This window comes from Streptomyces sp. NPDC001339 (assembly GCF_042895955.1).
Taxonomy (GTDB): Bacteria; Actinomycetota; Actinomycetes; order Streptomycetales; family Streptomycetaceae; genus Streptomyces.
On the sequence record NZ_JBIAWT010000003.1, the window covers coordinates 452,051 to 508,976 of the forward strand.

The 56,926-nt window shown below is 71.8% G+C and carries 47 protein-coding genes and 1 pseudogene (1 of these 48 only partly in view); 18 read left to right on the forward strand and 30 right to left on the reverse strand.

Annotation, left to right across the window (positions count from 1 at the left end; all coding sequences use genetic code 11):
- Positions 1-75 precede the first annotated feature (75 nt).
- Both ACFY12_RS11020 and ACFY12_RS11025 read right to left on the reverse strand, forming a co-directional pair.
- On the reverse strand, positions 76-270 hold the full coding sequence (locus tag ACFY12_RS11020) for an antitoxin (RefSeq protein WP_390715460.1): 195 nt from the start codon (positions 268-270) through the stop codon (positions 76-78).
- A 137-nt stretch (positions 271-407) separates the two neighbouring features.
- Entirely contained in the window at positions 408-1,433 is a 1,026-nt protein-coding gene (locus ACFY12_RS11025) for an alpha/beta hydrolase (protein WP_390715461.1), read from the reverse strand.
- A gap of 218 nt (positions 1,434-1,651) precedes the next feature.
- Between ACFY12_RS11025 and ACFY12_RS11030 the strand changes: the two genes are divergently transcribed.
- Positions 1,652-1,975 (forward strand): hypothetical protein, encoded by a 324-nt coding sequence (locus ACFY12_RS11030; RefSeq protein ID WP_390715462.1) that lies wholly within the window; start codon positions 1,652-1,654, stop codon positions 1,973-1,975.
- Positions 1,976-2,088: 113 nt separating this feature from the next.
- On the opposite strand, the gene ACFY12_RS11035 is transcribed toward ACFY12_RS11030, so the two are convergent.
- The 6 genes from ACFY12_RS11035 to ACFY12_RS11060 form a co-directional block, all read right to left on the reverse strand.
- Positions 2,089-5,133 (reverse strand): alpha-mannosidase, encoded by a 3,045-nt coding sequence (locus ACFY12_RS11035; RefSeq protein WP_390715463.1) that lies wholly within the window; start codon positions 5,131-5,133, stop codon positions 2,089-2,091.
- Positions 5,134-5,212: 79 nt separating this feature from the next.
- Positions 5,213-7,327, reverse strand: coding sequence for an endo-beta-N-acetylglucosaminidase (locus ACFY12_RS11040; RefSeq protein ID WP_390715464.1), 2,115 nt, complete (start codon positions 7,325-7,327; stop codon positions 5,213-5,215).
- Positions 7,324-8,646: a glycosyl hydrolase gene (locus tag ACFY12_RS11045; RefSeq protein WP_390715465.1), complete on the reverse strand. Its 1,323-nt coding sequence runs from the start codon at positions 8,644-8,646 to the stop codon at positions 7,324-7,326. Before ACFY12_RS11045 ends, ACFY12_RS11040 begins: the two co-directional genes overlap by 4 nt.
- Positions 8,647-8,717: 71 nt before the next feature.
- A complete protein-coding gene (locus tag ACFY12_RS11050) occupies positions 8,718-9,653 on the reverse strand; it encodes a carbohydrate ABC transporter permease (protein WP_390715466.1) in 936 nt (311 codons plus the stop codon).
- The gene (locus ACFY12_RS11055; RefSeq protein WP_390715467.1) at positions 9,650-10,519 is read right to left on the reverse strand and encodes a carbohydrate ABC transporter permease; all 870 of its coding nucleotides are present in this window, start codon (positions 10,517-10,519) and stop codon (positions 9,650-9,652) included. The genes ACFY12_RS11050 and ACFY12_RS11055 overlap by 4 nt, the downstream gene beginning before the upstream one ends.
- 128 nt (positions 10,520-10,647) lie before the next feature.
- On the reverse strand, positions 10,648-11,946 hold the full coding sequence (locus tag ACFY12_RS11060; protein ID WP_390715468.1) for an ABC transporter substrate-binding protein: 1,299 nt from the start codon (positions 11,944-11,946) through the stop codon (positions 10,648-10,650).
- A 517-nt stretch (positions 11,947-12,463) separates the two neighbouring features.
- Here ACFY12_RS11060 and ACFY12_RS11065 point away from each other — a divergent pair.
- Complete coding sequence (locus tag ACFY12_RS11065) at positions 12,464-13,531, forward strand: LacI family DNA-binding transcriptional regulator (RefSeq protein ID WP_390715469.1); 1,068 nt, start codon at positions 12,464-12,466, stop codon at positions 13,529-13,531.
- 191 nt (positions 13,532-13,722) lie between these two features.
- Here ACFY12_RS11065 and ACFY12_RS11070 read toward each other — a convergent pair whose 3' ends face one another.
- Complete coding sequence (locus ACFY12_RS11070) at positions 13,723-14,583, reverse strand: lysozyme (RefSeq protein WP_390715470.1); 861 nt, start codon at positions 14,581-14,583, stop codon at positions 13,723-13,725.
- A 269-nt stretch (positions 14,584-14,852) separates the two neighbouring features.
- Positions 14,853-15,506 (reverse strand): transglycosylase SLT domain-containing protein, encoded by a 654-nt coding sequence (locus ACFY12_RS11075; RefSeq protein ID WP_390715471.1) that lies wholly within the window; start codon positions 15,504-15,506, stop codon positions 14,853-14,855.
- A 771-nt stretch (positions 15,507-16,277) separates the two neighbouring features.
- Between ACFY12_RS11075 and ACFY12_RS11080 the strand changes: the two genes are divergently transcribed.
- Entirely contained in the window at positions 16,278-16,481 is a 204-nt protein-coding gene (locus tag ACFY12_RS11080; protein ID WP_390715472.1) for a hypothetical protein, read from the forward strand.
- Between the two features lie 162 nt (positions 16,482-16,643).
- On the opposite strand, the gene ACFY12_RS11085 is transcribed toward ACFY12_RS11080, so the two are convergent.
- The 4 genes from ACFY12_RS11085 to ACFY12_RS11100 form a co-directional block, all read right to left on the reverse strand.
- Positions 16,644-17,357, reverse strand: a complete 714-nt coding sequence (locus ACFY12_RS11085) for a transglycosylase SLT domain-containing protein (RefSeq protein WP_390715473.1) — start codon at positions 17,355-17,357, stop codon at positions 16,644-16,646.
- A 463-nt stretch (positions 17,358-17,820) separates the two neighbouring features.
- Complete coding sequence (locus tag ACFY12_RS11090; protein WP_390715474.1) at positions 17,821-19,062, reverse strand: beta-ketoacyl-[acyl-carrier-protein] synthase family protein; 1,242 nt, start codon at positions 19,060-19,062, stop codon at positions 17,821-17,823.
- Complete coding sequence (locus tag ACFY12_RS11095; RefSeq protein WP_390715475.1) at positions 19,059-19,298, reverse strand: acyl carrier protein; 240 nt, start codon at positions 19,296-19,298, stop codon at positions 19,059-19,061. Before ACFY12_RS11095 ends, ACFY12_RS11090 begins: the two co-directional genes overlap by 4 nt.
- A gap of 259 nt (positions 19,299-19,557) precedes the next feature.
- Positions 19,558-20,022 (reverse strand): MarR family winged helix-turn-helix transcriptional regulator, encoded by a 465-nt coding sequence (locus tag ACFY12_RS11100; protein ID WP_390715476.1) that lies wholly within the window; start codon positions 20,020-20,022, stop codon positions 19,558-19,560.
- A 134-nt stretch (positions 20,023-20,156) separates the two neighbouring features.
- On the opposite strand from ACFY12_RS11100, the gene ACFY12_RS11105 reads away from it, so the two are divergent.
- Positions 20,157-20,567 carry an organic hydroperoxide resistance protein gene (locus ACFY12_RS11105; RefSeq protein ID WP_390715477.1) on the forward strand — a complete coding sequence of 137 codons (411 nt, stop codon included), beginning with the start codon at positions 20,157-20,159 and terminating at the stop codon, positions 20,565-20,567.
- A gap of 17 nt (positions 20,568-20,584) precedes the next feature.
- Here the strand turns inward: ACFY12_RS11105 and ACFY12_RS11110 are convergent, their stop codons facing one another.
- Entirely contained in the window at positions 20,585-21,475 is an 891-nt protein-coding gene (locus ACFY12_RS11110) for a S41 family peptidase (protein WP_390715478.1), read from the reverse strand.
- Positions 21,476-21,598: 123 nt separating this feature from the next.
- On the opposite strand from ACFY12_RS11110, the gene ACFY12_RS11115 reads away from it, so the two are divergent.
- Complete coding sequence (locus tag ACFY12_RS11115; protein ID WP_390715479.1) at positions 21,599-22,468, forward strand: hypothetical protein; 870 nt, start codon at positions 21,599-21,601, stop codon at positions 22,466-22,468.
- 503 nt (positions 22,469-22,971) lie between these two features.
- Positions 22,972-23,781 carry a hypothetical protein gene (locus ACFY12_RS11120; protein ID WP_390715480.1) on the forward strand — a complete coding sequence of 270 codons (810 nt, stop codon included), beginning with the start codon at positions 22,972-22,974 and terminating at the stop codon, positions 23,779-23,781.
- Between the two features lie 163 nt (positions 23,782-23,944).
- Here ACFY12_RS11120 and ACFY12_RS11125 read toward each other — a convergent pair whose 3' ends face one another.
- Positions 23,945-24,814: an undecaprenyl-diphosphate phosphatase gene (locus tag ACFY12_RS11125; RefSeq protein ID WP_390715481.1), complete on the reverse strand. Its 870-nt coding sequence runs from the start codon at positions 24,812-24,814 to the stop codon at positions 23,945-23,947.
- A 242-nt stretch (positions 24,815-25,056) separates the two neighbouring features.
- A complete protein-coding gene (locus ACFY12_RS11130; protein WP_390715482.1) occupies positions 25,057-25,770 on the reverse strand; it encodes a TVP38/TMEM64 family protein in 714 nt (237 codons plus the stop codon).
- 559 nt (positions 25,771-26,329) lie between these two features.
- On the opposite strand from ACFY12_RS11130, the gene ACFY12_RS11135 reads away from it, so the two are divergent.
- Together ACFY12_RS11135 and ACFY12_RS11140 are read left to right on the forward strand one after the other, a co-directional pair.
- Positions 26,330-27,502: an elongation factor Tu gene (locus ACFY12_RS11135; RefSeq protein ID WP_390715483.1), complete on the forward strand. Its 1,173-nt coding sequence runs from the start codon at positions 26,330-26,332 to the stop codon at positions 27,500-27,502.
- Between the two features lie 200 nt (positions 27,503-27,702).
- Positions 27,703-28,683: a spermidine synthase gene (locus ACFY12_RS11140; RefSeq protein WP_390715484.1), complete on the forward strand. Its 981-nt coding sequence runs from the start codon at positions 27,703-27,705 to the stop codon at positions 28,681-28,683.
- Between the two features lie 154 nt (positions 28,684-28,837).
- Here ACFY12_RS11140 and ACFY12_RS11145 read toward each other — a convergent pair whose 3' ends face one another.
- A complete protein-coding gene (locus tag ACFY12_RS11145; RefSeq protein WP_390715485.1) occupies positions 28,838-30,172 on the reverse strand; it encodes an MFS transporter in 1,335 nt (444 codons plus the stop codon).
- A 333-nt stretch (positions 30,173-30,505) separates the two neighbouring features.
- Here ACFY12_RS11145 and ACFY12_RS11150 point away from each other — a divergent pair, with 333 nt between their 5' ends.
- Both ACFY12_RS11150 and ACFY12_RS11155 read left to right on the forward strand, forming a co-directional pair.
- The gene (locus ACFY12_RS11150; RefSeq protein WP_390715486.1) at positions 30,506-30,970 is read left to right on the forward strand and encodes a DUF4442 domain-containing protein; all 465 of its coding nucleotides are present in this window, start codon (positions 30,506-30,508) and stop codon (positions 30,968-30,970) included.
- A gap of 247 nt (positions 30,971-31,217) precedes the next feature.
- Positions 31,218-31,868, forward strand: coding sequence for a DedA family protein (locus ACFY12_RS11155; RefSeq protein WP_390715487.1), 651 nt, complete (start codon positions 31,218-31,220; stop codon positions 31,866-31,868).
- A gap of 124 nt (positions 31,869-31,992) precedes the next feature.
- Here ACFY12_RS11155 and ACFY12_RS11160 read toward each other — a convergent pair whose 3' ends face one another.
- On the reverse strand, positions 31,993-32,202 hold the full coding sequence (locus ACFY12_RS11160) for a hypothetical protein (protein WP_390715488.1): 210 nt from the start codon (positions 32,200-32,202) through the stop codon (positions 31,993-31,995).
- An 81-nt stretch (positions 32,203-32,283) separates the two neighbouring features.
- Positions 32,284-34,344: an ATP-binding protein gene (locus ACFY12_RS11165; protein WP_390715489.1), complete on the reverse strand. Its 2,061-nt coding sequence runs from the start codon at positions 34,342-34,344 to the stop codon at positions 32,284-32,286.
- 293 nt (positions 34,345-34,637) lie between these two features.
- On the opposite strand from ACFY12_RS11165, the gene ACFY12_RS11170 reads away from it, so the two are divergent.
- Together ACFY12_RS11170 and ACFY12_RS11175 are read left to right on the forward strand one after the other, a co-directional pair.
- Positions 34,638-35,633 (forward strand): alpha/beta hydrolase, encoded by a 996-nt coding sequence (locus ACFY12_RS11170; protein WP_390715490.1) that lies wholly within the window; start codon positions 34,638-34,640, stop codon positions 35,631-35,633.
- Between the two features lie 124 nt (positions 35,634-35,757).
- Entirely contained in the window at positions 35,758-36,516 is a 759-nt protein-coding gene (locus tag ACFY12_RS11175; protein WP_390715707.1) for an acyltransferase, read from the forward strand.
- Between the two features lie 26 nt (positions 36,517-36,542).
- On the opposite strand, the gene ACFY12_RS11180 is transcribed toward ACFY12_RS11175, so the two are convergent.
- From ACFY12_RS11180 to ACFY12_RS11190, 3 genes are all read right to left on the reverse strand, one after another.
- The gene (locus ACFY12_RS11180; protein ID WP_390715491.1) at positions 36,543-37,061 is read right to left on the reverse strand and encodes a GNAT family N-acetyltransferase; all 519 of its coding nucleotides are present in this window, start codon (positions 37,059-37,061) and stop codon (positions 36,543-36,545) included.
- Between the two features lie 91 nt (positions 37,062-37,152).
- Entirely contained in the window at positions 37,153-37,569 is a 417-nt protein-coding gene (locus tag ACFY12_RS11185; protein WP_390715492.1) for a CoA-binding protein, read from the reverse strand.
- Between the two features lie 163 nt (positions 37,570-37,732).
- On the reverse strand, positions 37,733-38,560 hold the full coding sequence (locus tag ACFY12_RS11190; RefSeq protein ID WP_390715493.1) for a type VII secretion system-associated protein: 828 nt from the start codon (positions 38,558-38,560) through the stop codon (positions 37,733-37,735).
- A 267-nt stretch (positions 38,561-38,827) separates the two neighbouring features.
- On the opposite strand from ACFY12_RS11190, the gene ACFY12_RS11195 reads away from it, so the two are divergent.
- From ACFY12_RS11195 to ACFY12_RS11210, 4 genes are all read left to right on the forward strand, one after another.
- Positions 38,828-39,454, forward strand: coding sequence for a YigZ family protein (locus tag ACFY12_RS11195; RefSeq protein WP_390715494.1), 627 nt, complete (start codon positions 38,828-38,830; stop codon positions 39,452-39,454).
- Between the two features lie 204 nt (positions 39,455-39,658).
- Positions 39,659-42,178, forward strand: coding sequence for a SpoIIE family protein phosphatase (locus ACFY12_RS11200; protein WP_390715495.1), 2,520 nt, complete (start codon positions 39,659-39,661; stop codon positions 42,176-42,178).
- A 164-nt stretch (positions 42,179-42,342) separates the two neighbouring features.
- The gene (locus ACFY12_RS11205; protein ID WP_390715496.1) at positions 42,343-43,509 is read left to right on the forward strand and encodes an exonuclease SbcCD subunit D; all 1,167 of its coding nucleotides are present in this window, start codon (positions 42,343-42,345) and stop codon (positions 43,507-43,509) included.
- Positions 43,506-46,790 carry an AAA family ATPase gene (locus ACFY12_RS11210; protein WP_390715497.1) on the forward strand — a complete coding sequence of 1,095 codons (3,285 nt, stop codon included), beginning with the start codon at positions 43,506-43,508 and terminating at the stop codon, positions 46,788-46,790. The genes ACFY12_RS11205 and ACFY12_RS11210 overlap by 4 nt, the downstream gene beginning before the upstream one ends.
- 226 nt (positions 46,791-47,016) lie before the next feature.
- Here the strand turns inward: ACFY12_RS11210 and ACFY12_RS11215 are convergent, their stop codons facing one another.
- From ACFY12_RS11215 to ACFY12_RS11225, 3 genes are all read right to left on the reverse strand, one after another.
- Positions 47,017-48,711, reverse strand: a complete 1,695-nt coding sequence (locus ACFY12_RS11215) for a DUF885 domain-containing protein (protein WP_390715498.1) — start codon at positions 48,709-48,711, stop codon at positions 47,017-47,019.
- Positions 48,712-48,911: 200 nt separating this feature from the next.
- On the reverse strand, positions 48,912-50,294 hold the full coding sequence (locus ACFY12_RS11220) for a GNAT family N-acetyltransferase (RefSeq protein ID WP_390715499.1): 1,383 nt from the start codon (positions 50,292-50,294) through the stop codon (positions 48,912-48,914).
- A 76-nt stretch (positions 50,295-50,370) separates the two neighbouring features.
- Positions 50,371-52,047 (reverse strand): alkaline phosphatase D family protein, encoded by a 1,677-nt coding sequence (locus tag ACFY12_RS11225; RefSeq protein ID WP_390715500.1) that lies wholly within the window; start codon positions 52,045-52,047, stop codon positions 50,371-50,373.
- Positions 52,048-52,366: 319 nt separating this feature from the next.
- On the opposite strand from ACFY12_RS11225, the gene ACFY12_RS11230 reads away from it, so the two are divergent.
- A complete protein-coding gene (locus ACFY12_RS11230) occupies positions 52,367-53,236 on the forward strand; it encodes an RNA polymerase sigma-70 factor (RefSeq protein WP_390715501.1) in 870 nt (289 codons plus the stop codon).
- Here ACFY12_RS11230 and ACFY12_RS11235 read toward each other — a convergent pair.
- A complete protein-coding gene (locus ACFY12_RS11235) occupies positions 53,188-53,853 on the reverse strand; it encodes an arylsulfatase (protein ID WP_390715502.1) in 666 nt (221 codons plus the stop codon). The two genes, ACFY12_RS11230 and ACFY12_RS11235, sit on opposite strands and share 49 nt — an antisense overlap.
- A gap of 206 nt (positions 53,854-54,059) precedes the next feature.
- On the opposite strand from ACFY12_RS11235, the gene ACFY12_RS11240 reads away from it, so the two are divergent.
- A complete protein-coding gene (locus ACFY12_RS11240; RefSeq protein ID WP_390715503.1) occupies positions 54,060-54,809 on the forward strand; it encodes a GntR family transcriptional regulator in 750 nt (249 codons plus the stop codon).
- On the opposite strand, the pseudogene ACFY12_RS11245 reads toward ACFY12_RS11240, so the two are convergent.
- From ACFY12_RS11245 to ACFY12_RS11255, 3 genes and pseudogenes are all read right to left on the reverse strand, one after another.
- Positions 54,791-55,021: pseudogene (locus tag ACFY12_RS11245) on the reverse strand (IS982 family transposase); the annotation flags it as partial. The gene ACFY12_RS11240 and the pseudogene ACFY12_RS11245 overlap by 19 nt on opposite strands.
- Positions 55,022-55,119: 98 nt before the next feature.
- Complete coding sequence (locus ACFY12_RS11250; protein ID WP_390715504.1) at positions 55,120-55,629, reverse strand: DinB family protein; 510 nt, start codon at positions 55,627-55,629, stop codon at positions 55,120-55,122.
- A gap of 244 nt (positions 55,630-55,873) precedes the next feature.
- Positions 55,874-56,926, reverse strand: the 3' portion of a protein-coding gene (locus ACFY12_RS11255; protein WP_390715505.1) for an ROK family protein. The gene runs 105 nt beyond the window's last position; the window shows 1,053 of its 1,158 coding nt (coding positions 106-1,158); the start codon falls outside the window, past its right edge; the stop codon is at positions 55,874-55,876.

Consider the following 56,926-nt stretch of genomic DNA (forward strand, 5'->3'; position numbering starts at 1 on the left):
GTCGCGCGGAGAGCCGGGGCCCGCCCGGCGCGGGGGCCCGGCCCGTGGCGCCCCGGCTTGCGCGGGGCCGACGGCTCAGGTCTGCGGCGGCTGGTCCTTCTCCTGGCCGCTGCCGAACTGCTCCCTGAGCTTCTCCTGGGCGGTGTCGACCTGGCTCCGGTACTTTCCCTGGGTCTTCTCGTCGACCGTGTCACCGGCCTTTTCGATGACCTTGTCGGTCTGGGATTCGTGGCCCTTCAGCATGCTCTTGAGCTTGTCCAACATGGACATGAGACACCCTCCTCACCACGTTCCTACGACTCCAGCATCGCCCCCGACCAGGGGAACTGCATCCTGCGGCCGGGAGCGCGGCCGGGAGCGCGGCCGGGGGGCGCCGCACCCCGCTCCCGGCCCGGGTGCCGTACGGATCAGGAGCCGCTCGCGATGGGAGCCTTCATCTGGTCGCTGATGAACTTGATCGCGCCGGCCTCCATGCCCTTCTGGTAGTCCCAGGCGTTGTGCCGGCCCCCGGGGATGATCTGCATGAAGGTGTGGATCGGGCCCTTGCCGTAGGTCCGCCGGAACTTCTCGATCGGGTTGATGACGGCCGCGCCCTCCTTGGCGCCGGCCTGGAAGGCGAGGTAGACCTCCGGGCCGCCCTTCTGGAGCAGCTGCTTGGCGAGCTTCTCCGGGTTGTTGGCGTCCTTCGCCGACTGGTGCCCCGCCCACAGGGGGGAGTCCGGCACGATGTCCGGGCCGCTGGCTATCGCCGCCTTGAACTTGTCCGGGTGCTTCAGTACGGACTTCAGCCCCGCGAAGCCGCCCGACGACGAGCCCATGAAGGCCCAGCCGTCCCGCGACTTGAACGTCCGGAAATTGGCCTTGACCAGGTCGGGCACGTCCTCGGTCAGCCAGGTGCCCATCTTCGCCTGGCCGGGGATGTCACTGCCGTCGTGGTACTTGAGGTCCGGGTTGAGCATCGGCATCACCACGATGAACGGCAGGCTCTTGCCCTCGGCCCGCCACTTGGTGATGTTCTCCTGCAGCTTGATGTCACCGCCGACCCAGTAGTTGGTGACCCCGTTCTTCTCCTTCGGGCTGCCCAGCCCGCCCGGCAGGGCCATCAGCACCGGGAACCCGCTCTTGGAGTACTTCGGGTCGGAGTACTCCTTCGGCGCCCAGACCCACACACTGCCGGTGACGCCGGACTTCCCGCCCTTCAGCGTCGTCCGGGCTATCTGGGTGCCGTCGTCCAGGGTCCGGGTGTTCCGGAGGTCGGCCTTGGGGCCGGTCGGCATCAGAGTGTCATTGTCGACAGGCTTGACCTGCCCGGCGCCGTCGTTTTTGGCGCCGCCATTGAAGTCGACGGGGTCTCCGGACTTGGAGCAACCGGTGATCAGCGCGCAGGAAGCGGCGAGAGTGGCTGCGAGCGCGACGGCGTAGGGGTGTTTCAACGGTGACTCCGCGACGGGGGGATCCAATGACAAGCGCCCATAGAGAGGGAGAACGGGTGGCCGCGGTTCCCTCGTCGCGCATCCGATCCGCTCGGGGCCGGTTCACCCGTACGGTCCACCGGGCCCCGGCGGGCTTCCGTCCCGCGCCCCTGGGCCCGCCCGACGCCCCTGGGCCCGCCCGACGGGCACCGCGACGCGGCCCGGCCGAGAATGCAGCGGTGAGCGATGAACACCGCAGAGCCGACGGCACCGCGCCCCGCGCCGTGCCGTATGCCGAGGAACGACGGCTCGCCAGGCAGGCGCTGGCCGGCCGGGCGCGGGACGCGAACGATCTGAGGCTGCTGATGGACATGCTGGACCTGGACCCGGGCCGTGATCCGGACCACGAAGCGGCGTACGGCACCGGTGCGGGCCACCAGCCCCCCGCCGACCGCGCCCGGCGTACGGGCCGTGGCACCGGGCGGGACCGGCGCCACGAGCCGCACCGCGACACCTGCCGCGACGCCTGGCCCCGCTCGGGCAGACCCAGGCCCAGGCCGTAGCGCCAGGGCCCAGGCCCAGGACGTAGCACCACCGGACCCCAGCGCCACCGGACCCAGTGCCACCGGCCCCGGTACCAGGCGCCGCGACGCCGCGGAGATCCGTCAGAGGCGCCCTACCGGTCGCCCACCCGGCGCAGCCGCAGCGTCACGATCTGGAACGGCCGCAGCCGCATCCGGACCGTACGGTCGTCCAGCCGCTTGATCACCGGGCCGTCCTCGGCCGGCCGCTCCAGCAGATCCGTGGTGATCACGTCCACCGGCGGGAACGCGGTGGTGAGGGTGGTGACGGCCCGCCCGCCGTGCGCCTCATGGAGGCGGACGATCACATCACCGCTCGTATCGTCGGCGAGCTTGACCGCGGTGACCACCACCGCGTCATTACCGACCGTGACCAGCGGGGGTACTGTCGTGGCGCCGGTGATCCGGCGCTCGGGAAGGTTGAGCCGGTGGCCCTCACGCACCGCGTCACCGATGTCCGCCCCCGGGACCAGCGCGTAGCGGAACCGGTGCGGCCCCTGGTCGGTCTCGGGGTCCGGGAAGCGCGGAGCGCGCAGCAGGGAGAGCCGCACGGTCGTGGTGGTGCCCCGGTCGCCGTCCTCCCGCACGGTACGGGTGACGTCGTGCCCGTAGACGGCGTCATTGACCAGCGCGGCACCCCAGCCCGGCTCCCCGACGTGCACGAACCGGTGCGCGCAGGCCTCGAACTTCGCCGCCTCCCAGCTGGTGTTGGTGTGCGTGGGCCGGTACAGATGGCCGAACTGGGTCTCCGCGGCATAGCGCTCGGTGTGGACGTCCAGCGGGAACGCGGCCTTGAGGAACTTCTCGGTCTCGTGCCAGTCGACCTCGGTGTCGATGTCCAGGCACCGCCGGCCCCGCGCCAGCGTCAGCGACTGCACCACCCGGGAGCTCCCGAACGTACGGGTGACCCGCACGGTCGCCGCCTCGCCGGAGACCTCGCCCAGCGTGACGTCGTCCGCGTCCGTCAGGTCGGTGACGACATTGCGGTAGAACGCGTCCACGTCCCAGGCATCCCACATGTTCGGGAAGTCCGGATGGATCTGTAGCAGATTCGCCGCCTCGCCGGGCGCCACGGCCTCCCGCTCGGCCGTGCGGTCGTACGCGGAGACCACCAGGCCGCGATCGTCGATCCCGATCCGCAGCAGACCGTTGGTGAGGGTGAACCCGCCGCCGTCGCGGGGGACGGCGGACACCTCGGCGCCCTCGGCCACCGGGGGCGCCACCGCCCCGGCCGCCACCCCGCCGCGCGGATGCGGCGCGGAGTTCGCCACCAGCTCCCGGTCCCCGCGGCCGGCCAGCGCCGCCAGCGCGGCCGCGATGAGGTCCTCCAGCTCGGCGGCGACCGCCGCGTAGGTCCTCGCCGCCTCCCGGTGCACCCAGGCGATGGAGGACCCCGGCAGGATGTCGTGGAACTGGTGGAGCAGCACCGTCTTCCAGATCCGGTCCAACTCCGCGTACGGATAAGGGTGTCCGGCCAGCACGGCGGCGGTGGCCGACCAGAGTTCGGCCTCCCGCAGCAGCTGTTCGCTGCGCCGGTTGCCGCGCTTGGTCCTCGCCTGGCTGGTGAGGGTCCCCCGGTGCAGCTCCAGATACAACTCGCCCGACCACACCGGTGCGTTCGGGTACTCCGCCTCCGCCTTGGCGAAGAAGTCCGCGGGCTTCTCCCACTCCACCGTGGCCGAGCCGTCCAGGTCACGCAGCCGGCGCGCCTTGGCGACCATCTCGCGGGTGGTCCCCCCGCCGCCGTCGCCCCAGCCGGTCGGCGCCAGCGAGCGCCGGGCCATGCCCTTGTCCTTGAAGTTCCGTACCGCATGCGCGATCTCGCCGCCCGACAGCTGGCAGTTGTAGGTGTCCACCGGCGGGAAGTGGGTGAAGATCCGGGTCCCGTCGATGCCTTCCCAGCGGAAGGTGTGGTGCGGGAAGGCATTGACCCGGCTCCAGGAGATCTTCTGCGTCAGCAGCCACTTCGAGCCCGCCGCCCGGATGATCTGTGGCAGCCCCGCGGCGAAGCCGAAGGTGTCCGGCAGCCACACCTCGTCGTTCTCGACCCCGAACTCCTCCAGGAAGAACCGCTTGCCGTGCACGAACTGCCGGGCCATCGCCTCCGACCCGGGCATATTGGTGTCCGACTCCACCCACATCCCGCCGGCCGGCACGAACCGGCCCTCCGCCACCGCCTGTTTGACCCTGGCGTACACCTCCGGCCGGTGCTCCTTGATCCAGGCGTACTGCTGAGCCTGCGACATGGTGTAGACGAACTCCGGCTCGTCCGCCAGCAGCGCCGTCATGTTCGACGCCGTACGCGCCACCTTCCGTACGGTCTCCCGCAGCGGCCACAGCCACGCCGAGTCGATATGCGCATGCCCCACCGCGCTGATCCGGTGTGCCGACGCCCCCGCGGGCGCCGCCAGCACCCCGGTGAGCTCCGCGCGCGCAGCGGCCGCCGTCCCGTTGACGTCCTGCAGATCCACCGCGTCCAGCGCCCGGCCGATCGCCCGCAGCAGCTCCCAGCGCCGCGCGCCGTCCACCGGGAGCTCCCGCATCAGCTCGCCCAGTACCTCCAGGTCCGTGACCAGCTCCCACACCTCGGTGTCGAACACCGCCAGATCCATCCGCGCCAGCCGGTACAGCGGTGCGTTCCCTGCCGTCTCCCGGTCGCCCAGGTGCGTCGGTCGGAACGGCGGGACGCCGAGGATCACGGGGTTGGACGCGGCCTCCAGGTGCCACTCGACGCGCTCACCGCCGCGGACCGGAGCGCCCACCCGTACCCACTGGTTCCGCGGATTGACCGCCTTGACCGGGCTGCCGTCGGGCAGATACACCAGCGCCTCGCACTGGAATCCCGGCATCCGCTCGTCGAATCCCAGATCCAGGATGGCCTCCATGGTACGGCCGGCCCACTCGGTGGGCACTTCGCCGCAGACCTTGAACCAGGTCGTGCCCCAGGGCGCACCCCAGGCGTCACCCACGGCGACCGGTGTATGGGAGGCCGCCAGCCCCTCCGCCACCGGTACGGGTTCACCCGGCGCGACCCAGGCCGCGACCTCCAGGGGAACCGATTCCGGATACACGGCGGGCCGGATGCGCTCGTCCAGGACCCGCTTGAGCCGGGCTTCGACCAGTGCGCGATCGTCATGCATGGCGGGGGCTCCCTACGCGGAGAAGGGTGGTGGGGGGTGGGGGGTGGGCGGAGGCTACGGCGAGCCCCAAGCGAGGGGACTACCAGGGGAGTTGAGTGGCAGCGGGGGCCGAGGCGGTGAACAGCTCATGCACGGCGCGTACCTCCAGCCGGGCCACCGCCTCGTTCCCCGCACGCCGCAGCCCGGCTATGTGGAACGCCGCGCCGCAGGTCCCGCCGAGGAACTCCCGCCGCCCGCCGGGGAGCAGGCGGTGCAGCTCGTAGTGGCGTACCGGGCCGGTGGCGCGTCGCCACCGCAGCCGCAGCGAGACCGTTCCGTCCGCGGCGGTGGCGGTATCGGTGATCGTCAGTCCGGCCGGAGCGGCCGGGCGCCCGGCCGTGTCGCGCACCGCCAGCGCCCCCAGCCGCCAGGCCACGGGGGTGCCCCCGCGACCGGTCAGCCGCACCCCCAGGGAGTACAGGGTGCCGGTACCCGGCGCGCCGAGCCCCGGCGCAGCACCCAGCCGCACCACGTCGGTGCGCCAGCTGTCGCCCGGCGCCGGGGCCCCGGCCGGCAGCCAGGTGTACGGGGCGGGCTCGCCCGGCCCCGGCGCCTCCCGCGACGCGACCGCCACCTCGACGGTCACCGGGCCCGACGACGGATCGAGCCGATGGGTCAGCTCGACGACCGTACCGGCACCGGTCGGCAGCCGGGCCGGGAACAGCTCCAGGACGGCGGGTGCGCCGAGCCCGCCCCGTACCAGGAGGCTGCTGCCGCCCCGCCAGGCATCGGCGAAGTCCAGCGTCACCTCCGGGCGTTCGCCGTCGGTCCGTACCGCCCAGTGCCTCGGCGGGAGCCGGTCCTGCAGCCCGAGATGGTTCCAGGGGGAGGCCGAGGTGACCGCGCCGTTCTCGTACCAGCGCAGGCCGTGGCCGGTGTTGAAGCTGGTGGCGAACGGCAGCGCGGTGAGCGTCGACCGGTCCGCGACCGCGCCGGCCGGCGCCCGCCAGCCGGCGCCACTGCCCCCGGGGCGGGCCGGATCCAGCGCCGCACCGGACCAGAACCGGTCGTCCGCGGCGTGGAAATCGCCGGGCGTACGCCCCGCCGGGAGGTGGTGGAGGGTCCACTCGGGCCGGTAGAAGCCGTACGAGACGACATGGTCCCGCCCGGCGGGAAGGATCGCCTCCCAGTCCACCGGGGCGTCCCAGCCCGCCGACTCGACGTCCACCCCGGCCCACAGCTCATAGCGGTCGCGTCCCAGTCGCTCCGCCAGCCGGCCCGAGTCGGCCAGGGACGCCGCGCTCCAGCGGAAGTCCACGAACAGCGTGTCGGCGACCGGCTCGGCACCGTCCTGGAAGAACGGCTGGTCGAGGTCGTTCAGCGCGCCCTGCCAGCCGACCCGGCCGGTGCGGTTCATCGCGTCGTACCAGGTGATCCGCAGCCCGTGCCCGGCGCCCGCGGACCGCAGAGCCCGCAGGAACGCCCGCATCCCCGTCGCGAGCGCGGCGTCCCCGCCGTCGGTCTCCGCATTGATGAACCAGCCGTCGAAACCGTACGCCGTCGCCACCTCGACCAGCTTCCCGGCGAGCGGGAAGCGGCCCGCGGCATCCCGCTGCACCAGGTCGCGGGTCCAGCGCAGCTGACCGCCGTAGGCGGCCGGCGGCAGGAAGACGGTGCCGAGGACGGGCACGCCGTTGCGGTGCGCGGCATCGACGACCGGGGCGTTCGGCGCCAGGATCAGGCCCTCGCCGGAGGAGCCGCCCCAGAAGACCAGCTCGTCGAGGTACGCCCAGTGGGTCGGCGCGTAGCGGTCCGCGGTCGCCGAGCCCTGCGAGGGGTTCCCGGCCGTGGGGCCGAAGGCCGCCAGGGCGCTGATCCGGGCCTGGCCGCCGCGGGCCGTGGTGTTCGCCGGCACCGGAGTGAAGCGCTCGGCGAGCGGGACCGTCGCCGTGTTGAACGCCAGATCCGCGTCGGACTCGGGTGTCCAGGCCTTCAGGCTCCGCCAGGTGATGCCGTCGCCCGGGGTGCCCGACGGCAGCGAGTCGGGGAACCAGTACGACGCGTACGGCTGAAGGGAGCCCGTGGCGCGGGAGCGGCGCCGGCCGGCGGGGTTCGCCGAGACGCACCCCGGGGACGTCCCGAACAGGGCGGCCGCGGTACCCGCCCCGGTCAGCAGCACCCGGCGGCGGGTGACGGGCGACGGTCGCCGGTTCATCGGGCGCTCCTTCGGACCTCGTCGGGACTGAGGACCTCGTCGGGAGTGAGGACCTCGTCGGGAGTGAGGACCTCGTCGGGAGTGAGGACCTCGTCCGGAGTGAGGATCTCGGTGATCCCCCGGGACGTCATATGCTCCTGGTTCGTGGCGAGTTCGGCCAGTACCATCGCCGGGCGGGCACCCCGCGCGGCCAGCTCGGCCCAGGCCTCGAACACCGGACCGCCGGGCGCGCAGACCGAGCGGCGCGGCGCCGACTCGGCACCCCCGGTGTCGACGACCACAGCGGTGGTACGCACCGGAGGCCGGTGTTCCCGGCCGCGCCACTCCTCGGCCAGCGCCGCGATCACCCGGCCCACCGGCTTGACCGTACGGTCGTTGCCGAGCAGCCCCAGCCCGTACTCCAGCTCCGGGAAGTCCGCCAGCCCGCGCGAGACGTCGTGCGAACACCACCAGGTGACGCCCCAGAGGTCCGGGCAGTCCAGGGCGTTGCGGACGGTGGCCTCGGCGAAGCGGGCCGCCAGGCCCTCCGGGATGTGCGGGGCGGGGGCGCCGGTCTCCTGCAGCCACACCGGGCGGTGCGGATCCCCAGCCCAGGCCTTGGACAGCTCGATGAGGTAGGCGGCGTGCTGCTCGGTGGCGACGCCCTGGGGGCCGTGCCGCTGAGCCGTGCCGTTGAACACCCAGGAGTGCACTGCCGTGACGGCGCCCAGCCGGGCGGCCTGCGCGGGAGTGAACGGATGGCCGTCGCGGTACCAGGCGGCGTCGTACGCGGCGTGCAGATGTGTCCGCCCGGGAGCGCCCCGCTCGCAGGCCGCCAGCATCCGCTCCAGCCAGGCCGTGGCCTGCGCCTCGGTGATCCGGTCCGGGTCCGGGTGCGGGCTGTCCGAGAACTGGTTGATCTCGTTGCCGAGCGTCATCCCGAGGAAGTGGGGCCGGTCGGCGAGCGCGGCCGCCAGGGTCCGCAGGTACTCCTCCTGGCCCGCCAGCACCTCGGGGTCGGTGAAGATGCCGCGGCGGTGCCAGGTCCGTGTCCACGCGGGCAGGAAGTCGAAGCTCGACAGATGGCCCTGCAGCCCGTCGACGGCGACGTCCAGGCCGCGCTCGGCCGCCGCGTCCGCCAGCCGGACCAGTTGCTCCACGGCGCGTGGCCGGATCAGTGTGCGGTTCGGCTGGAAGAGCGGCCACAGGGGGAAGACCCGGATGTGGTCCAGACCGAGGGCGGCGATCGAGTCCAGGTCGGCCCGTACGGAGTCCAGGTCGAAGTCCAGCCAGTGGTGGAACCAGCCCTCGGTGGGGGTGTAGTTGACGCCGAATCGCATGGGGCTCCTCACGGTACGGGGGCGGGGGTGGGGGCGGGGAGTACGGGCACTCCGGACGGCTCGGACACGGCCTAGCCCTTGACAGCGCCCTCACCGACGCCCCGGAAGAAGTAGCGCTGCAGGCAGGCGAAGAGCACCAGCAGCGGAAGCACGGCGATGACGGTGCCGGCCGCCACCAGCCGCTGGTTGTCCGCGAAGGTGCCGTGCAGGAAGTTCAGGCCGATGGTCAGGGTGAACTTCGACTGGTCGCTCAGCACGATCAGCGGCCACAGGAAGTCGTCCCAGGCCCCCATGAACGCGAAGATCGCCACGACCGCGAGGGTTCCCCTGACCGACGGCAGCGCGATCCGTACGAACCGCTGCCAGGCGTTGGCACCGTCGACGAACGCCGCCTCCTCGACCTCGTACGGCAGACGGGAGAAGGCGTTCCGCATCAGCAGGACGTTCATCGCCCCGATACAGCCGGGCAGCACCACACCGACCAGGGTGTTGTTGAGCTGCAGCTCCCGCATCGTCACGAACTGGGCGATCATGATGCTCTCGACCGGCACCAGCATCGCCATGAGGAACACGACGAGCGCGGCCCTGCGGCCCCGGAAGCGCAACCGGGCCAGGGCGTAGCCGGCCAGGGCCGCGCCCACGCAGTTGGTGAGCACATTGGCGAGGGCGACCTTCAGGGAGTTCAGCGCGAAGTCCCAGACCGGGATGATCCGCGCGACGTCGGCGTAGTTGCCCAGTGTGGCGTGGTGCGGAACCAGGCTCGGCGGATAGCGGTAGATGTCCTCGCCGGGACCCTTCAGCGACGTGGACAGCTGCCAGAGGAACGGGCCGATGGTCAGCGCCAGTACGGCGAGCAGCAGCAGATAGCGGAGCAGCAGCCGCCACCACTGCGGCCGTCGGCCGGCCCGCCGTCGCCGCGGTGTGCCGGCCTTCCGTCGGCGCGGTGCCGTGGCGGGTGGCTGCCGCGCCGTGGTGGCGGCCGGGTGTCGCGGTGCGGCGGTACTCATGCGTCCTCCCTGCGGTGGGCGCGCAGCACCAGCAGCATCAGCCCCAGCGTGATCACGAACACCACGACGGAGAGCGCGGAGGCATAGCCGACCCGGCCGTTGAGGCCGGTGCCGACCTGCTGTACGAGCATCACCAACGTGGTGTCCTCCCCGCCCGGGCCGCCGGTCGGACCGGCCATCAGATAGACCTCGGAGAACACCTTGAAGGCGTTGACCGAGGAGAGCGCGGCCACCAGCACCATCGTGCCGCGCAGCGCGGGCACCGTGACGGTCAGAAAGCGCCGTACCGCCCCGGCACCGTCGACCGCGCACGCCTCGTGCAGCTCCCCGGGGACGTCGGCCAGCGCCGCCAGATAAATGATCATGTAGTAGCCGAGGCCCTTCCAGACCGTGACCGCCATCGCACTGAGTAGCAACAGCCAGGAATCGCTCAGGAATCCGGCCTTGCCGAAGCCCAGCCCTTCCAGCAGCGCGTTGATCAGCCCCCGGTCGTCCAGCAGCCACACCCAGATCAGCCCGACCACGACGACGGAGGCGACCACCGGCGTATAGAACGCGGCACGGAAGAAGGCGATCCCCGGAATCCGCCGCCGCACCAGCATGGCCAGCAGCAGCGGCAGGACCACCAATAGCGGTACCGCACCCAGGACATAGAGCAGGCTGTTGCGCAGGCCCGTCCAGAACATCGCGTCATGGAGCATGTCGCCGTAATTGGCGCCGCCGACGAAACGGCCCCGGGTGAGCGTATGGGCATCGGTGAAGGAGTGCGCCACCGTGCTCAGGAACGGATACAGGCTGAACGCGCCGACGATGAGCAGCCCGGGAGCCAGGAACAGCCAGGGACCGGCCGGTGAATGCGTTGTCACCCGCTGAGTTTTCACCTGCGTATGCGTTCTCACTCGCGTATGCGTTCTCACCCGTGCATGCGACTTCACAGAGCGTCTCTTTACAGAGCGCCTCTTCACGGTGCGCCTCTTCACGGAGTACCTCGTCCTCAGCCGGTCTTCAGCAGGCGATTGCACTCGGCCACCGCGTCGTCCAGTGCCGCTTCCGGGGACTTCTTGCCTTGCACGGCCCGGGCCACCGCATTGCGCAGCACCGTCTTCATCTGGTCGCTGAGCGGCACCGGTGTGTAATTCACCGCGGTCTTCAACGATGCGGCGGACGCCACCCGTACCCGGGCCGTATCCGTACCGTCCTCCTTGGTGAAGTACGGATCGTCCAGCGATCCCCGGGTGCTGGGGAAAATCGTGACCTTTCTGGCGAACGCCATCTGGTTCTCCTCGCCGGTGACGAAGTGCGCGAACGCCACCGCCGCCGACTTGACCCCGCTCTGCGCATTTACCATCAGGCCCTGGACGTACATATTGGCCTTGCCGGTGTTGTTGACCGCGTCCGTGATGCCGATATGGGCGTAGAGGGCCGGCGCCTCCTTCTTGAACTTCTCCAGATCCAGCGCACTGCCCGGGTTCATGGCCACCGACCCCTGCTGGAACTTCCGCCCCGACGACTCGGCCTGCGCGGTGAGCGCCTGTGAGTCCAGCGCCCCGGCCGCGTACAACTCCTTGTAGTGCCGCAGCAACTCGACGCCCTTGGGCTCGTTGAAGGTGAATTCAGTGCCCCTCGCGTTCATCAGCCGTACGCCGTAGCGGCCGAAGTCCTCGACCGACGGTGTGCCGGCCAGCATTGCGATCTTCCGTCCGCTCTTCTCCGCCATCGTCAGTGCGTCCCGGAAGAGCTGGTCGTAGGTCTTCGGCGGCTTCCGCGGATCCAGACCGGCCTTGGTGAACAGCTCCTTGTTGTAGAACATGGGCCCGGTGTTCAGATACCAGGGGAAGCCATAGACACCGGGCAGCCCCGGCATCTGATAGCCCTGCCACGCTCCCGGCAGATACTCGCCACGGTATTTCCCGGCGGCCTTCTCCAGATCCAGCGCCAGCCCGGCCCTGGCCAGCGGATAAGCGAGGTCCGGCGACACATTGACGACATCGGGCAGCGTGCCGCCGGCCGCGTCCGCACTCAGTTTCTCCGGATAACCCTCGGCCGGCTGATCGACCCACTTCACCTTGGTTCCCGGATATTTCTTCTCGAAAGCGGCTATGACACCGTCGAAATAGTCCGTGAAATGGGCCCGGAGATTCCAGGTCTGGAAGGTGACCTGCCCCTCGATCTTCCCGTCGATCTTCCCCGAGGTGCCGTCCGCCCCGCCGGGTCCCCCCGAGGAACCGCATGCGGTCAGGGCGAGTGCCGAGGTGACCAGTGCCGCAGCCACGGCGACTGTTCGGTGGGACATCCGACGGGACATCCGACGGGACATCCGACGGGACATTCGACAGGGCATACGCATGACTGGCGGCTCCTTTACTCGGACCGGACACCAGTGGAAGGGTCGCGCGGTGGAATTGTCGCGGGGCAACTGACCGAAAAATGCGGGAAGCGCAGTCGTAAATCCGTTGTATGGCATACGAAGAGCGAAACACACGCGAACAGTGAACGGTATGCGAAGAGGCGAGCGGCACGCGAAGAGCGGCCTGGCCGGCCAACGTTCGTCCGAGGTCTGCTCCGAGCCTCGGGCGACGACGCGGAAGACGCTACTAATGCGCTTTAGCGGGTGTCAATACCCGGGCTCGAACGACTTCCCGATGACTTCCCGACGTTCGCGAAAACAGCCATCCGCACACCGTTTGACAGGGCCTTCTTCGCTGATCAGACTGAGGGAACTAATGCGGTCCAGTTGAATCTCATGCGGTCCAGTTGAATCTCATGCGGTTCAGTTGAAACTCACGCGGTCGGTCCGAGGAGAACCCGCTATGACGGCGCCCGGTGAGGCGGCCCGCCGGAAGCCGGCGCGCCGGCCGACGATCAAGGACATCGCCCGCCGGGCCGGGGTATCGGAGAGCGCCGTCTCCTTCGCGCTCAACGACCGGCCGGGCGTCTCCCCGCGCACCCGGGCCCGGGTACGGCAGGTCGCGGAGGAACTGGGCTGGCAGGCCAACAGCGCCGCCCGTGCGCTTTCCGGTGAACGCGCCGGAGCCACCGGCCTGGTGCTCGCCCGGCCCGCGCGGACCCTCGGCGTGGAGTCCTTCTTCCTGCAACTCGTCTCCGGCATCCAGGAAGTGCTCTCCACGCGGCGGACCGCGCTGCTCTTCCAGGTCGTCGAGGACCTCGACACCGAGTGCGCGCTCTACCGCCGCTGGTGGGCCGAACGCCGGGTGGACGGTGTCCTCGTGGTCGACCCGCGCACCGACGACCCCCGCCCCGCACTGCTCACCGCACTCGCCCTGCCCGCCGTCGTCATCGGCGGCCCGGCCATCCCCGCACGGCCGCCCCTGTCCACGGTGTGGGCCGACGACGCCGGAGCCATGGCCCGGATCCTCGATCACCTCCACGGCCTCGGCCATCGCCGCATCGTGCATGTGGCAGGCCTGCCCGGCCTGGCCCACACCGAACGCCGGATCCGCTCACTCCGTACCGAAGCGGCCCTCCGGGGCCTCGACGAACGCCAGGTCCGCTCCGTGACCACCGACTACTCCGACGCCGAGGGGGCCGAGGCCACCCGGCGCGTCCTCGACGCCGCCGAACCGCCCACGGCGATCATCTACGACAACGACGTGATGGCCGTGGCCGGTGCCTCCGTGGCGGCCGGGCGCGGCATCCCCGTACCGGGAGAGCTGTCCGTCGTGGCCTGGGACGACTCGGCGCTGTGCCGGGTGACCCATCCCCGGCTGACCGCACTCGTCCGCGACACCCCCGGCTTCGGACGGCTCGCCGCCCGGGAACTCCTCACCGTCCTCGACGGCGGCCCGGCGCGCTCCGTGGAGGGCGAACTGCCGCGTCTGGAGGCACGCGAGAGCACCGGCCCATGCCCCTCCCGCTGATCGGGAAACCCGCCGTCTCCGCACACCGGGCTCAGGCTGCCGGAGGCACGACAGCCGGAGACGACTGACGGAGACGACAGCCGGAGACGACGGACGGAGGTGACGGTTCCTCAGCGGCGCGACGGCCGGTCCCCGGCGCCTGGTGCGGCTCCGGGGACCGGCCGGGGGACAGGAGGTGGGGCAGTTCCCTTTCAGTTCCCCTTGGCGAGGATCCGCAGCCGGGTATAGGTCCCGTTGAAGCGGTTGCGGTCGCCGATCGGGTGGCCGGAAGAGGTGTGCTGCCAGATGCTGTGGTACCGCCAGCCGGCCGGCAGCGCGCCGACGGAGGAGCCGTAACGCGGGATCCACAGCGGGTTCGACCGGCCGAACTTGCCGGAATTGCCGGTGCACCGCCGCCACCAGTTGGTCGAGGTGTAGATGATCGGGTCCCGGCCGGTCTCCTCGCGGTAGGTGTCCACGAAATCCTTGATCCAGTGGACCATGCCCCGGTCGCTCTTGCCGTAGCAGGTCGCGCCGTAGGGGTTGTACTCCATGTCCAGTGCACCGGGCAGGGTCCGGCCGTCCTTGGACCAGTCGCCGCCGTGGTCCAGGAAGTACCGTGCCTGAGTGCTGCCGCTGGAGTGGTCGGGGAGGGCGAAGTGGTACGCGCCATGGATCATGCCGACGTGGTACGAGCCCCGGTACTGGTGCGCGAAGTAGGGGTTGGTGTAGTTGACCCCCTCGGTGGCTTTGACGTACGCGAAACGCACCCCGGCTCTGCGCAACGACGACCAGCTGACGTGCTTGTTGTGGCTGGAGACATCGACCCCGGACACGCCCCGGCCGTGCGCGGCCTGCAACTCGGGGCCGCCCGCCCGGTTGCCGCCCTCGCGCATGGCGATGGTGGAACCCATCCAGTCCTGCTCGGGGTGGGCGGGTTTCTTGCCGGCATCCGATGCCGTGGCGAGGCCGGGCAGCGCGAGGGGCAGAGCGAGCACGGTGAGGAGAGAAACGAGCGTGCCGGCCGCAAGCGGGACTGTGCGGCGGGCCGGACCGGATCTGCGCAAGGGCATCGCATGCCTCCGAGGCCTTCGGTGGAGTCAGGGTCGGCAGATTTTGAACAGAGTTCTGCCGATAAAAGACTTATACGCAGAACTGCCTGACTCTATGACCCAACAGGCCGTCAGTCCGCCGACCGGCTCCGCATCTCACCCGTCTGGCGGGCGGAAAGGGCCGGAAACGGTCCGGACAGAGTGAAGCGGGCCCCGGCAGTGCCGGGACCCGCTCCGGTGCGCAACGGCGAACGCGCCATGTCGCCGCTGGCAAGCTGTGCCGCCTCGGCTCAGTAGGCGGAGTTGACGTTGTCGATGGAGCCGTAGCGGTCGGCGGCGTAGTTGGCCGCGGCGGTGATGTTGGCTACGGGGTCGACGAGGTTGTCGGGGGTGCCGGGGACGTGGTAGCGGTCGAAGGTGGGCTGGATGACCTGGAGGAGGCCCTTGGAGGGGATGCCGTTGATGGCGTTGATGTCCCAGTCGTTGACGGCGTTGGGGTTGCCGCTGGACTCGCGCATGATGTTGCGGTGCAGGCCTTCGTAGGAGCCGGGGATGCCCTTGTCCTGCATGATGTCCAGCGACTCACGGATCCAGCCGTCCAGGGTGTTCGGGTACTCCTTGACGGCGGCCTTGCGCTCGGTGGACCGGCTGGCGGCCTGCTGGGCGGTGTGCTCGTCCTCGCCGCCGGTGACCTTGGCGCGGTCGGCGACCGAGGAGGCCACCGGGCGGGCGAGCTCGGCGGCGTCGGCTGTCACCGGCATGCCCTTCGCGCCGACCGGCTTGACCACGGCCGGGGCGTGCTCAGCAGCCTGCGCGGTGCCCGGGGCCGAGGTGAGGGCCAGACCGGAGGCGGCACCCGCGGCGGCGAGAACGGCCACGGCGACCTTGTGGGTGCGGGTGATGCGGGAAATCCGGGCAGCGCGGGGCAGGGTGAAGCTGGGCATGCGGAGTGACCTCTTCCAGGTACGGGACGGGGAGGCGGCCTTCATTGGCGGCGCGTTACGAACCGGAGGTATGTGCCGCGTTTGCCGCAGGGGGCGTAATTCGCGAGCTCGCTCTCGGTGCGTCGGAATCCATGTTGGCCACGGACCTGAATTGAGGCAATAGTGCCCTGTACTAACCATCTTCGTGAGCGGAAAACAGGGCACCTGAAGCAATGGGCGATTCTCGCTCAGGAGAGCCGCAAGGGGCACCGGAGATGCGACTAGGCGTGCTCGTAAGTGATGTACATCGCGTGCCCCGGGTCACCTGAAAACGGCCGTAAAACCCGCTCCGGCGGGGCGTATAAGTTGCCTGGCTCACAGTGGAATTACGGGCGGCGGCCTTTGTTCCTCCCGCTCCTGATGTGGCGAGGCGCACTTCCGCTGAGGGGAAACCCGCGGAAATAGTGTGCCGACTCACCTGATGCTTGTATGCCGATTCGCCTGGTGCGCCCATGCCGCTGTCGGGGGCGGAAGCCCGGCACCGGGCTGGGCCGTCGGTGAGCTGTCGGATACGGCAATTCGGCGGTGCTGCTGGTCCGTTCGCAGCAGCGCCCGGAGCCGTCGCATGACGACGGGGCTCCCGCTCCCCGACAGTGGCATCGCGCACGACCGTCACCGCGCGCAACGCGACAACCGTCGGCACGCATCGCGACAACTGTCACCGCGCCCACGCGACAACGGTCACTGCGAAAGTCACCGCACACAACCGACACGCATCGTAGGGAAGTGCTTATGCTCCGTCGTACCGCCGTCACGCTCAGCGGCCTGCTCATCACCGGCTTCCTCGCTGCCGGATCCGCCGCCGCGGCGCCCGCTGACGAGGACCGTCGTGACGACCGCTACCTCACCCTCAGGGACGAGGCGGGACTCCGCATCGCCGGCGAGGTTCTCGACACGATCTTCGGAGGCGGCCCCTTCCGGGGCTCTCGCCGCTGACGTCGGTGCCCACGGCAACGGCAGTGGCCCCACCCGCGACTCGCGGGCAGGGCCACTGCCGTTGCCGTTGTTGCCACGTCCGGGGCCGCACCACGGCGCCCGGCCGGTTCTGCTCCAGCCGACCAGCCGTCCAGCCGTCCGGCCGGCAGCGCTACTCCCGGCTCAGTAGGCGGAGTTGACGTTGTCGATGGAGCCGTAGCGGTCGGCGGCGTAGTTGGCCGCGGCGGTGATGTTGGCTACGGGGTCGACGAGGTTGTCGGGGGTGCCGGGGACGTGGTAGCGGTCGAAGGTGGGCTGGATGACCTGGAGGAGGCCCTTGGAGGGGATGCCGTTGATGGCGTTGATGTCCCAGTCGTTGACGGCGTTGGGGTTGCCGCTGGACTCGCGCATGATGTTGCGGTGCAGGCCTTCGTAGGAGCCGGGGATGCCCTTGTCCTGCATGATGTCCAGGGACTCGCGGATCCAGCCGTCCAGGGTGTTCGGGTACAGCTTGGGGGCGGCCTTCGGCGCGGACTTGGGGGCAGCCTTGGGCGCGGCTATCGCCTTACGCTCCATGGACCGGTTGGCGGCCTCCTTGGCGGTGTGACCCTGCTCCTCGACCGCGGTGATCTTGAGCTGGTCGGCCACGGACGAGGCGGTCAGCCGGTCCTTCTCGCCGTCGTCGGCACGCTCCTTGGCGGTCACCGGCAGACCGTTCGCGCCGACCGGCTTGACCACGGCCGATGCCTTTGCCGCGGGGGCCGCGGCACTGCTCGGCGCCGCGGTGAACGCGAGGCCCGACGTGGCACCCGCGGCGGCCAGTACGGCCACGGCGACCTTGTGGGTGCGGGTGATGCGGGTGTTCCGGACAGCGCGGGGCAGGGTGAAACTGGGCATGCGGGGGTGACCTCTTCCAGGGCTTGATGGCGGGAAAACGGCCTTCGGTTGGCGCGTGAGGACCGAGGGTCATTGCCGCGTTCGCCGCTCTGGCTGAGATCGCCGGCTCGTTCTCGGTGCTACCCGGAACATGTTTAGCGAGCGCCCTGGATAGTGGCAATGATGCCTTGTACTACCTATCTTCGTGAGTTAGGGCGAAATGTCCGCAATAAAGCCCGCGCTCGGCGGTCATGGCCCCGAACGGCGTCGACTAGCGGAGTTCGTACGTGACGTGCGTCTCGTGCCGGGCATCACCTGGCAGGCGCCGCACGGCGCGCTTCACGGCCCCGTGAAGTTGCCTGGCTCACACCCCAGGGGCGGGAAGGAAGGGCGAGAAGGGGGAAGGGGAAGCGGGCGCAAGGGTGGAGGGGAGGCGCCGCGGCGCCTCCCCAGCGGTCGGGACGAGCAGGCCGGGACGGGCAGGTCAGGGCGAGCGGGTCAGGACCAGTGCGGCGTTGTGGCCGCCGAAGCCGAGTGAGGTCTTGACCGCGCAGTCGAAGGCCCCCCGACGGGCTTCCTCGCGCACGATGTCGATGGGCAGCCGGGGGTCGGGCACGTCGAGGTTCGCGGTCGGCGGCACCAGCTGCCCCTCCAGCGCGAGCACAGTGAGCGCGGTCTCGATACCGCCGGCGGCGCCCAGCGTGTGCCCGGTCATCCCCTTGGTGGAGGTGACCAGGGCGTGATCGCCGATCACTCGCCGTAGCACGGTGCTCTCGACGAGGTCGTTGACCACGGTCGAGGTGCCGTGCGCGTTCACATGCCCCACCTCGCCGGGCCGCACCTCCGCGTCCGCGAGTGCGGTGCGCAGCGCCCGCTCGATGCCGTTGCCATCGGGGTCCGGCGCCACGGGGGCGTAGGCATCACTGGACGCACCGTAGCCACGGACGTACGCGCGGACCGGCGCCCGGCGCGCCTCCGCGTGCTCGGGCCGCTCCAGTACGAGGAGGCCGGCGCCCTCGCCGACGACGAAGCCGTCCCGTGCGACGTCGAACGGGCGGCAGGCCGTGGCCGGATCCTCCCGGCGGGTGGAGGCCGCCTTCATCCGGCAGGCGCTGGCGATCAGCAGTCGGGAGATGGGGGATTCGGCGCCACCCGCGATGGCGATGTCGCAGACCCCGGCGCGCAACAGCTGATGCGCGGTTCCCAGGGCGACGGTTCCGGAGGAGCAGGCCGTCGCCACGCCCAGGCTGGGGCCGTGCGCGCCGAGGTCCATGCAGACGCTGCTGGCGGCCCCGTTGACCACGGTCAGCGGGGCGAGCTTGGGGGAGACCCGCCGCGCGCCGCGGTCGGACATCGCGACATGCTGCTGGTCGTAGAAGGGGAGCCCGCCGTGCGCGGAACCGATGACCACCGCGACCCGGCCGCTGTCCCAGGTCTCCGGCTCCAGCCCGGCGTCGGCGACCGCCTCGCGGGCGGCGATCACCGCGAGCTGGGCGAAGCGGTCCATCAGTCGCTGGGCGGCCACGCCGAGGACCTCGGTGGTGTCCAGATCCACCGTGTACATGAAGTCGCAGGACAGGTCGACGAGTTCGGCGAGGGGCCGTACGCCGCTCGGGCGCGTTTCCTGGGTGACGGAGTGCCAGGTCGCCTTCGTCCCCACGCCCGCCGCGGTCACCATGCCCACTCCTGTCACGGCCGCGGAGAATGGCTGACGCCCGCCGGTCATGCCGGAACCGGACCGTCGACGGCCGCCACGAGCCGGCCCACGGTGTCGCCCGCGGTAAGCGGTACGTCCTCCGGGCCGTGGTCGATGTCCCCTCGGTCTTCCATGAGGACGCGGAGTTCTTCCAGGGCCAGGGAGCCGGTGCGCGGACCGCGCAGCGGGGTCTCGTCGGTGACGTCGCCGGAGGGGGCCCCGAACCGTTGGGCCGGCAAGGCGTTGACAACTTCTGCCGCGTTCACGTCGCGCTCCTCCACTTGTTGTGGGTGTGCTGCCAACCGTGTCCTGGGCGGGTGTTCGCCGGCGACCCGGCTGGTTTGGCCACTCTTTATATGTCTTCGTCCCGTTAACTCCCCAACCTTCTAGGTCAATGGGGTGACGGCCGCACCGGCTCGCGGGGTGCGGGGTGTGCCGGGTGCGGGGGTTCGCGGTGCGGAGGTGAGGAGGTGCGGGGATGCGCGGCGCGGGGGTCGGGCGGTCCGGTGTCGGCGAAGGCGGGCTTCAGGCCTCGTCCAATGCGCTGGTGACGCGCCCCAACAGGTCCTGAAGCGTGCGGAGTTCCTCGATGGTCAGACCGGTGGCGGCGAGCATTCTGCGGGGGACCGGCAGCGCCTTCGCGCGCAGATCGTCGCCGTCGGGCATGAGGTGGATGGTGACCGACCGCTCGTCCTCGGCGCTGCGTTCGCGGCGGACCAACCTGGCCGTCTCCAGGCGCTTGAGCAGCGGCGAGAGCGTGCCGGAGTCCAGCCGCAGCTGTTCACCGATGGCCTTGACCGGCTGTGGGCCGTGCTCCCACAGGACGAGCATGACCAGGTACTGCGGATAGGTCAGGCCCAGGTCCTTGAGGGCGTCCCGGTAGACACTGCCGAACGCGCGTGACGCGGCGTGCAGCGAGAAGCAGACCTGGTGGTCGAGGCGGAGCAGTTCGGCGTCGGGCACCTGAAGTCTGGTCGTCGCTGAGGTCATGGATCCAGAGTAGCTCGCCGTAAGCAATTAGATTGTGCGCAATTAAGTTGCGCACAACTCAATGATGTGTCACTGTTTCCGGTGTGCGGCGGCCGGGGAGCGGCCGCAGCTACCGATCGAAGGGAAGAAGCGCGATGGACGCCCTGTACACCGCTGTCGCCACCGCCAACGGCCGCGAGGGCCGGGCCGTCAGCTCTGACGGCAGGATCGACCTCGCCCTGGCCATGCCGCCCGAGCTCGGCGGCAACGGCGCCGGCACCAATCCGGAGCAGCTCTTCGCCGCCGGCTACGCGGCCTGCTTCGCCAGCGCGATGAGCAATGTCGGCCGCCGGATGAAGCTCGACACGAAGGACGTCTCGGTCACCGCCGAGGTCTCCCTGGGCAAGGACGGCACCGGCTTCGGCCTCGGCGTCGTCATGCGGGTGGAGCTGCCGGACGCCCTCGCGGGCGAGACCGGGCGCCGGCTGGTCGAGGCGACCCATGAGTTCTGCCCGTACTCCAAGGCCACCCGCGGCAACATCGAGGTCGAGCTCGTCATCGAGTAGCCGCCTGCCTCAGGCGGCTACCCCAGGCGTCGTATCGCGTCCTCGTGCGCCTCCTCCAGCGCCTCGGCGGCCGGTACCGGCAGGTCGGGCCGTACCCCGACGCCTTCCCAGTTGGTGCCCGTCACGGCGTTGACCGTCCGGGCGGTCGGCACGGTGACGGTGATGTGTTCCGTCACCGGATGCCGGCGGGTGGGGTGTGCGCCGCCCCGTGTCGTCTCTCCGACGACCACGGCGCGCCCCAGCGCCTGCAGGGTGTACGCCACATCCTCACCGCCCGAGAACGTGGCCGCGCTCGTGAGGACGTACAGCGGTCGGTCGGGATAGCGCGGTGCGGGGAGAGGGGAGACGGTCCAGTACTGCCGGGTGGAGTCCGTGGAGCGCTCATATATGTCGTTGAGGTGGACCTGGTCGTCGGCGAAGAAGTAGCTGCACCACATCGCGGCGCCCGTGGGCGCGCCACCCCGGCACTCCCGCAGGTCGAGGACGAGTGCCCGGGTGTGCGCCACCAGCTCCATGGCCGCCGCGATCGCCCGGCCGCCTTCCCCGGCGTCGGCGATACGCCGTATGTCGAGGTGGCCGATATTGCCGTGAAGATGCTCGACCAGGCGGACACCCTGGTTCTCGGCCCGGAGGCGCGCCAGGAACGCCGCCCGGCCCGTGTCGTCGTCCTCCGGCTCCGCCGACTGGGGCTCGTCCTGCCACAACAGTCGCAGATGTCTGTCCGGGCAGACTTCCTGGAGGTGTGCGGTCACCGCTTCGCAGAACGCGGCGCCGGTCAGCGCGTCGTACTCACCTGCCGCCAGCCGGTCCCGGATCGCCCGGTCGATCTCCACCGCGCGCTCGGGGAAGACGTAGCCCGCCACGATGCGGTGCAGGGCCCGGTCGATGATCTGTGCATGAGTCGGCATTGCCGCTGAGCGTCGATTTCGGTCGGTTGGGGAGAGGGCCGGAAGCGGTCCAGCGATGTACCGGATGCCCGGAGGCGAGAGTGCGCGGTGCGCCGGACGGCCCGCGGCGGTAGCGTGCGGTCCATGGAGCTGCACGCGCGATCGCTCTGGCTGGTGACCGAGCCGCTGCACGCGGTCTGCTACTTCGACGAGGAGTGCCGGGACCTGGGCCGGGCCCTGGGGCTCAAGGGCTTCTGGATGGGCTACTTCGCTGCTCGCACCGCGCCACTCGGCGCCGTGGAACCCGCGGCCGCCACGGCCGTACTCGGGGTGTTCGCCCCGGGGATGGTGGCCCGCGCGCTGCCCGCGGCCTGGAGCATCGCGGGCCCGGCGCACGTCCTCGAAGAGCGCGGCACCCGCGCCGCACACGCCCTGCGCCGGATCGCCCCCGACGTGGAGCGCAAGGCCGCCGCACTGCTGCCTCCACTCCAGGGCATCGTCGATGACGCCCCGGCCACCGCGCGGCCCCTCTTCGCCGCCAACCGTGCACTGTGCGACCACGCCGATCCCGTCGAGCGGCTGTGGCAACTGGCCACCGCCCTGCGCGAGTTCAGGGGTGACGCGCACCTCTGCGTGCTCGCCGAGGAGGGGCTCGACGGCTGCGAGGCGCTCGTCCTGGCCGCCGGCGCCGGGCGGGTCCCCCGGGACACCATCCGGCTGGACCGCGGCTGGAGCGAGGAGGAGTGGTCGGCCGCCACGGACCGGCTGCGCGCCCGCGGCCTCGTCGACGCACAGGGCGCCGCGACCGTCCGGGGACGGCAGGAGCGCGACCGTATCGAGCGCGCCACCGACCGGCTGGCCGCCCGGCTGCTGCACGCGCTGCCCGAAGCGGAGACCGAAGCGCTGCTGCGCTCGCTGGAGCCCGTGGCCCGGCGCGTCCTGGCCTCCGATGTGCTTCCCTTCCCCAACCCGATCGGGCTGCCGCACCTCGATGAACCCGTAGCGCATACCTGAGGCGCGGCGCCACCGCGCCCGGCCTCCAGGCAACGCACGGACGCTCCTCGGTACGGCGGCGGACCAGGCCCTGCTCCCGTGGCCGGAAAACAAACGCGCCACGATACCACCACAGAGCGCCACACCACCGAATAACGCCCCCAGTGCATGGGCCGGTTGGCGGGCACGAAAGACACCCGGACGACGAAACACGATCCCCCCTGACAACCACACGGACTGAAAAGATCCAACCCTTCAATCCGACTGATCACGACGGTATCCCACGGCACCGACAATCCGCGTGGAGTATTCGTGCGACCGCGTGGCCAGCGCAAATGCCCCCGGACGGCCCACGGGACGGTCCCGTACCGTCCTCGCGGGGTGATTGTCATCTGGTGGTTCGATGGGTGCTTTGGGGTGCTTTGCCATTGCAGGTCGGGACACCTCCGGGTAAGAGGCGTTGAATGGGTATGGATCCTAGAGAATTGTGGGACCGCAACGCTGTGCTGGCGGAAGCGTTTTGTATGGGCGATGAACGCGTACGGGAAGCGCAGGCCAGACTCGACGAGGCACAGGCCGACCGGTCACGGGTGCTGGCGGCGTTTGCGGTGACGGTGGGCAGTACCGGCGCGGTGGCCGGACTGTTCGGACTGAACGAGCGGGAAGTCCGGATCGCCAGGCGCACCGTGAGCAAGGACGACGCCCGCGCCGTCGCCGAGAAATTGCTGACCTCCTCTGTCCCGGCTCCCGCCGCACCACCCCGGGAGCCGGAAGAGACCTCCCCTGGCCCCGATATCCCGGCCGAATATCCCCACCAGAACCCGACGCCCTCAGCTCGCCCCGCCGGCGCCGCCCGAGAGGGCACCAGCGGAGCCACCGGGGCATCCGACCAGAACTGGTCCCCGGCCATGGACGCGGTGCTCATCGGCAGTTGGCAGACCGGAGTGGACTTGCGGGAACTCGCCACCGAATTCGGACTCGACCTCACCCGACTGGTTACCCGTGCCCAACAACTGTCCGCCCAGGGGCGGTTCTATCCAGGCCCGGCGGAAAACCATGCCGGACGCCACCGCCGTGGCCCCGGCGACGTCCACGAAGCCGAATACTCCATCCCCGCACAACAGACCGCCACCTGGCACTCCGCACCCAGTGCCCCTCACATGTCGTCCGCCTGGCACAACGGCACCATGCCGTCAACGGAAAGCGTCCCTGATATGACCGCCCTGACTTCCGAATGGGACAACGCCCTCGCCCCCTGGGGCACCATCGGCTCCCCGAGCGAGGAGGCCGCGCCGTCACAGCAGCCCTGGGCCCAATACCACCTCAGTTCCTGACGCCTGCCTGAGCCATCCTTCCTGAGTCATTCCTGCCTGATTCATTCCCGAACGATACGAATCCCTGAATGATGAAGAACCCCGTACAACGACGAGTCCGCCACCTCTCCACGGCACGACTGCCGGGGCCGGGGCCCAGGGGCCGGGGTCCGGACCGCTCGCCTTATGACTGGCCCGCAGTCGGCGCCAGCACCCCCGCCGCGACCAGGGCGAAGAGCGTGATCCCGAGCAGGATGCGGTAGACGACGAAGGGCATGAAGGACTTGTTCGAGATGAACTTCATGAACCACGCGATCACCGCGTAGCCGACGACAAAGGCGATCACCGTGGCGAAGACGGTGGGCCCCCAGGCGACATGGCCCTGGCCGACGGCATCCTTGAGCTCGAAGGCGCCGGACGCCAGTACGGCCGGGATGGCGAGCAGGAAGGAGTAGCGGGCCGCCGACTCGCGGGTATAGCCCATCAGGAGACCGCCGCTGATCGTGGCACCGGAGCGGGATACACCGGGGATCAGCGCCATGGCCTGGCAGACGCCGTACAGCAGGCCGTCCTTGACGCTCAGGTCCGTGAGGTCCTTGCGTTGCTTGACGGCACGGTGCCGGCCGCCGGTCTCGTCGCGCGCCGCCAGCCGGTCGGCGATACCGAGCACCACGCCCATGACGATCAGCGTGGTCGCGGTCAGCCGCAGATCGCGGAACGGGCCCTCGATGGCGTCCTTGAGCGTGAGGCCCAGCACACCGATCGGGATCGAGCCGACGATCACCAGCCAGCCCATCCGGGCGTCGTGATCATGCCGTAGCTCCCGGTTGGCCAGAGAGCGGAACCAGGCGGAGATGATCCGGCCGATGTCCTTCCGGAAGTAGATGATGACGGCCGCTTCGGTGCCGATCTGGGTAATGGCCGTGAATGCCGCACCGGGATCCTGCCAGCCGGCGAACGCCGCGGTCAGGCGGAGGTGTGCACTGGACGAGATGGGCAGAAACTCGGTCAACCCTTGGACAAGTCCGAGGACGAAAGATTCAAACCAAGTCATGGAAAAGGCGCAATCCAAGGGTGATCAAGCGCTTACCTGCGCGGGCGGGGAGAAACCGGACTCCGGCGACAGGCGCGCCCCACCGCCGACCGGCAGCGTAGCGTCCCGAGGTGACCATATGACAACGGGTCCCCGCACACCCCGCCCACTCCCAGGCCGCACACGCTCGTCCACTCCCTGGCCACCTGGTCCACTCCCTGGCTGTCTGGCCACGGCCGGAGCCCGCCGGCCCGGCTTCCCGGTCAGTCTCCGCGCGACGCCGTACGCCCGCGTCTGCGCCCGAACCACGCCACCACCAGCGCGGCCACCCCGCTGAGCGCGATGAACGCCAGGGAGAACAGAAACGCAGGCGAGGCGGGCGCCGAGGCCCGGGCGCCCGCGAGGGCGTACGCCGCGGTGTTCGGGACACTGCCGAGCCCCGTGGCCAGGAGAAAGGGGAGCCAGCCCACACGGGACACCGCGGCACAGTAATTCGCGGCGCAGAACGGCAGGCCGGGGAACAACCTGATCGCCAGCACCGAGCGGAAGCCGTGCTCGCTCAACTGCCGGTCCGCCGCCCTCAGCCACCGGGCGCGCAACAGCGGCCGCAACGCATCCCGTCCCAGCAGCCTGCCCAGACCGAACGCCAGCCCGGCACCCAGCACCGTCCCGGCCAGTGCGGCGACCAGTCCCGCCCCGGCACCGAAGAGGGCACCGGCCCCGAGATTGAGGACCGGACGCGGTACCGGCACGGTCGTGCACACGCCGTACGCCACAGCGAAGACCACCACGGCCACCGGACCGGACAGCTGCACCGGCCAGCCCCCGGCCAGCAGACGCTGCGGCTGCCACCACAGCACCGCGACCACGCCACAGGCCAGCAGTACGAGCAGCAGCGCCAGCCGGGACCACGGCGACAACAGCGCACGCAGACAGCGCGCGGCGAGGCCGTCGGGCGTCGTGGCGGGGGTGGGCATCCCGGGAGCGTAACCGACAGGAACACCGGGGGCTGTATCCGTCACCAAGGCCGCGATCGGCCAGCAAGGACGAGGTCAGCGACTAAGGCTGTGATCAGCGACCAAGGCAGTGATCCGCCACCGAATCCGCGATCCGCCCACCACATCCATATCCGGCACCACAAGCGTCGTCCCTCGCTGAAGCCGCAAGACGGTGCCGGTGGCCCCACCGCGCTGAGACGAGACCACGGGCACGCACCCGCACGCGCCCACACCACCGCCCCGAAAACCGTTCGACGCTCAAGCAGTCACCCGGCACCATAGGACGCATGGTCCGGCAAGCCCTCCCCGCGCCTTCGTCCGCAGCCGCGGACGCGCCGAAGGCTGCCGCCGACTTCCTCGCGGCCATCGCCGCAGCCACCGACGGCGCCCGAAGCTGACCCTCCCCGGATCGTCCGGCGGACCCCGCAGGGGGAGGGCGGCCTGGCCCAGGGGTCCTCACGGCGCCACGCCGCCGTCCTCACCGCATCGTCCTCACCGCATTGTTGCGAGCAAGAACACCTGCGAGGAAGAACGCCCCATGCCCAAGACGGCATACGTACGTACCAAGCCACACCTGAACATCGGCACCATCGGCCACGTCGGCCACGGCAAGACCACCCTGACCGCCGCCATCACCAAGGTCCTCAACGAGCGGGGCACCGGCACTTTCGTGCCCGTCAGCCGGATCGACCGGACCCCCGAAGAGGCCGCCCGCGGCATCTCCATTCACCTCTCGCACGTCGAGTACGAGACCGGCACCCGCCACTACGCCCACGTCGATATGCCAGGCCACGCCGACTTCATCAAGAACATGGTGACCGGCGCCGCACAACTCGACGGCGCGATCCTCGTCCTCTCCGCGCTCGACGGGATCATGCCGCAGACCGCTGAACATGTACTGCTCGCCCGACACGTCGGCGTACGCCACATCGTCGTGGCCCTCAACAAGGCCGACGCCGGTGACCCGGGTCTCACCGACCTGGTCGAACGGGAAGTACGCGAACTGCTCACCGCACACGGCTACAACGGGGAGCGTGTGCCCGTCGCACGGGTCTCGGGGCTGCGCGCCCTGGAAGGAGACCCACGCTGGACAGATGCCATCGGGGCGCTGCTCGACGCCGTCGACACCTACGTCCCCACGCCCGAACGGTACGTCGACGCACCCTTACTGCTGCCCGTCGAGAACGTGCTGACCCTCACCGGGCGTGGCACCGTCGTCACCGGCACCGTCGAGCGCGGCACGGTACGGGTCGGCGACCGGGTCGCGGCGCTCGGTGCTGGTGACGAGACCACGGTCACTGGCCTGGAGACCTTTGGCAAACCCATGGAGTCCGCCGTCGCCGGTGACAGCGTCGCGCTGCTGCTGCGCGGCATGCACCGCGACCAGGTGCGGCGCGGACACGTGATCGCCGCACCCGGCCACGTCACCCCGAGACGCCGCTTCACCGCCGAGGTCTGTCTGCTCTCCGCTGAGGAAGGCGGCCGCCGTACACCGGTGTTCACCGGCTACCGCCCGCAGTTCCACGTCCGTACCGCAGACGTGGCCGGCGACCTCGACCTCGGCGAGCACGGCATCGCCCACCCCGGCGAGACGGTGACGGCCTCGGCCGCCCTGGGCCGAGCCATAACACTGGAACCGGGACTCGGCTTCGCCATCCGCGAGGGCGGCCGCACCGTCGGCGTCGGAACGGTACGCACCGTTGACGCATGAGCGAGAAGAACGAGTGAGCAGCGCAACTCCGCATCCGTGGCCACCCAACCCGGACATAGCTGCTTATCTCGGACGTTGCCACCCATAGCGGACTCTGAGCCCGCGCCGGACCCTGCACCCATGCCGGACCCTGCGCCCGCGCCGGACCCTGCGCCCGCACTGGACCACCCTGCAGCTGGATTCACCGGCACAATGGGACGGTGGACCAAGCACCCAATCCGACCCCCAACACCGGCACACCCAACTCCCGGATACCCGTCACCCCGTCCCGGATGCCCGCCGCAGGGCCCGAGGAGGCCGGCGCTGCTGTGGGCGACCGGGACCGCGGCAGCGCCGGGGCCGAACCGATCCCCGTTACCCGGGCCGTGGACAGCGGCACGGCCAAGCTCCTGCCGGACCTCGACCGGCGCTGGGCCTGGCTGCTCACCGTGGACGGCGCACCCCAGTCGTATGTCGACCTCGACGCTCCCACGCATCTCGAATTCGAGTATGTGCAACGCCTCGCCCACGTCCTGGACGAGATGACCTCCCCGGATCAGCCGCTCGACGTGCTGCACCTCGGGGGAGGTGCGCTGACCCTGCCGCGCTACCTGGCCGCTACCCGCCCGCGCTCCCGGCAGACCGTCATCGAAGCGGACCGTGGACTGCTCGCTCTGGTGGCGGAGCAGCTCCCGCTTCCTGGCGACTGCGGCATCACGGTGCGTGCGCAGGACGCTCGTACGGCCCTGGAGGGCGCGCCGGCTGGCAGCGTGGACGTCATCCTGGCCGATGTCTTCGGCGGCGCGCGGGTGCCGGCGCATCTCACGTCGGTCGAGTACGCGCGGGCGGCTGCCCGGGTGCTGCGCGCGGACGGATGGTATGCGGCGAACCTGGCGGACAGTGCACCGTTCGGCTTCCTGCGTCATCAACTCGCCAACTTCGCCACGGTCTTCGAGCATCTCGCGCTGATCGCCGAGCCCTCCGTGCTGCGGGGCCGCCGCTTCGGCAACGCCGTGCTGCTCGCCTCGCGCACCGAACTCCCCGTCGCGGAGCTGGCCCGGCGGGCGGCTGGTGATGCCTTCCCGGCGCGGGTGGAGCACGGTGCGGCGCTGCGGCGGCTGGTCGGGGACGCGGAGCCCGTACGGGACGCCGACGCGGTGGCCTCACCGGAGCCACCGGAAGGTGCGTTCAGCGTGGGCTAGACAGTGGGCTGGGCAAGCGCGGGCTGGGCGTTGTCAGCGTGGGCAGGCGTGGGGTTGTCGGCGTGGGCTGGGTGTGGGTTCGGCTCGGTGCGGGTGGCTGGGTGTGGGCCGTGCGCGCCTCCTTTGTTTCCCGGCAACGGTTACGGAGAGTTTTTCATTCCCCATTCTTTATTACGGTGGGTGATTTTTCGAGAGGGTCGGTCGGTGTGTCACTCGGAGGGGTGGCGGGGGTGCCGCCCGGAGGTGCGGGGAGGGGCCGGGGTGGGGTGGTCGCGTCCGGGGTGCGGCGGGTGAGGCGTCGGATGTCGGGCACGCAGAGGACTGCCGCGGTCAGGAGGGTGATCAGCGCCGCGCAGCCCCACAGGGCGGCGGTGCGGCCGATGAGGTCCTGTACGGGCCCGGCCAGAGCGGTGGCCACCGGGACCATGGCCAGGGAGCCGAACCAGTCGTAGGAGGAGACCCGGGAGAACTTCTCCTCGGGGATCTCCTGGTGCAGTGCCATCATCCACGTCACCGAGAAGATCTCGACGGTGATTCCGGTGCCGAACATGATCGCGGTGAGTCCGGCCGCCGGCAGCGGCACGGCGAGTGCGGCGGACGGCAGGGCGAGCGGGAAGACGCAGAGGGCGCCGGTCAGCAGGAGGCGCCGGGGCTGGTAACGGGTCATCAGCAGGGCGCCGCCCACCGTGCCCGCGCCGAAGGCGGCCAGGGCGAGTCCCCATGGCCCGGCGCCGCCCAGATGCTGCTCGGCGACGAGTGGTCCGTAGACCGACTCTGCTGCCGATATCAGCCCGTTGACCAGGGCGAACTGCACCACCACCGCCCACAGCCAGGTCCGGGAGGCGACTTCCCGCCAGCCGTCACGCAGGTCGTGCAGCAGGCCGCCGCCTGGTGTACGGGCCGGCACCTCGCTGACGTCGAGGAAAGCGCGGAGCGCTCCCGCAAGGGCGAACGAGGCGGCGTCGACGGCGAGTACCCAGCCGGGGCCGGCCGCGGCGACCAGCGCGCCGCCGAGGGCCGCGCCGCCGATGTTCGCGCCGTTCATCCCCATACGGAACACCGCGAAGGCGCGGCCCGACTGCTCGCCGGAGACGCTGGCGAGCACCATGCCCTCGGCGGCCGGTGCGAAGAACGCCTGCCCGGTGCCGCCGAGCGCGGCGAGCACCGCCATGTGCCACAGTCGCGGCTCGCCGGTGAGCACGAGCAGCGCGAAGAGGCCCTGGGAGGCGCAGTTGAGGGCGTTCGCGGCGACCATCACGCGGTGTCGGGGGAGCCGGTCGGCGACCGTGCCGCCGATGAGGAGGAACAGGACGAGCGGGATCGTACGGGCGGCGGCGACCAGTCCGACATCGGTCGCGGTGCCACCGGAGGCGAGGACCGCGAAGGCGGTAGCGATCAACGCGCCTGAGTTGCCCAGGCCGGCGATCACGGTGGCGCCGGTGAGCAGCAGATAGTTGCGCCCCGCCCAACTGGGGCGGGCCATCACCATGCAGGTACCCGGCGTACCCGGCGTGTGCGGTGTGCGCGGGGTGACTGCGACGGGTGCCGCGTCGGCCTGTCCCCGTTGTGCTGGTGTCCTGGCTGCATGGGCGTCAACGATATGCGGGGTACGGAGCGGACAGCGCCGCGTCGGGGAGGTTGTGGGGGTGGGAGTGGGGGTGCCGCTTCGGCTCGGGCTGTGGGGTTGCGGAGGTGTGGGGGTGTGGGGCGTGGGGTCCTGTGTGCGGGGCGTGCTCCTCTCCCTGTCCTCGTTCTCCTCGGTCCTCGCTCTCCTCGCCGGTTGGCTCTTCACACCTAAGCTACTGCTAGGTAACATATCCTCATGTCCTCTGAGACCCTGCCGTCGATCGGCGAGATGATGTCGGCGTCCGTGCCGATGGTCCGCACTCTGCACCTCGAGTTCACCGAGACCACCGCCGAGCGCGCCGTGGTCCGCATGCCCGACCAGTCCGACTTCCACAACCATGTCGGTGGACCGCACGCCGGCGCCATGTTCACGCTCGCCGAGTCCGCGAGCGGGGCGATAGTGATGACGGCCTTCGGCAACCAGCTGGGCCGCGCTGTGCCGCTGGCCGTGCGCGCCGAGATCGGCTACAAGAAGCTCGCCATGGGGCCGGTCACGGCCACTGCGGAGCTGGGTCGGCCGGTGGCGGACGTGATAGCCGAGCTCGATGCCGGTGAGCGGCCGGAATTCCCGGTGCATGTCGTGATCACCCGCGAGGACGGCGCGGTGACCGGAGAGATGAGCATCGTGTGGACGCTGCGCCCCAATGCTGCGCCGCAATAACGCCGTATGACCGATGCCGCCCGTGGGGATCGCCGGCCCCACGGGCCGGGTGGCGAGGTCCGTGGGAGCCGTTGCCGGCCTGCGGAATGCCGGAATGTCGCATACCGCACACGGATTCGGACCTCGGGCGGGACCATCGAGTACGCTGCCCGGGCGCGCTGCGGTGCGCCAAGGGGATCGACGGCACCGGCGTCAAGGACGCCGGGCAGCGGCTCGCGGGGGCCGTATACCAGCGGAGGAAACGGCGTTGCACATCCAGGAGTGGCTCGAGACCGTACCGGCCGTGAGCGTCTACCTCCTGGTGGGGGTGGTCATCGGACTGGAGAGCCTGGGCATTCCGTTGCCCGGTGAGATCGTCCTGGTCAGTGCGGCGATCCTCGCCGCGACCCAGGATCACATCGACCCGTTCGTGCTGGGGACCTGCGCCTCCGTCGGTGCGATCGTCGGTGACTCGATCGGCTACCTGATCGGCCGCAAGGGCGGCAAGCCCCTGCTGGCCTGGGCCGGCCGGAAGTTCCCCAAGCACTTCGGCCCCGACCATGTCGCCATGGCCGAGGAGAAGTTCGAGAAGTGGGGAATGTGGGCGGTCTTCTTCGGACGCTTCATTGCGCTGCTGCGTATCTTCGCCGGACCGCTCTCGGGTGTGCTGAAGATGCCGTACTGGAAGTTCCTGATCGCGAACGTCCTCGGTGGCATCATCTGGGCCGGTGGTACGACCGCGCTGATCTACAGCGTGGGCTTGGTTGCCGATGCCTGGCTCAAGCGCTTCCAGTGGCTTGGTCTGGGCGCCGCCGTGCTGTTCGGCATCGGCTCGTTCCTGATCATGAAGCACCGGGCGAAGAAGGCGGCAGCCGCACGTGAGGCCAAGCAGGCCCCGGTCGGCGCGACGGTCGACTGACCGCGTCCGGTTGCCCATCGGCTCGTCGGCGCGTCCGTCGGCGCGTTCATCAGTGCGTCTGCCTCGGTGGCCTGCCCCCGGCTTTGTGGGCCGTCCCCGGTCGTCGTGATCGTCTGCTGCGGTCTCAGGGCATCAGCCAGATGTCCGGTCCGCCGTCGCGCCACTCGACGACGCCGGTGTCGTCCCAGACGAACTCCGTGGTGCAGAAGCCGGCCCGGCGCAGGATCGCGGCCACTTCACCGGGGCGGTGTGCCCGGCCCAGATCCTGTCCGTAGAGCGTCACACGGCGTCCGCCGGTGGACGGCGGATGCACGATGACGGGGGCACGCTTCATGCCCCCAGCATGGAGTCGGCCCGCCTGCCGCGCATCCTGAGAGACGCCGCGGTATCACCCTGCGTGCCCACCGGAACGCGGCTACGAGCCGGCCCTCGTCCGTGAGAAGGACGACTGTTCCCGGAGACCGGGGCCGCCTCGCTCCCACCAGGGGACGTCATCGTCGGGGTCCGGCACCGGGGCTCCGCCGCGTACCTGACGGCGCAGAGCCTCGAGCATGGTGCGGGCCCCGGTGATGAACAGCGGGTCACCCACGAGTTCCTTGGCCATCAGTGCCTTGCGGCAGGCCTGCAGCGCGCGGGCCGGCTCTCCATGGGCGCGTTCGATGAGGGCGTGCGCGTACAGGATCGTCGAGTACAGCCAGAAATCCCCGTCCGAGTGCCGGGCCTCCCAGGCGTTGCGGGCCGCCGCCGTCGCCCGCTCCGCGTCGAGTGGTGCCAGGGCGACGGCGAGCAGCGCCCAGCTGTGCGCGGGCCCCGGACCGAACCAGGGATCCCGGGAGCGGTGCCGGACGGCCTCCTCCAGGCACGCCACGGCCGCCGTGGTGTCCTCGCGGAAGAGTGCCTGCACGCCGTGCGCGTGCGCGATACGGGCCAGCCCGTCGGAGTCCGCGTGCATCACGGCCGCCGCCCACGCCTGGCCCAGTAGCCTCTCCGCGTCGTCCGGTGCCCGTTCCTGGGCCGCCAGATAGCCGGCCAGCCACAGCGCCCGGGCCCGTAGCGCGGTGTCCTCCCGGGAGAGCATCAGCAGGCGTTCCAGATGCGCCCGCCCCTCGTGGCGGAAGCCGCAGGCCGCCCAGTGGAACCACAGCGAGACCGCGATCTCCAGTGCGCTGAGCGCGTCCTCGGCATCCTGCGGGGGATGGGTCAGCGCCGTGTCGAGGTTGTGCTGTTCGTCCTCCACCAGGCGCACGGCGACCTGCTGGTTCGGGCCCTGCCACGCGATCTGTGCCTCGGCCGCGAGCGCCGCGCAGGCCTGCCGGAACCGCCGGAGCGCCGCGGACTCCTCGCCGGCGTCGCGCAGCTGGGTCCGCCCGAAGTCGCGGGCGGCACGGGGCAGTCGGTAGCGTGCGGGCAGGGCGGCCCCGGTGTCCTGGTGCACGCTGCCCGCGTCCCGTACGCGTTCGACGACCGAGGCGCCGGACAGCCGCTCCAGCGCGCCGTCCACCACTGCGGCAGGAACGTCACCGCCGGCACACACGCACCCGGCCAGCCAGGGATCGAAATCGCCGGGAAGCACCGAGAGCCTCGCCCACACCCGGCGGTCGGCAGGCGAGCAGAGGGCGTAGCCCGCGGCGTGCGCGGCGTAGAGCGAGGTGTGCCGTACGCTCGCCCCCGGCCCTGAGCAGAACAGTGCACCGTCCGCGCCCACCCGGGCCGCGAGCTGCGGCAATGTCATCCGGTCCAGCTGGTGCGCGGCCAGCGTGATCGCCAGCGGGGAGCCTTCCAGCGCCTGGCACACCGCGACCAGGAGTTCCGGCGCGGCGGGCCCGGTCCGCGCGGCCAGCAGCTCGACGGCCGGGCCTGCGATCCCCTCGCCCAGCGTCACCGGGAGCGGCGCGAGCCGGACGACCCGTTCCTCGGCCAGCCCCAGCGGACGCCGCGCGGTCACCATGATCCGGATCTCCGGCTCGGCCAGCAGCAGCCGCACCAACTGGGCGCATTCGTCCAGCACGGGATCGCAGTCGTCCAGCAGCACGGTCGCACGGTGCTGCCGGCAGTACGAGGTGAGTGCGTCGACCGCCGTGACCGACGTACCTGCCGTACGGGGAGCGCCCGCCGGGGAGCCCGCGCCGCCCGCCCGGCCGTGCGCCGGTGCGCTGACGCAGGGGTGCGCCGTACGCCGGGCCAGCGCCCGCGCCACGTCCCGGCGGGCGGCCTGCGGCAGCTCCGCCGCCCGGAGCAGAGCCTGGGTCACACCGCCCTGGGCCAGGCCGTCCCAGCAGGCGACCCGGAGCACGGTGCCGCCGTACCGGGCGGTGTGCTCCTCCAGGACGGCACGGGCCAGCGCGCTCTTGCCCACTCCGGCGGCTCCGGTGAGCGTCACCAGCCCAGCGCCGCTCAGCAGCCCGGACACCTGCTCGTGTTCAACGGCCCGTCCCACTACGCCGGGCAGTGGCCCGCGATCGGCCCACGCGGTCATCGGTCATCCCCAACCACGGCATAGCGCCGCGCCCTTCCGATTTGGGAATCAACCATGCCAGAACCGGCCCTTGGGCAAACAGGGGGCGTCCGTATCGAACGAGGGAAACCGGGTCTGCGCACTTGACGTAGGGTTCGCCTCCGTAGTGGCCGGAGGGCTGACCGGCAGGTCACGGGGGCAGGGGTCGGCATCGGCGGTGTTCCGGCCGATCTTAAAGTGATGTCTTTCGACCGGAACCGGCGGTGGCGGGGTGCCTGCCCGCGGCCGGCCCAAGGACCCGAGGAGAACGTCCGATGAAGTGCCTGCGCGTGGGTGCTGCGGTGAGTGCGGTGGCCCTGGGGCTGCTGGCCGGATGCGGAAGCACGGATGTCATCGACGCCTCGGGTGTGCCGCGGCTGCGGGCGTCGCACGCCGCCGACTCGGCCGACGGCAAAGCGCGGACGGTGCCGCCCCGCGGACCGCGCTCCACCTTCCTCCCGTACCGTACGACCGGCGATGACGGAACCCAGGTCGTCAGGACGAGGTGGCACGGCCGGAAGTCCGGCTTCACCGGGAACATATGGGCCTGGGTGCCGCCGCAGTACCACCAGCCGGAGTACGCCAGGAGCGGCTTCCCGGTGCTGATCGCCCTGCCCGGTTCCTACGGCTATCCCTCCAACTACTGGGCCGGGGCGCAGATCGCGCTGGAGGAGCGCATCGCGGAGTGGTCGGAGCAGGGCAAGACGCTGCCGTTCATCGTGGTGATGCCGGTGCTCAACCCTGCCAAGAAGTACCACGACGGCAGTGACATCCCGGGGCGGCCGAAGATGGGCACCTGGCTGACCGAGGACGTGCCGGAGTTCGCGCGCGCCAACTTCCGTACGTACAGCAGCCGCGACGGCTGGGCCTTCATGGGGTCCTCGTCCGGCGGCTTCGCGGCGCTGAAGGCCGTGCTCACCTATCCGACGAGGTTCAAGGCCGCGATCGTCAACGGCCCGGATACGGTGCCGGATTCGCCGATGTGGCGGGGGCACCCGGACGAGATGCGCGCCAACGACCCGCGCCACCTGGCGCGGCTGCTGGCCGCGCGGCAGGGCCCGCAGGTTCATCTGGCCTTCGAACTCGGCGGCCGGGAAAAGGCGGTGCCCGATGTGAAGCGATTCATCCGGGACTACACCGGCGGGCCGATCCGCACCACGCTCTTCGAGATACCGGACGGCGGGCACAGCGCACACACCTATATGCGGCGGATGGCCGACTCGCTGCACTGGATCAGCGAGCAGATGCGGGGCCCCGTGCCGTCAGCGTGATGCCCCGTGGCCCGTGTGGGCGCCTGTGGCCCGGGCCGTCGGGAAGCCCGGGCCGGGGATCTCCCGTGTGGGGCGAAGATCACAGTTCGTCGCACGGCCGGGCGGGCGGCGGGCCGATTACGGTGTGCGGGTGCCGATAGACCAGAACGCGTTCTCATCCGTCGCGGCCTGGCGGCGCCGGGCCGTGTCGCGGGCCGTCCACCGCGGTGCGCGCTGGGTGAGAGCGGCCGGGGCCGTCACCGCCGAGCGTCCGGGCCCGTACCGCTTCCGCCGGATCGGCACCGGTACCCGGCTCGCGTTTCCGCAGGGCACCGTTTTCGGCGACCCGTGGATCGAGATCGGCGACCACTGCGTCATCGGCACGGACGTGACGCTGACGGCGGGGATGATGCCGGACCTCGACCTGGGACCGGAGCCGATCCTCACGCTGGGGAACGGTGTGGTGCTCGGCCGCGGCAGCCATGTGATCGCGGATGTCCGGCTGACGATCGGCGATGACTGCTTCTTCGGTCCCGGTGTCTACCTCACCACCACCAATCACAGTTACGACGATCCCGAGGTGCCGGTCGGCAAGCAGTGGCCGCGCAGTGAACCGGTCGCCATCGGCTCCGGCAGCTGGATCGGCACCGGGGCGGTGATCCTGCCCGGTGCGCGGCTGGGCCGGAACGCGGTGGTCGCGGCCGGGGCCGTGGTCCGGGGCGAGGTCCCCGACCACGCGGTGGCGGCCGGCGCACCCGCCAGGATCGTGCGCCGCTGGGATTCCCGGCACGGTTGGCAGCCGCCGCTGCGTACGCCGACGCCGGTGCCGATCCCCGAGGACGTCACGCCGGCGCAGCTGCGCGCGCTGGGGGAGTGGCACGGGACGGGCGCCGGGGACGCCTAGGGCCCTTCTGGCGCCGCGGAGATCCGTCAGAAGGGCCCTGGCCAGGGCCTGTGCCGGAAGTGCCGTCGTCCGCCTGCCTGGCGCAGGTCCATGGAGAGCGGCAGGGAGTGCTCGGCGAAGCCCAGGCTGCGGTACAGCGCCTCGGCGCCGTCCGAGGCATGCAGATCGACCCGGCTGACGCCCCGCTCGGCGAACCAGCCGAGGAGGGCCTCGGTCGTGGCCCGTGCATAGCCGCGCCCCCGATAGCGCGGGTCCGTGCAGACGTTGAAGACGAACCCGAAACGGCCCGAGGGGTGGCCCGGTGCCGGCAGCCGCTCCTCGACCGTACCGACGGCGCAGGCCGCGAGATGCGGGGTGCCGGTCCCGTCACCCGTCACCACGAACGCGCCCAGCCGGGGATCCGGACCGGTCAGCAGCCGACGCGCCATCGCCTCCGCGTCCCTTTCCCAACTCCCCGGAGAATCCTGGCCGTTCATCTCGCGGAACATCAGCCGGCGCAGCCGGACGAGCTCGGCGGCGTCGTCGGGAACGGCGGACCGTGTCATGATCACGTACGGAATCACGTACGGACGCTAGCGCACCTCGCGCTCAGCCCCAACGGTCCCTACGGGGTATCCCGGTCCATGGACACTTTGCTCATCGTGCGGGGCCGAGCCGGGGTATCTCGATGGCCGGGCAGCGGTCCATGACCATCGTGAGGCCGGCGGCGCGGGTGCGCCGGCAGGCGGCGTCGTCCCTGACGCCGAGCTGGAACCAGACGGCCTCGGCGCCGATGCCGACGGCCTCGTCGGCGGCGGCTCCGGCGAGCTCGCTGCGCACGAAGACGTCGACGACGTCCACCTGGAAGGGGATGGCGCCGAGGGAGGGATAGCCCGCTTCCCCGTGCACGGACTCGGCCTTCGGGTGCACGGGGACGATCCGCTTGCCGTAGCGCCGCAGCACCTCGGCGACGCCGTACGCCGCGCGCCGCCGGTTCGAGGACAGCCCCACGACCGCCCAGGTGTCGCCGAGCTCGGTGAGAATCCGGCGGATGGCCGCCTGGTCGTCGTGCATGGGGGCCTCCTGAGGTCTGTGGTCCCGCTTCAGGACAACAGGCGGTCGGGTTCATTGATTCCTCCCTCCCCCTGTCTTTTCCTCGTCCTTTCCTCCTCCCCGCAACATGAACGCCCCGCCCGAAGGGGAAGGCGGGCGGGGCGGGTCCGAGGGGGTGGTGGGGTCAGGGGGAGGTGCGGGCCGCTCCGGTGGCGGCGAGGCCGGCACCGACGACCGTGGTGCCGTTCGCGGCGCGGGCGGGTTTGCCGATGGCCCGGCCGTTGGAGCCGACGGGTTCGGGGGCCCCGGCCCCGGTACCCGGGCGCAGCGGGCCGGCCGCGGCCGTGTCCCGGGACTCGCCATGGGCCCCGGCGGGGGCCTCGGCGGAGGTCTCGTGCGGGGGTTCGGCGGTGTCGGCCAGCAGGGCGCGCAGCTCCTCGGTGTCCACCAGCATGCTCACCGGGCCGGTGGGGTTCAGGTACAGCGCATGGCCCGGCGGCAGCTGGCCGACGACCTCGGCCACCGGACGGCGGTCGTAGAGGAGCCGGCCCACGGATTCGAGGTGGCTCTGCGAGGTGTAGACCGGGATCACGGGGGTGCCCTCGGGCGACGCGGCGGCCAGCGGGGTGCCGGTCGCGGTGACCAGCACCGCGACCTCGGCGCGCGCCAGCGCTTCGGAGACGTCCCGCCCGGGGCCGTAACCCGTCGCGGCGAGCTGCAGTGCGCGGTCGACCGCGTCGGTCGGCTCCGGCCAGTCCAGCATCTGCGGCGACGGACGGTACTCCGGGTTGTCCCGCCACTCCTCGATCTCACCCGTCGGGCCGGACCGCCACTGGCCGATCAGCGCCCAGAGCGGCGGCGGTCCCTCGCCCTGCCAGGTCAGGTCCACCATGGCCAGCCAGTGGTCGGGCGCATTGCGTGCCGCCTCGATGACCTCGGGCGGGGGCTCGGGCATGTCCTCGCCCGTCACGGGTTCGCCCGCCGTCATCGCCGACTGTGTGCTCTCTTCCATGCAGCCCTCCGCCAACCCGCCGTTCCATTGGTGCGTGTCCGAGCGGGGCCCCGGAAACACGAGGCACTCGCACTGGCCTCACAGTGCCCACGGGCGGCGCGGACGTCGCCCCGACGCACCGAGCGGCCGGGCCGGGTACGCCGCCTGGCCGTGCGGACTGCGCCCGTACGGCGGACCCCCGCGCCCGCACGGCGGACACCCCAGCGCGGCGCGGGCACCACCGCCGGCCGGTGAGGGCATGTCACAGGGGCGGCATAGGCTGGTGCGATGCAGGATCAGTACCGGACGCTCGCGCACGAGGGTGTCCATGAGATCGAGATCAACAAGTCCCGCTTCATCTGTGCGCTCGCGCCGGTCGCGACCGAGGCGGAGGCTCAGGACTTCATCGCGCGGATCCGCAAGGAGCACCCCGCCGCCCGGCACCACTGCTGGGCGTATGTCCTCGGGGCGGACGGCGGGGTCCAGAAGGCCAGCGACGACGGCGAGCCGGGCGGCACCGCGGGCGTGCCGATGCTGCAGATGCTGGTGCGCCGTGAGATGCGCTATGTGGTCGCCGTCGTCACCCGCTACTTCGGCGGTGTCAAGCTCGGCGCCGGTGGTCTGATCCGGGCGTACGGCGGGGTCGTCGGCGAGGCGCTGGACGTACTGGGGACGGTCACCCGGCAGCGCTTCCGGCTGGTCACGGTCACCGTGGACCACCAGCGTGCGGGCCGGGTCGAGAACGACCTGCGGGCGACGGGGCGGTCGGTACGCGAGGTGACGTACGGCGCGGAGGTGCGGATCGAGATCGGGCTGCCGGAGGCGGATCTCGACGCCTTCCGCGCCTGGCTCGCGGACGCGACGGCCGGAACGGCGCGGCTGGAGCAGGGCGGGGAGGCGTACGGCGAGATCTGAGGGGACGCGAGATCTGGGGGACGTGTGCGGCGAGATCTGCCGGTCCGCGGGAGCGCGCGGGCACGGCCGAGCGGGAGCGGTCGAGCGGGAGTGGTCGTCCGGAGCGGAGTGGGTGGATGACGGAAATGGGCAGAAAAGGGGGATAAAGGGGAGGAAAAGTAGGGAAACGGTACGTGGACCGGCGACAGGGACGGAAGAGCGGGCATGGCAGCGGACAGGGCCGGGGACCCGGCGGACAGCCCCGCGGAAAGACCGGCGCACGCGTCGTTCGATGTCGCGGACGCCGCCATGCTGCTCGTGGACGCCCGGGGCCGGGTCGAGAGCTGGCCCGGGACGGCCGAGCGCCTGCTCGGACATCCCGCCCGTGACACCGTGGGCCGTCCCGCCGCCGACCTGCTGACCCCCGACGACGCGGCCCGGCTGCCCGCTCTCGCCGCGGAGTGCCGGGCGCACGGCGGCTGGTACGGAACGCTGTCGGCGCGGCGCGACGACGGCCAACCGGTGGGCATCCAGGTGCAGGTGGTCCCGGTGACCGACCACGCGGGCCGGGAGCACTGGCTGGTCCTGACGGCTCCCGCACCCGCCGCACCCTCCGCGTACGGCTGGGAGACGAGCCGGCCGGTGCTGGAACGGATCGTGACGACCTCCCCTGTGGGCATGGCCGTCGTCGACACCGACCTGCGGTTCGTCTGGTCCAACCACGCGCTGGAACAGTTCGGCGGCGGCCCCGCGGACCAGCGCCTCGGACGGCGGCTGGGGGAGATCCAGCCGGGCCTGGACGCCGCGGCGCTGGAGGCGCAGATGCGCCGCGTCCTGCACACCGGCGAACCGGTGACGGGCTACGAGCACGCCGGCCGCGTGGTCTCCGACCCGTACCACGAGCGCGCCCAGATGATGTCCTTCGTCCGCCTGGACGACCCCGACGGCCGGCCGCTCGGGGTGTGCTACACGGTCATCGACGTCACCGAGCACTACCGCTCCCGCCGCCAGATGGCCCTGCTGGACCGGGCCGGCGAATACATCGGCCGCACCCTCGACGTGATGCAGACCGCCCAGGACCTCGCGGACGTGGCGGTGCCCGAGCTCGCCGACTGCGTCGTCGTGGACCTGCTGGACACCGTGGTCAGGGGCGAGGAACCGCTGCCGGGTCCGCTCAGCGACGCGGACACCGTCCCCCTGCGCCGCGGCGGCCAGCAGTCGCTGCGCGAGGGTGTGCCCGAGTCCACGATCGAGATCGGCGGCCTGGCCGGCTACCACGCCTCGTCGCCGCCCGTCCGCGCACTGGCCGGCGGCGGATCGTGGCGGGCCGAGCGGCTGGATCCGCACGCCCCCGACTGGGCGGCCGAGGTCCCCGGCGGACACCGTGCGCACTTCGGGGAACTGGGCCTGCACACCGCGATGGTGGTCCCGATCCGCGCCCGCGGCACCACCATGGGCGTGGCCACGTTCTTCCGCGGCCAGGGCGACGACGCGTTCACCGAGGACGACCTCCGCCTGGCCGAGGAGTTCGTCGCCCGGGCGGCGGTGTGCATGGACAACGCCCGCCGCTACACCCGGGAACGTCAGGCGGCGCTCGCCCTCCAGCGCAGCCTGCTGCCGCAGAGCTCCCCCGCGCAGGACGCCGTACGGGTCGCCTCCGCCTACCGTCCCGCCAACGAGCTGGGCGACATCGGCGGCGACTGGTTCGACGTCATCGCGCTGTCCGGCGCACGGGTCGCCCTGGTCGTCGGCGAGGTCACCGGCCATGGCATCGACGCCGTCGCCACCATGGGCCGGCTGCGGACCGCCGTGCAGACCCTCGCCGCACTCGATCTGCGCCCCGAGGAGGTGCTCGCCCACCTCGACGACGTGGTCGACCGCCTGGCGCGGGAGGAGAAGGGCCGCCGGACGGACGCCGTGGCGCTCGGCAGCAGCTGCCTGTACGCCGTCTACGACCCGATCGGCCGGACCTGCACCATGGCCAGCGCGGGACACCCCGCGCCCGCCGTGATCGCCCCCGACGGCACCGTCGCCTTCACCGACCTGACGGTGGGCCCGCAGCTGGGCGTCGGCGGCCTGCCCTTCGAGTCCTCCGAGCTGCCGGTGGCCGAGGGCAGCGTGCTCGCGCTGTACACCGACGGCCTGCTGTCCGGCACCGGCGCCGCCCCCGGCCGCGCCGGACGGGAACGGCTGCGCGACGCCCTCGCGGCACCCGGTCTGACGCTCGACGCGCTCTGCTCCCACGTCGTCGACGAGCTGGTGTCCGCCCGGACCCTGGACGACGCCGCCCTCCTGCTCGCCGAGACCTGTGCCCTCGACACCGGCCGGTACGCCACCTGGGACCTGTCCGCCGACCCGGCGGTCGTCGCCGAGGCCCGCGCCGTCGTGACCGGACAGCTCGAACGCTGGGACCTGGCGGACCTCGCCTTCACCACCGAACTCGTCGTCAGCGAACTGGTCACCAACGCCATCCGCTACGCCGCCGGCCCGATCCAGCTCCGCCTGATCCGTGCACAGAACCTGATCTGCGAGGTGTCCGACGGCAGCAGCACGTCGCCGTACCTGCGGCACTCCCGCACGACCGACGAAGGCGGCCGCGGGCTCTTCCTGATCTCCCAGTTCACCGACCACTGGGGGACCCGCTACACCACCCGCGGAAAGGTCATCTGGGCGGAACAGCCCCTCTCCGGACAGGACTCCGGGGCGGTGGTGCGGCCGGTGCGGCCGGTGCGGGAGGGGGCCTGACAGCGGCGGCCGCACGTACGCGCCCCGTGTCGCCCCGGCGCCCGGCCCCGGCGCCCGGCACGGTGCCCGCCGACGGACCCACCCGCCACGGGTGCGAGAATGCGATGTCAGATCGGCGGCCCGTAGGCTTGCGGAGGGGAAAACGTGCAGGTCGGAGTGGACAGTTGAGATTTCTGCACACCTCCGACTGGCATCTGGGGCGGTCCTTCCACCGTGTGAACCTGCTCACCGCGCAGCGCGCGTTCCTCGACCACCTCGTCGAGACCGTGCGCGCCCGGGAGATCGACGCGGTGCTGGTCGCCGGCGACGTCTACGACCGGGCCGTGCCGCCGCTCGCCGCCGTCGAGCTCTTCGACGACGCCCTGCACCGGCTCGCCGGCCTCGGCGTACCCACCGTCATGATCTCCGGCAACCACGACTCCGCCCGCCGCCTCGGCGTCGGCTCCGGACTGATGGAGCGCGCCGGGATCCACCTGCGCACCGACCCGGCCGGCTGCGGTACGCCCGTCCTGCTCACCGACGCGCACGGCCCGGTGGCGCTCTACGGACTGCCGTACCTGGAGCCCGCCATGGTGCGGGACGCCCTCGGCGCGCCACGGGCCGACCATGCGTCCGTACTGGGCGCGGCCATGGACCGGGTACGGGCCGACCTCGCGGACCGTCCGGAGGGGACGCGCTCGGTGGTGTTGGCGCACGCCTTCGTCACCGGCGGCACGGTCAGCGACAGCGAGCGCGACATCACCGTCGGCGGGGTCGCCTCCGTCCCCGCGGCCGTCTTCGACGGCGTGGACTACGCCGCCCTCGGTCATCTGCACGGCTGCCAGACCCTCACCGAGCGGATCCGCTACTCGGGATCGCCGCTCGCGTACTCCTTCTCCGAGGCCGGTCACCGCAAGTCAGTCTGGGTGGTCGACCTCGACGCGGACGGCGCCGTGCGGGCCGAGCGGGTGGACTGTCCGGTGCCGCGGCCGCTGGCCCGTGTCCGGGGACCCCTGGAACGCCTGCTGGACGACCCGGCGCTGACCCGGCACGAGGACTCCTGGGTGGAGGCGACGCTCACCGACGCCGCCCGCCCGCATGAGCCGATGGCCCGGCTCGCCAAGCGCTACCCCCACCTCCTCAGCCTCGTCTTCGACCCCGACGAGGGCCCCGCCCGCTCCACCGCCTCGTACGCCCAGCGGCTCCGCGGACGCAGCGACCAGGAGATCGCCGAGGACTTCGTGGCGCACGTACGACCCGGCCGCGCGGCCGACGCGCACGAACGGGCCGAACTGCGCTCGGCCCTCGACGAGGTACGCCTCGACGAGGCGGCGGCGGAGAGCGCGCGATGAGGCTGCACCGGCTGACGGTGACCGCGTTCGGGCCGTTCGCCGCCACCCAGACCGTCGACTTCGACCGGCTCTCCCGCGACGGGCTGTTCCTGCTGCACGGGCCGACCGGCGCGGGCAAGACCTCCGTCCTGGACGCGGTGTGCTTCGCGCTGTACGGATCGGTGCCCGGAACGCGGCAGAGCGGCCAGGCGCTGCGCAGCGATCTCGCGGAACCGCTGACCCTCACCGAGGTCGTCCTCGAACTGACCGTGGCCGAACGGCGGTTGGAGGTCACCCGGCTGCCCGAGCAGCACCGCCCCAAGAAGCGGGGCAGCGGGACGACGAAGGAGAAGGCGCAGAGCCGGCTCCGGGAGTTCGTGCCGCACGGTGCCGACGGGACGGGCGAGTGGAAGGCGCTGAGCCGCTCGCACCAGGAGATCGGCGAGGAGATCGGACAGCTGCTCGGGATGAGCAAGGAGCAGTTCTGCCAGGTCGCCCTGTTGCCGCAGGGGGACTTCGCGTGCTTTCTGCGGGCCGACGCGGAGGCCCGTGCCCGGCTGCTCGGGCGGCTCTTCGACACCCACCGGTTCGCCGCGCTCGAAGAGCGGCTGAACGCGCGCCGCAGGACCGCCGCGGACCAGGTGGTGGCGGGTGACGAGCGGCTGCTGGCGCTGGCGCACCGGATGGCGCAGGCGGCCGGCGGCAGCGCCGACCCGGCGTCCGCTGCGGGTCTGGCCGCCGCCGTGGGCCTGGCCGGTCCGGCCGATGCCGCACGGCCGTCGGTTCCCGCACCGGGCCGGGGCGGGCCGGCCGCGGGCGGTGGCACGGCCGGCGGGCGCCAGCGGACGGCGGCGTCCCGCCGGACCACGACGGGTACGCGGACGGGGACGGCGGCGGGGACGGTGACCGCGACGGTACCGGGACAGGCCGGCGGCGCGGGGCGCGGCGGCCGGCGCGGAGCAGGCACGGCGGCCGGGGCCGGCGGCGAAGAACCGGCGGCACCGGGCCCCGGCGAGCCGGGCTTCACCGAGGCGGTGCTGGCCGGCGCCGCGATCGCCAGGGTGCACGCACGGGAGCGGCTGGAGATCGCCCAGGCGGCGGAGCGGGCGGCCGAGGAGGCCGAGCAGGACGCGGCCGGGCGCCTGGCCGAGGCCCGCGAGCGGCACCGCCTCCAGCAGCGGTACGCCGACGCCCGCCGCCGGGCCGCCCGGCTCGACGCACACGCCGAGGAGCGGGAGCGCACCCGCGAACGGCTGGCGCGGGCCCGCGCCGCCGCCGAGGTCGCCCCCGCGCTCGCCCTGCGGGACGCCGCCCGGCGCGAACTGGACACCGCGCAGCGCGCCGAACGCCGGCACCGCGACCTGCTGCCGTCCGGCCTCGCCGACGCCGGAAGCGAGCAACTCGCCGCCGGGGAACGCCGGTTGCGGGAGGAGCTGGGGTCGCTCGGGGCGGCCCGGCGGGCCGAACGGCGGGCCGCCGACATCGGCCGGGAACGGGACGCCCTCGACCGCGAGGCGCGCTCCGACGAGCAGGCGCTGCTGGACGCCGCCGAATGGCTCGCCGGATGGGACGACACCCGCCGCGCCCACCAGCGGCGCATCGACACCGCCCAGGAAGCCGCGGCCCGGGCCGGACAGCTCGGCGCCCGCATCGAACCGGCCGGGGAACGGCTCGCCGCGGCCCGCCGCCGCGACCGGCTCGACGGCGAACTCCGCGCCGCGGATGGCGACCTGCTCGCCGCCCGGGAACGCTCCGCGGCGGCACACGAGCACTGGCTCGACCTCAAGGACCGCCGGCTGCGCGGCATCGCCGCCGAGCTCGCGGCCGGGTTGCGCGACGGCCGGGCGTGCGCGGTGTGCGGTGCCACCGAACACCCCGACCCGGCCCGGGCGGGCGCCGGTCACGTCGACCGCGCCGCCGAGGAGACCGCGCTGGCCGCGCACCGCCGGGCCGAGGAGACCCGGCAGCGGGCCGAGGCGCACCACCAGTCGGTCAAGGAGACCCTGGCCGGCGCCGCCGCAGCCGCCGGAGACACCCCGACCGCCGAACTCGCCGCCCAGCTGGAGGAGTTGCGCGCCGCGCACGACCGCGACCACGTGCTCGGCGCGGACCTGCACGCCGCCCGCGAGGCGCTCGCCCGTGCCGAGCGGGAGTACGAACGGCGGCTCGGCGACCAGCGGCAGGCCGACCGCCGGGCCGCCGCCCGCACCTCCCGCCGTGAGGCACTCGATCGCGAACGGGCCGCCCTGGACGAGGAGTTGGTCCGGGCGCGGGGCGACAGCGCGAGCGTCGCCGAACGGGCCGGCCGGCTGGAGCGGCAGGTGGCGCAGCTCGCCGCCGCGGCCGAGGCATCCCGTACGGCGATGGCCTGCGGCCGACGGCTCGAGGAAGCCGGCGACGGGGCGTCCGACGCCGCCCACCGGGCCGGATTCGCCACCCCGCAGGCCGCCGCCGAGGCCCTGCTGCGGGACGACGCATGGCAGGCCCTCCAGCAGCGGCTCGACGACTGGCAGGCCGAATCGGCCGCGGTGACGGCCGAGCTGGCCGACCCCGAGGCGCGGGCCGCGGCCGGACTGCCGCCCACCGACCCGGAGGCCGCGCAGACCGCGCACCGGGCCGCCGCGGACCGGCTGCGCGCCGCCGCGACGGCCCACGCCACTGCCCGGGAACGCGTCACCGAACTCGACCGGCTCTCCGCCCGCGCCGAGGACGACGCCCGCCGGCTGGCCCCCCTGCGCGCCGCCCACGACCGGATCGCCCGGCTCGCCGCACTGGCCTCCGGCACCTCCGCCGAGAACGAGCGGCGGATGCGCCTGGAGTCGTACGTCCTCGCCGCCCGGCTCGAACAGGTCGCGGCCGCCGCCAGCGTCCGGCTGCACCGGATGTCCGCCGGCCGCTACACCCTCGTCCACTCCGACGAACGGGCCGGCGGTGCCCGGCGCTCCGGTCTCGGACTGCACGTCATCGACGCCTGGACCGGCCGCGAACGGGACACCGCCGGCCTCTCCGGCGGCGAGACCTTCTTCGCCTCGCTCGCCCTGGCGCTCGGCCTCGCCGATGTCGTCACCGACGAGGCGGGCGGCACCCGGCTGGACACCCTCTTCATCGACGAGGGCTTCGGCAGCCTCGACGAACAGACCCTCGACGAGGTCCTGGACGTCCTCGACGGCCTGCGCGAACGCGACCGCAGCGTCGGCATCGTCAGCCACGTCGCCGACCTCAGGCGGCGCATCCCGGCGCAGCTGGAGGTCGTGAAGGACCGGACGGGGTCGAGGCTCCGGCTTTCCGCTGCGCTTGGCTGACTCTCCGCTGCGCTTGGCTGGCTTCCCACGTTTTTGGCTTTCCCGCCGTACCTCCGTTTCGCCGTTACGCCTGCGGCGGGCGTGGGTTTGTCGGGTGCGGGTCCGCTCCTCCGGACTTCGTCCTGCGGAGCGGACCCTCCCGTGAGGGGGAGGGAATCAGGCCGGTGGGGGTGAACCCGCGTGGAGCACTGCGCGCGGATGTGGCACCCCCACCGGCCTGACGGGGCTAGAGGGCGGACAGCTCCGTCAGCAGATCGTCCAGGCCCAGCGACCCCTGAGACAGTGCCGCCATGTGCCAGGCCTTGAGGTCGAAGTCCGCGCCGTGCCGGGTGCGGGCCGCGTCCCGGCCGCGCAGCCAGACCCGCTCGCCGAGCTTGTAGCCGATCGCCTGGCCCGCCATGCCCTGGTAGCGGATGATCTCGCTCTCGACGTAGTCGGCAGGCCTGCCGCAGTGGCGGGTCAGGAACTCCTGCGCCAGCTGTGGCGTCCAGCGCTCACCGGGGTGGAACGGGGAGTCCGCCGGGATCTCCAGCTCCAGGTGCATACCGATGTCGATGATGACGCGGATGGCGCGCGTCATCTGCGCGTCGAGGTAGCCCAGCCGCCGCTCGGCGCTGGTCAGGAAGCCCAGTTCGTCCATGAGGCGCTCGGCGTACAGCGCCCAGCCCTCGACGTTGGCGCTGACGATGCCCACGGTCGTCTGATACCGCGAGAGCCGGTCGGCGACGTGCACCCACTGCGCCAGCTGGAGGTGATGGCCCGGCACGCCTTCGTGGTACCAGGTCGAGACCAGGTCGTACGCCGGGAAGCGGGTCTGGCCCATCACCGGCAGCCAGGTGCGGCCGGGGCGGGAGAAGTCCAGCGACGGCTGGGTGTAGTACGGGGCGGCGGCGCTGCCGGGCGGGGCGAGCCGCGACTCGACCCGGCGGACCCGCTCAGCCAGGTCGAAGTGGGTGCCGTCCAGTGCCTCGATGGTCTCGTCCATCAGCGACTGCAGCCACTGCCGGGTCTCCTCGGCGCCCTCGACCGCCTCGCCGTGATCGTCGCACCAGGACAGCGCCTCCCACGGGGTCTTGGCGCCGGGCAGCACCTTCTGCGCCTCGGTCTCCATCTCGGCCAGCAGCCGGTGGAACTCGGACCAGCCGTAGGCGTACGCCTCGTCCGGGTCGAGGTCGGCGCCGTTGTAGTAGCGGGCGAGGCGGGTGTAGCGGTCGCGGCCCACGACGTCCGGCGCGCCGGCGACGGCCGGTGCGTAGCGGTCCCGGAACCAGTCGCGCAGCTCCACCAGGGCGCCGGTCGCGACCGCCGCGGCCTCGGTCAGCTCGGTGCGCAGCGCGTCCGGGCCGGGGTCGGTGAACTCGGCGAACCAGCTGCGGCCGGTGCCGATCCACTCGTCCAACTGGCCGATGACGGTGGCGACTTGGCGCGGCCCTGCCGGAAGGTCCCGCTTGAGTCCGGCGTCCAGTGCGGCGCGGTAGCCCTCCAGCGCGTCCGGTACGGCACGGAGCCGCCGGGCGATCGCCGCCCAGTCCTCGTCGGTCGCGGCGGGAGTGAGCGTGAAGACCTCCCGGACGTGGTGCAGCGGTGAGCTGAGGTTGCTGACCGTGCGCAGGCCTTCGCCCGCCTCGTGCACGGCCAGTTCGGAGGTCAGCCGCTCGCGCAGCAGCCGGGCGCAGATCCGCTCGGCGGGGCCGTCCGCGCCCGGCCGGGCCTCGGCCGCGGTGAGCTTCTCCAGTGTGGTACGGGCGAGTTGGGCCACCGCTTCCTGGCCCGTCGGCGAGAAGTCGGGGAGTCTGCTCGAGCTCTCGGGGATGCCGAGGAAGGTGCCGGTGATCGGGTCCAGGTCGACGAGGGCGTCGACATGGGCGTCGGCGACCTGGCGGGGCAGCTCGCCGCCCGCGGGAGGAGTGATGTTGGGCATGCGGGCCATCCTCGTACGGATCCCCCCGCCGCGTCACCCTCAATAGGCCGTACGTTCCTGTCGTTTTACGGTGCTCTTGCTTTGTGCGGCTGCCTTGTGCGGTTGCCTCGTGCGGCGGCCGGCCGGGCGTCGGAACGCCGGGCCGGCCGTAGCGCGGTGTGGAGTGGGGCGGCATAGGGGGATATGCGGGAGGGGCGGGGTCAGGAGCTCCCGGTGCCGTCCTGGGCGGCGCCGACGCTCCGGGCCGGGACGCCCGCCGGACGGGTGGTGATCACCAGGGTGCCCTCCTCGATCTGGTAGTCGAGCGGCAGTCCCAGGCCGCGCATCGCCGCCACCATGCCCGTGTTGGACGCCTGAGTGATCGCGTAGACGCTCTCGCAGCCGGCCTCCGCCGCCATCTCCACCAGTCGGCGCAGCAGCTCCGCGCCGATGCCGCGCTGCTGCCAGACGTCCTCGACCAGCAGCGCCACCTCGGTCTCGTCGCCGTCCCACAGCAGATGGCCGAGCGCCACCAGCCGGCCGGACGTCTCCACCACCAGGGTGCGGCCGAACCGCGGGCTCAGCAGATGCTCCAGGTAGCGGTCCGCGTCCCCGACGGGGCCGTGGTAGCGCAGTGCCAGCGTCCGCGACGAGCAGCGGTCGTGCATCTCGCGGGCCGCGGCCAGGTCGGAGGCGTCGGCGCGGCGGACCGTGATCTCGTCGCCCTCCGGCAGGGTCAGCACATCGCGGCGCGGCGGCACCCGCCGGCCGAGCCGGGCGTCCAGTTCGACCAGCGCCCGGACCCGGGCGAACTCGGTGGGGGTGAACGGCAACTGCGGCCGTTCGATGGTCAGCGAGCCCCCGGACGGGTCGCGGAACCTCATCGCATGCTCTTCCAGCACCCCCTCGGCGGGGACCTCCTCGGCGAGCGGCCGCCCCGTCAGCGAGCGGGCGGGCACCGAGTGGATGGTGCAGCGTCCCAGCAACTGCCGCAGGACGAGCGGGAGTTCGGCGGAGTCCAGGGCCGTGCGGGTCGCCAGGCCGAGCATCCGGGTCGGAGCGTCGACGAGATCGTGCGTGTCGGCCCGCTCCAGCCAGCTGTGGGTGCCGCCCGCGCCGGCCACCGTACGGGTCAGCTCCCTGGGCGCCAGTGAGCCGGGCGCCCGCAGCAGGAACTCGTCGACCGTGCCCTCGGACAGCGGGTGGGTCTGCAGGCTCAGTATGTCCACGTGCTGGGCGGCCAGCGCCGCGCACAGCGCGGCCAGGCTGCCCGGCTCGTCACGGACCGTGGTCCGCATCCGCCACAGCACCGTCCCCTGGCCGCCCGCCCCGGAGGCCGGGGCGGCGGGTGACGGTGCCGTGGCGCCGGTATGGGTCGGCGGTGGGGCGTTCTCATGGCGTCGTGACCACCAGACGTGGAACGCCGCCGTGGCCACCAGGGCCACCGCCGCGGCGCACAGCAGCGCCGGACCCGACGGACCGTGCGCGATGGTGTTGGCGGCGGCGTCGGCCACCGCCACCGCGGTGAACAGGGCGGCCAGCTCGACGACCTCCCGGCGCCAGTGGTGACGGCGCGCCGAACGGGCAGAGGATGCTTCAGTCATGCACACACCCTCGCCGACAGGTGTTGCCTGATCACCAACACCGTGTGTCCGACGGGTAAAAGCACGACCGGGGCCCTTACTGCCCTACCCGTCCTGGGTGGAGCACCTTGCTGAACAGCACCTTTTCCCCCTCCTGGCGCAGCCGCACCGTCAGCTCCCCGCTCGCCCCGTCGATGTCGATCTCGCCGTAGTTCGGCGGACTCTCCGCCGGGGAGGTGTTGGCCCGGTCCGGTGCCCTGACGAACGCCTGGGCCGGCCCGAATGTTCCGTCGAGCGCCACCGCCTGGAACCCGCCCGCGTTCAGCGGCCCCGACACGAACTCCCAGAACGGCTCGAAATCCGTGAACGCCGCCCGCTCCGGTGCGTAGTGCTGCGCCGACGTGTAGTGGACATCCGTCGTGAGCCACAGGGTGCCGGTGATCCGGGCGTGTTTGATGTGCCGGAGCAGCTCGGCCATCTGCAGTTCGCGACCCAGCGGAGCGCCCGGATCACCCTGCGCCACCGCCTCGAAGTCCGTCTTCCCGTCCGGGACGACCAGGCCCAGCGGCATATCGGAGGCGATCACCTTCCAGACCGCGCGCGAACGCGACAGCTCCCGCTTGAGCCAGCGCAGCTGCTCGGCCCCCAGGATGCCCTGCGGGTCGTCGGTCTGCCGTCCGGGTGAATTGGCGTTGCGGTAGCGGCGCATGTCCAGCACGAACACATCGAGCAGCGGGCCGTGGCGCACCACCCGGTAGACCCGGCCTCGCCCGTCAGGCCGCAGCGTACGGACGGGGAAGTACTCGCCGAAGGCGCGCAGCGACCGGGCGGCCAGGACGTCCGCGTTCTTCTCCGTGTACCGGTCGTCGTCGAGCAGCTGTCCCGGATACCAGTTGTTGTGCACCTCGTGGTCGTCCCACTGGACGATCGTGGGCACCTGGGCGTTGAACCGGCGCAGGTTGGCGTCCAGCAGGTTGTACCGGAACGCGCCACGGAACTCCGCGAGCGTCTCGGCGACCTTCGCCTTCTCCTCGGTCGTCACATTCCGCCAGACCCGGCCGTCCGGCAGGGTCACCGTGCCGGTGATCGGGCCGTCCGCGTAGATGGTGTCGCCGCTGCACAGGAAGAAGTCCGGGTTGCGGCGCCGCATGTCCTCGAAGACCCGGTAGCCGCCGCGCTCCGGATTGATCCCCCAGCCCTGGCCGGCGAGGTCGCCCGACCAGTGGAAGCGGATGCCCGCCCGTCGCCCGCCACCACCCCGGCCGAAATCGCTTCGCCATGTGCCAGTGTGATGGTGCCTGCCCTCCGGGGCGGTACGAAAGGTGCCCGCAACCGGCTCGCCGGTACGGCGCGGGTCGTCCGGATCGGCCAGCACCACCCGGTAGTGGATCTGCTCACCGGCCGGCAGACCGTGCAGCGAGGTGACACCGGTGAAGTCCGTGTCCGGCCCCAGCACCGGCCCGCGCCAGGTCCTGGCGTTACGGAACGACTCGGTCGCCGCGGTCTGTACCACCATCCGGGCCGGCCGGTCGGACCGCACCCACACCAGACCCGAGGACGTCGTCACATCACCGGCCTGCACGCCCCATCCGGCGCCCGGCCGCCCGCCGCGGGCCTGGGCCGGCGCCGTGCCGGAGAGCGCCGGAAGCGCCAGCGCCGCGGAACCCGCCGCGGCGCCCCGCAGCAGCGAGCGCCGTACGAAACCGCCACCGGATCCCTGCACCGGACCGCCACCGGATCCCTGCGCCGAACCACTACCGGATCCCTGCGCCATCTGAAACCTCCATGCCGTGAGCGAGTGCGACAGCCACCGTTCGTATCGCTGTCCGGTGCCGTGTGGCCGAACGGACGGTGAACTCCGGCCTGTTCGGCCACGCGCCGGGCCGGGCTGTGGACGCGGGCCCCACCGGCCCGGCCCATGGTCGCAAGACCACCGGCCGACCGCCAGGACGTCACCGGCCGTGGTGCCCGCCCTGCCACCCCGTGCCACCCGTGCCCGTCCGCGGCGCTGTGGTGGTGAACGTCGCATCGCGCCATATCCGCTGGACAACGCGGGGACGGCCGGATGGGATGGGGGAGTGCCGCAGGAATCCGTGACCGAAGCCTTCGAGGAACACCGGCCCGTACTGTTCGGGGTCGCCTACCGCATGCTCGGCCGGGTGGCCGACGCCGAGGACGTGGTGCAGGACGCCTGGCTGCGCTGGGCGGGCGCCGACCGGACCGGGGTACGCGAGCCGCGCCCCTACCTCGTACGCGTCACCACCCGGCTGGCCATCGACCGGCTGCGGCAGGTGCAGGCGCGGCGCGAGTCCTACGTGGGCCCCTGGCTGCCGGAACCGCTGGCGACCGACGCCGCCGGGACCGCGCCGGACACCGCGGATCGGGCGGTGTTCGCCGAGTCCGTCACCCTCGCCATGCTCGTCGTCATGGAGTCGCTCTCCCCTCTGGAGCGCGCCGTGTTCGTGCTCCGCGAGGCGTTCGGCTACCCGTACACGGAGATCGCCGGCGCCCTGGAACGCAGTGAGGCCGCGGTGCGCCAACTGGCGGGCCGGGCCCGGCGGCATGTGCAGGAGGGCACACCGCGCTTCGAGGTCGATCCGGACCGGCAGCGCGACCTGACCGAGCGGTTCCTCGCCGCGGCGGCCGGCGACGACCTGGAGGGGCTGCTCAGCCTGCTGGCCGCCGACGCCCGGCTGGTGGGGGACAGCGGAGGCAAGGCCAAGGCCCCGCTGCGGGTCATCGAGTCCGCGGACAAGGTCGCCCGCTTCTTCTGCGCCATCGCCAGGAATCCGGAGACGGCCGCGGAGTACACGTTCCTCGAACTCAACGGTGGCATCGCCATGTTGACCCACCGGGGCGGCGTACCGGACTCCGTCCTCCAGCTCGGCATCCGGGACGGCAGGGTCCAGATGGTCTACGTGGTGCGCAACCCGGAGAAGCTGGCGTCGCTGGCCGCCCGCTGAGCGGCGGCCCGCAGGCCGAGGCGCGGGCTCGACAGCACCGGAACCCGGTGGCCCGGAGCGTCGGCCACCGGCGCCATGGACGCCTGCGCCAGGACGAGCACGTCGGCGTCCCGCACCCGCCGTGCAGCGGCGTCGACCGCCGCCAGATACCCCGCGGTGTCACCGGCCTCGAAACGCTCCCAGGCGCCCGGGGCCAGCTCCGTACGCACCCTGACCTCGCGCCCGGCCCGGCCGGCCTCCTCGGCGAGCAGCGCCTCTGTGGGTGCGAGGGTGCTCTCCAGCGCGGCGAGTACGACGATGCGCGGTCCGGCGGCGACGGCCGCCGCGGCCATCGGACGGTCCACCCGCAGGGTCGGGAGGCCGGCCGCGGCACCGGCCGCCTCCGCGACCCCGCCGATCGTCGAGCAGGTACACAGCGCTGTCAGCGCCCCGTCGCCCGCGGCCGCCCCGAGCACTGCGGAGATCTCCTCCCCGGCGGCTTCGGGCCCCTGCGCCCTTGCCCGGTCCAGGAGTTCCGGGCGTACGAAGTGACGCATCGCCAGGCCAGGGGCTTCCTCGTCGCGCAGTGCGTCGAAGACGGGGACATGGACGGGGGCGGTGTGGAGTACGGCAAGCATGGTCGCGAGGGTAGCGAACGGATGCGGGGTTGGTCTTGACCAAGGGTGGGGACGGCCATATCTTCGGGATACTGCAACAACCTTTCATAAAGAAGCGTTCATCACCGGGCGCGCGGGCGGGCCCGCATCGCCGACGCCTCGCGTGCGGGTCCGGATTCGATGGGGGTACTGCCCCGGGCGGGGCAGCGGCCAGTGCGGAGGACAGGGTGGGGACCACGCGGCTCGAAACGGCACCGGAGCCGAAGTACTGGCACCTGAAGACCGTGCTCAGCGACGCGCTGGACTCGGAGTTCGCGGTCGGTGAGATTCTGCCCAACGAACGCGATCTGGCAGCCCGGTTCGGCGTCGCCCGGGCCACGCTGCGACAGGCACTCGAACAGCTGGAGCTGGAAGGCAGGCTGCAGCGCCGCCGCGGCGTGGGCACCACGGTCGCTCCGCCGCGCGTCGGCGTCGCCGTCGGCCTCGCACGGCACACCTGGCCCGGCGCCCCCGGTGACGACTGGCAGCCGGGCGACGCCGCCGAGAGCGACAGGGTGCCGTCCGACGTGGCCCGCATGCTGGCGACCGCTCCCGGCGACCGGGTGCACATCGTGCGCCGCACCAGGGTCAGCCAGGGCCGGCCCGTCGCCGCCGAGCTGCTGTACGTACCGGCGGCCGCGGTCCCCGGATGCGCCGTTCCGGCCGCCTCCCTCACCGCACCCGCCCGCGCCCGGGCCGTACTGCGCGCGCTCCAGGACCTGCGGCTGGACGGACAGGACCGCACGGTGGAACTCGGCTCGGCCCGCGCCGAGGACGCCAGGCAACTGGACCGCCTGCCCGGCGCGCCCGTTCTGCTGGTGACGACCCGCTATGTCTCCGGCGGCCGTACCACCGCCGTATCGGTGGCGACGTACCGCGCGGACACCTGCCGGCTGACATTCGGCGAGAGCACGACGCTGCCACTGCTGGCCGGGTAGGGGAAGAGACGCCGCACATGGGAGCGGGCATAGCGAAGCCACTTGGCCTCGGAGGTGAAGCCCGGCATGGCCTGCATCATCGCGAGTGTGACCAGCTCGGCATCGGTCAGTTGCGGAGCGGTCCCGACCGCCGGACGCCGAGACGCCAGATGCGGTGATGTCTTCAGCAGGTCGTCGGTCTTCACATAGAGTGCCGTGGCGAGGGAGTCCAACTCTGTCTTTACACACTGAGCTCGGACTCCCTCCTTCCAGCCGCGTGGGCAATTCCCGGAAATAGATCACCATGTGGAGATCGGTGGTCGTTGCGGACTCAGGCGCCCACGGTCCCGTCAACACCCTCACGCAGAAAGTCCGCGTGCCCGTTGTGGCGGCCGTACTCCAGGAGCACGTGCACCATCACCATCCGCAGCGACACCTCTTCGCCCCACCTTGGCTGATACCCGGACCGGTCCAGGGACTCCGCCTCCTGCTCGATACGGCGCGAGTTCTCCACCTCGGCCTCCCAGGCTGTGAACGCCTCGTCCCTGGTCGACGCGCTCGCGTCGTACGCTGCCTGAAAGTCGATCTTGTCGGACCAGACCATGGGCGCGTCGTTGTCCTCGAACACTCGACGGAACCAAGCACGCTCCACCTCCGCCATGTGCCGCACCAGACCGAGCAGCGACAGCGTGGACGGCGGCATCGACTGCTGCCGCAGCTCCTCGTCGGTAAGCCCTTCGCACTTCATGGCAAGGGTCGCGCGGTGGTAGTCGAGGAAGGCCCGCAGTATGTCGCGTTCGCTTCCCGAACTGGGCGGTCCTAAGCGATTGTTGCTGGTCACTGGCCTTGCTCCTCATCCGTGTCTGCACTCAGGGCCAGTATCTACTCCCGTCGGCTGTCCTCGTACGAAGGCTGTCAACCGGACCGGACTGTCACCACGGAGATCGCCGGTCACAGGAATCAGCAAGGCTCATCGGCTACCCCCAGCTGCAACTACCCCTTGGAATCGATCATCTAGGGGATGCCATGGCGCCCCCTGCAGGGCCACAACGGGGTGGGGCGGGTAGTCCCGGGGTGTGGGTGGTTCAGCGGCGGGATGTTGCTGTGCCCTCCACTGCGAAGAGTTCGCCTTCCAGATGGTCCAGGGCCAGGCGCAGGGCGCCGGTGGCGACCGCCGCCTCGCCCAGCTGCGACAGCATGACCTGTGGGGGGCGCAGGCAGTAGCGGGCCAACTCCCGGCGCAGCGGCGTCAGGACGTCGGACAGTCCGGCCGCCCAGCCGCCGATCACCACCAGCTCGGGGTCGAGCGCCAGTACCAGGGCCGCGACATCGTGCACCAGCCGCTGGAGGAAGCGGTCCACCGCCTCCCGGGCCCGTGCGTCACCTTCCCGCGCCGCCGCGAACACCGCGGCGACCTGCTCCTCGTCCAGTGGCTGCAGCGGCTGACCGGTCGTCGACAGCAGCTTCTCGGGCCTGGCTTCGCGGCCGAGCAGATGCAGCGCGCCGATCTCGCCCGCCGCTCCGCCGAATCCCCGGTGCAGCCGCCCGCCGATCAGCGAGCCGGCTCCGGGGCTCAGCCCGGCCAGGACGAACACCACGTCGTCGGAGCCGGCCGCCGCGCCCTGCCAGTGCTCGGCCACCACCGCCGCGTTGGCGTCGTTCTCGACCAGCACCGGGCAGCGGAACGACCGCCGCAGCCGGTCGCCCAGCGGGAGTCCCGTCCAGCCGGGCAGTGCGGTGCCCAGCCGTACGGTGCCGTCCGCCTCCACGATGCCGGGGGTGGCCACCCCGACGGCCCGCAGCGAACCGCGCGGGACGCCCGTACGGCGCAGCAGATCGGCCACCACTGTCCGGACCCGCTCCAGCCGGTCATCGGCCGGGGCGGTCTCCTCCACGGCACGCTGCCCGGTGTCCACCACGCGGCCGCTCAGATCGGCCAGCACGGCCGTGACGCGGTGCGGCCCGATCTCGATGCCCAGCAGGTGGCCGGCCTCGGTACGGAACCGGAACCGGCGCGCCGGGCGGCCCTGACGGCGGGTCTCCCCCTCCTCGGCGGGCACCTCGACCACCAGGCCGGTCTCCATCAGTCCCTCGACCACGCCCTCGACCGTGGGCCGGGACAGCCCCGCCACCTGGAC

Coding starts and splice junctions, on each gene's coding strand:
- ACFY12_RS11020 (WP_390715460.1), bottom strand. CDS start 270: ATGTCCATGTTGGACAAGCTCAAGAGCATGCTGAAGGGCCACGAATCC.
- ACFY12_RS11035 (WP_390715463.1), bottom strand. CDS start 5,133: ATGCATGACGATCGCGCACTGGTCGAAGCCCGGCTCAAGCGGGTCCTG.
- ACFY12_RS11040 (WP_390715464.1), bottom strand. CDS start 7,327: ATGAACCGGCGACCGTCGCCCGTCACCCGCCGCCGGGTGCTGCTGACC.
- ACFY12_RS11045 (WP_390715465.1), bottom strand. CDS start 8,646: ATGCGATTCGGCGTCAACTACACCCCCACCGAGGGCTGGTTCCACCAC.
- ACFY12_RS11050 (WP_390715466.1), bottom strand. CDS start 9,653: ATGAGTACCGCCGCACCGCGACACCCGGCCGCCACCACGGCGCGGCAG.
- ACFY12_RS11060 (WP_390715468.1), bottom strand. CDS start 11,946: ATGTCCCACCGAACAGTCGCCGTGGCTGCGGCACTGGTCACCTCGGCA.
- ACFY12_RS11065 (WP_390715469.1), top strand. CDS start 12,464: ATGACGGCGCCCGGTGAGGCGGCCCGCCGGAAGCCGGCGCGCCGGCCG.
- ACFY12_RS11070 (WP_390715470.1), bottom strand. CDS start 14,583: ATGCCCTTGCGCAGATCCGGTCCGGCCCGCCGCACAGTCCCGCTTGCG.
- ACFY12_RS11075 (WP_390715471.1), bottom strand. CDS start 15,506: ATGCCCAGCTTCACCCTGCCCCGCGCTGCCCGGATTTCCCGCATCACC.
- ACFY12_RS11080 (WP_390715472.1), top strand. CDS start 16,278: ATGCTCCGTCGTACCGCCGTCACGCTCAGCGGCCTGCTCATCACCGGC.
- ACFY12_RS11085 (WP_390715473.1), bottom strand. CDS start 17,357: ATGCCCAGTTTCACCCTGCCCCGCGCTGTCCGGAACACCCGCATCACC.
- ACFY12_RS11090 (WP_390715474.1), bottom strand. CDS start 19,062: ATGACCGGCGGGCGTCAGCCATTCTCCGCGGCCGTGACAGGAGTGGGC.
- ACFY12_RS11100 (WP_390715476.1), bottom strand. CDS start 20,022: ATGACCTCAGCGACGACCAGACTTCAGGTGCCCGACGCCGAACTGCTC.
- ACFY12_RS11105 (WP_390715477.1), top strand. CDS start 20,157: ATGGACGCCCTGTACACCGCTGTCGCCACCGCCAACGGCCGCGAGGGC.
- ACFY12_RS11110 (WP_390715478.1), bottom strand. CDS start 21,475: ATGCCGACTCATGCACAGATCATCGACCGGGCCCTGCACCGCATCGTG.
- ACFY12_RS11115 (WP_390715479.1), top strand. CDS start 21,599: ATGGAGCTGCACGCGCGATCGCTCTGGCTGGTGACCGAGCCGCTGCAC.
- ACFY12_RS11120 (WP_390715480.1), top strand. CDS start 22,972: ATGGGCGATGAACGCGTACGGGAAGCGCAGGCCAGACTCGACGAGGCA.
- ACFY12_RS11125 (WP_390715481.1), bottom strand. CDS start 24,814: ATGACTTGGTTTGAATCTTTCGTCCTCGGACTTGTCCAAGGGTTGACC.
- ACFY12_RS11130 (WP_390715482.1), bottom strand. CDS start 25,770: ATGCCCACCCCCGCCACGACGCCCGACGGCCTCGCCGCGCGCTGTCTG.
- ACFY12_RS11135 (WP_390715483.1), top strand. CDS start 26,330: ATGCCCAAGACGGCATACGTACGTACCAAGCCACACCTGAACATCGGC.
- ACFY12_RS11145 (WP_390715485.1), bottom strand. CDS start 30,172: ATGGTGATGGCCCGCCCCAGTTGGGCGGGGCGCAACTATCTGCTGCTC.
- ACFY12_RS11150 (WP_390715486.1), top strand. CDS start 30,506: ATGTCCTCTGAGACCCTGCCGTCGATCGGCGAGATGATGTCGGCGTCC.
- ACFY12_RS11160 (WP_390715488.1), bottom strand. CDS start 32,202: ATGAAGCGTGCCCCCGTCATCGTGCATCCGCCGTCCACCGGCGGACGC.
- ACFY12_RS11165 (WP_390715489.1), bottom strand. CDS start 34,344: ATGACCGCGTGGGCCGATCGCGGGCCACTGCCCGGCGTAGTGGGACGG.
- ACFY12_RS11170 (WP_390715490.1), top strand. CDS start 34,638: ATGAAGTGCCTGCGCGTGGGTGCTGCGGTGAGTGCGGTGGCCCTGGGG.
- ACFY12_RS11180 (WP_390715491.1), bottom strand. CDS start 37,061: ATGACACGGTCCGCCGTTCCCGACGACGCCGCCGAGCTCGTCCGGCTG.
- ACFY12_RS11185 (WP_390715492.1), bottom strand. CDS start 37,569: ATGCACGACGACCAGGCGGCCATCCGCCGGATTCTCACCGAGCTCGGC.
- ACFY12_RS11190 (WP_390715493.1), bottom strand. CDS start 38,560: ATGGAAGAGAGCACACAGTCGGCGATGACGGCGGGCGAACCCGTGACG.
- ACFY12_RS11195 (WP_390715494.1), top strand. CDS start 38,828: ATGCAGGATCAGTACCGGACGCTCGCGCACGAGGGTGTCCATGAGATC.
- ACFY12_RS11200 (WP_390715495.1), top strand. CDS start 39,659: ATGGCAGCGGACAGGGCCGGGGACCCGGCGGACAGCCCCGCGGAAAGA.
- ACFY12_RS11210 (WP_390715497.1), top strand. CDS start 43,506: ATGAGGCTGCACCGGCTGACGGTGACCGCGTTCGGGCCGTTCGCCGCC.
- ACFY12_RS11215 (WP_390715498.1), bottom strand. CDS start 48,711: ATGCCCAACATCACTCCTCCCGCGGGCGGCGAGCTGCCCCGCCAGGTC.
- ACFY12_RS11220 (WP_390715499.1), bottom strand. CDS start 50,294: ATGACTGAAGCATCCTCTGCCCGTTCGGCGCGCCGTCACCACTGGCGC.
- ACFY12_RS11225 (WP_390715500.1), bottom strand. CDS start 52,047: ATGGCGCAGGGATCCGGTAGTGGTTCGGCGCAGGGATCCGGTGGCGGT.
- ACFY12_RS11235 (WP_390715502.1), bottom strand. CDS start 53,853: ATGCTTGCCGTACTCCACACCGCCCCCGTCCATGTCCCCGTCTTCGAC.